A 56,112-nucleotide genomic window follows, 5' to 3' on the forward strand; every position below is an offset into this window, starting at 1 on the left:
GCCGCCTCGGCTGCGGATGGTCTGCGCCGAGCGGCCGGCCATCAGGTCGTTGTAGAGGTCGACGCCCATCAGCATGGTGCCGGTGTCCTTGACCAGCATGTCGACCGGCACCTCGATGCCTTCCATCGCGCTGCGGAAATGCCAGGCCTGGATGTTGACGGCTCCGCCCGACAGCGAGGCACCGCCCCGGCTGAACATCGCGCCCCAGTCGCTGCGGATCTCGTTGAACAGCAGCTTGGCCGCGGTGATCGCGGTGGCGGTCGGGTCGCTGCTGCCGGAGCCGCCCGCTGCGGCCGGTGTGCAGCCGCTGTCCTTGCAGCCGAGAGTGGCGATCACGCCGGCCAGCAGGCTGCCGGGCACGCTGCCACTGAGCTTGGGCGTCGTCAGCACGGTGCCCAGCGCGCTGCTCAGCGCGCCGGAGACATCGACGGCCGTACCGCCGTTGCCGGTGGCCAGCTTCAGCGACGAGGTGCTGGCCGAGGCCGACAGCGCCTCGACGACGCAGCGGGTGCGCGCGCCGGCGTCGTCGCCGCTGCAGCCGAGCTGGCCGCCCGACGCCATCTGCGAGACGGCCGCGAGCATGACGGCCATCTTCTTCTCGTCCTCGCTCTGTGCGGATCCGACCGGACGGGCGCTGACTGCGGTCGGGTCGAAGCCGAGCAGCTGGCTGACGGTCGAGACGGCCTGCGCCGTGTTGCCGGCGCTGATGCCGCCGCCGGCGCGCTCGGCCGCGGCGACCACCATCTCGCTGAACGGCGTGATGCTGGCGCTGGTGGTGACCGTGCCGGCCTGCGACGGGGTGATGACCGAGCGCATCGAGAAGCCGGCCGGCAGCGGCTGCGCGGTGCCGGTGACCTCGTCGAGATGGGTGGTGCTGCCGTCGGCCTTGGCCGAGACACGCACCACGTAGGGCCGCGAGACGGTGGCATCGAAGCTCAGGCTGTAGCGTCCCTCGGCATCGGTGGTGGTCGAGGCCAGCGTGCTCGTCAGGTCGACCGAGCCGTCGGCGGCCACCGGATGCACCTTCACGTCGGCGTTGGCCATCAGGCCCTTGGAGGCGGTGCCTGACAGCGCCACCGCACTGGTGGGCGTGCCACCGCCGCCGGCCGTGCTGTCGTCGCTGCTGCCGCCACCGCAGGCGGCCAGCGCGGCGGCGGCGATCAGCGTGGTGCTCAGGGTCAAAGGACGCCAGCTGGTGCGGCGGCGGAAGGATGCGTCGGTCATCACGGGTCTCCGGGTCTGGGACGGGACAGGGTCAATCGATCGACCATATCGGTGTTGCCGGCGCATCCATGAGCCGAATTGGCTGCGCCGCACCCATGATTTCTGCCCGCACCGTGCCCGGGCGGCGAGGCTCAGAACTCGCCCAGCGCCCGGCTGCTGGCAAAGGCGAAATACTCGCGCAGCCAGGCGTTCCAGCGCAGATGGCGCGGCGTGGGCGCGCCGGCGGCCCGCACCTGCACATAGCCGGCCTGCCGGGCGATGCGCAGGCTGCGCGGCACATGGAAGTCGCTGGTGACCACCAGCACCGGGGTGTGGCGCGGATCCAGGCCGGCCTGCGCCAGCAGCGCCCGGCTGAAGACCAGGTTCTCGTGGGTGCTGGTGCTGCGCTCCTCCAGCAGCAGGCGTGCCTCGTCCAGGCCCTGGCCGCGCAGGTAGCGGCGCATCACCTCGGCCTCGGTGCAGCCGAAGCCCGGATCGACCCCGCCGCTGACCACCACCCGCGCCTGCGGATAGGTTCGCGCCATCTCCAGCCCGCGCTCGAGGCGCTGGCGCAGCGTCGGCGAGGGACGGCAGCGGTTGGTGCCCGAGCCCAGGATGAGGATCGCGCCGGGCGGCTCGGCGCTGCGCTGCGGATCCTCCCGCCCGGCCTGGGCGATCTGCAGGAAGAACAGCAGCAGGCTGGCCAGCCACAGCCCGAAGCCGATGCAGACGGCCCGCCACAGGCGCTGGCGCCAGCGCTGCCGCGCCAGCCAGCGCTGCCACTGCGCGCCGCGCCAGGCCAGGCCGATCAGCGCCAGCCCGATCGGCAGCGGCAGCACCACGCCCAGGTGGCGCATGCCGATGGCCATCAGCAGCAGCGCGTCCAGACAGAGCAGGGCGCCGGCCAGCAGCAGCAGCAGGCGCGAGGCGGCACGGACGGACGGGGGCAGGGCAAGACGCGGCATGTCGTGAAGGGCGGCGGGCACGGGCCGCCACGATAGCCGCTGGCCGGCGCGATCTCAGCAGATGCGCGGCAGCTGCTCGCCGCTGAGCCAGTCGACCACGCGCCGGCCGCCGAAGCGTGTCTCCATCTGCACGAAGCGGTGCGGATCGTCGGTGACGAGGCCGATGCGCGCGGCCTGCTGCCCGAGCGGATGCGCGTGCATCGCCGCCAGCAGCTTGTCGGCCACCTCGGGCGCGCAGATCGCCACCAGCCGGCCCTCGCAGGCGACATAGAGCGGGTCGAGCCCGAGCAGCTCGCAGGCCGCCTCGACCTGCGCCCGCACCGGGATGGCCGCCTCGTCGAGCGTGATGCCGGTGCCCGACTGGCGGGTGATCTCGTTGAGCGTCGTCGCCAGCCCGCCGCGCGTCGGGTCGCGCAGCACGCGCACGCTACCCTCCGGCACGGCCGCCAGCAGCGCCGCGGTCAGGCCGTTGAGCGCGGCGCTGTCGGAGACGATCGCGGTCTCGAACGCCAGCGACTCGCGCTGCGACAGCACCGCCACGCCGTGGTCGCCGATCGGGCCCGACACCAGCACCACGTCGTCCGGCCGCGCCAGGTCGCCGCCCAGGCGCCGGCCCGGCGGCAGCCAGCCCGCGCCGGTGGTGCTGATGAAGACGCCGTCGCCGTGGCCCTGCTCGACCACCTTGGTGTCGCCGGTGACGATGGCCACGCCGGCCTCGCGCGCGGCCGCGGCCATCGAGTCGACGATGCGCTTGAGGTCCGCCAGCGCCAGGCCTTCCTCCAGGATGAAGCTGGCCGACAGGTAGAGCGGCTGCGCGCCCATCATCGCCACGTCGTTGACGGTGCCGTGCACGCTGAGCGCACCGATGTCGCCGCCGGGAAAGAACAGCGGCGAGATCACATGCGCGTCGGTGGCCAGCACCAGGCGGTGGCCGGCGGGCGGCGCGGGCAGCACCGCACCGTCGTTGCCCTCGCGCAGCGCGGGGTTGTCGAAGGCGCGCGCGAACAGCTCCTCGATCAGCTGCGCGCTGGCGCGGCCGCCGGCGCCGTGGTTCATGTCGACGCGGCCGTTTTTCAGGTCGAGCGGGCGGGTGTAGTCTTTGCGGAGGGGCATGGGGGGGCCGGGGGTGGGTTCCCGCCTTCGCGGGAATGACGGGAGGGGGCTGGAAGGACCGGAGGGGACAGCCTGGGTGGCTCAGGCGGCAGTGATCGCGATGTCCTTCCAGCGGCCGTAGCTGTAGTGCGCGGCGCAGGCGCCCTCGCTGGAGACCATGCACGAGCCCATCGGGTTCTCGGGCGTGCAGACGGTGGCGAAGAGCTTGCAGTCGCTCGGGCGCTTGACGCCGCGCAGGATCGCGCCGCAGTCGCATTGCTTGTGGTCGGGCACCGGCTGGTAGCGCAGGTCGAAGCGCCGCTCGGCGTCCCAGCGGGCGAACGCGTCGCGGATGCGCAGCGCGCTGAAGGCGACCTCGCCCAGGCCGCGCCACTCGAAGTTCTCGCGCAGCGCGAAGACCTCGGCCACCAGCGCCTGCGCCGCGGCGTTGCCCTCGCGGGTGACGGCGCGGGTGAACTCGTTCTCGACCTCGTGGCGGCCGTCATTGACCTGGCGGATCAGCATCAGGATGGCCTGCATCACGTCCAGCGGCTCGAAGCCGGCGATCACCACCGGCTTGCGGTAGTCGCGGGCGAAGCCCTCGTAGGGCGCCGAGCCGATCAGGATGCTCACATGCGCCGGTCCCACGAAGCCGTCGAGCGGCACCGTGCCCCACTGCTTCACCTCGGGCGACTCCAGGATGTGCGTGATCGCGCTGGGCGTCAGCACATGGCAGCACAGCACGCTGAAGTTGGCGAGGTTCTCGGCGGCGGCCTGCTTCAGCACCAGCGCGGTGGGCGGCGTGGTCGTCTCGAAGCCGATGGCGAAGAAGACCACCTCGCGCTCCGGGTTCGCGCGGGCGATCTTCAGCGCGTCGGCGGGCGAATAGACCATGCGGATGTCGGCGCCGCGGGCCTTGGCGCGCTGCATCGACAGCTGGCCGGAGGCCGGCACGCGCATCGTGTCGCCGTAGGTGCAGACGATGGCGCCGTGCTGCAGCGCCAGGCCGATGGCCTGGTCGATGCGGCCGATCGGCAGCACGCACACCGGGCAGCCGGGGCCGTGCACCATCTGCACGTTGTCGGGCAGCAGCGCCGGCACGCCGTAGCGCGACAGCGCGTGGGTGTGGCCGCCGCAGAACTCCATGAAGTGGTAGCGGCGGTCGGGCCGCGCCTCGGCGCGGATCTTGGCGGCGAGCTGGCGCGCCAGCTCGCCGTCGCGGAACTCGTCGACGTATTTCATCGCGGTGTCTCCTCGGCAGGGGCCATGGCCGGGTCCAGGGCGGCCATCTCGGCGAACAGCGCCAGCGTGCGCTCGGCCTCCTCGGTGTCGAGCACGCCGATGGCGTGGCCGACGTGGACGATCACGTAGTCGCCGACCCGCGCCTCGGGCGTCAGCGCCAGCGAGATTTCCTTGCGCACGCCGCCGAGGTCGACGATCGCCATCATCGCGCTCGGGTCGGGAAGCAGTTCCGCCACGCGGGCGGGCAGGGCCAGGCACATCGTTCAGGTCTCCGTCGGAATATTGGATCGAATCGTCGTCGTCGCAGCAGCCCAGGCCTGGCCGAGCGCCAGACCGGCGTCGCCGCAGGACACCGCCTGCGGGCGGTGCACGCGCAGGCCGGCCGCCGTCAGCCGCGTGCTCAGGCGCTGGCTCAGCAGCCGGTTGAAGAAGCAGCCGCCGCCGAAGGCGACATCGTGCAGGCCGTCACGCTCAGCCGCCGTCAGCGTGGCCTCTGCCAGCGCATCCGCCAGCCCCGCATGGAACAGCGCCGCCCCGCGCCCGCAGGCCTCGGCATCCCGCCCGTCCACCGCCAGCAGCGCCTCGAACAGCGCCCACACCGCTGCGCCCAGATCACCGCTGAGCCCGCCACCGCGTGCACTGTCATCGCGTGCACCGTCACCCTCGCGAACGCGAGGGCCCACGCCCGCCACACCCTCCGGATGCCGCTCCAGCCACCCCGCCGCACACCGCTCCAGCGCCATCGCCGCCTCGGCCTCCTCGCGCTGGCGCACCGACAGCCCGAGCACGCCCGCCGCCGCGTCAAACCAGCGCCCCGCGCCGGTGCTGACCGGGCAGTTCAGCCCGCGCGCCAGCATCGTCCGCACGCCCTGCGCCGCTGCCGCGCCGACCCCCGGCGCCAGCCGCGGCCCGATCTCGTCGCTGCGCCCGAGCGCATGCAGCACCGCCGCGACCAGCCTCCACGGCTCCCGCGCCGCCACATCGCCGCCGGGCAGCGCCAGAGGCGGCAGATGCGCCAGCCGCTCGAAGCCGCCGTGCGCGTCCAGTCGCAGCAGCTCGCCGCCCCAGGCGGTGCCATCCGTGCCCAGCCCGACGCCGTCCAGCGCCAGGCCCAGCAGCGGTCCGTCCAGCCCGGCCTCGGCCTGCAGCACCGCCAGATGCGCCTGGTGATGCTGCACGCCGATGGCCGGCACGCCCAGCCGCTCGGCCCAGTGCAGCGCCAGCCGGGTGCTGTGGAAGTCGGGATGAAGATCGTGCGCGACCGCCTCGATCGGCCCGTCCGCCGCCGCGACCAGTGCCTGCACCGAGCGCTCCAGCGCGATGCAGGCCTCGGGCGTGCCCAGGTCGCCATGCAGGGCCGACAGCCGGAAGCGATCGCCCTCCAGCAGCCCGGCGCTGTTCTTCAGCCAGGCGCCGAAGGCCAGCACCCGGCGCGGCGCGGCGCGCGGCAGCGCCAGCACGGTCGGCGTGCTCATGCCACGTCCTGCAGCAGCCAGTCCAGCCAGGCGTCCATGCCGACGCCGGTCTTCGCCGACACCAGCAGCACCTCGATGTCCGGATTGACGCGCTGCGCGTAGGCGATGCACTGCGCGACATCGAAGTCCAGATGCGGCAGCAGGTCGACCTTGGTCAGCACCATCAGCCGCGCGGCGGCGAACATGTCGGGGTACTTGACCGGCTTGTCCTCGCCCTCGGTGACCGACAGGATGGCGATCTTGGCGCGCTCGCCCAGGTCCCACATCGCCGGGCAGACCAGGTTGCCGACGTTCTCGATCAGCAGCAGCGACGGGTCGACGGCGTGCGTGTGGTCGTGACCGTGGCCGTGTTCCGGCGTGTCGCCGTGATGGTGGTGGCCGTGCAGCGGCAGCCGCGCGAAGGCCTCGGCGATCATCGGCGCGTCGAGGTGGCAGCCCTTGCCGGTGTTGATCTGGATGGCCGGCGCGCCGGTGGCGCGGATGCGGTCGGCGTCGTTCGTGGTCTGCTGGTCGCCCTCGATGACCCCGACCGGCAGGCCCGGCGCGCGGACCTTGAGCGCCTCGATGGTGGCGCACAGCAGCGTGGTCTTGCCCGAGCCGGGGCTGGAGACCAGGTTGTAGGCGACGACGCCGTGGCCGGCGAAATGCGCGCGGTTGGCGTCGGCGATGCGCTGGTTGGCGCCGAGCACGTCGGCCTCGAGCCGGATCGCGCGCGCCTGGCTCATGCCCGGCACGCTCACCCGCGCCGGGCCCTGGCCGTAGTGCAGGTCGCCGTGGTCATGGGCAGGGCCGTGGTGATGATCATGGTGATGCGGGTGGGCATGAGGGTGGGCCGGGTCGCTGTCGTGACCGTGCTGGTGCACCGCGCCGGGGGTGCCGGTCGAGCAGCCGCAGATGACGCACATGGGGGAGTCCTTTCCGTGTTTCCTGTCGTTCGGTGGGATGTCAGTCGTCGTGGACCATCAGGTCGACGACGCGCAGTTCGGTGCCGCCGGTGGGCTGCAGGCGAAAGCCTCCGCACGACGGGCAGGCGTCGGCGCGCGAGCCGATCTCGACCGACTGGCCGCAGCCCAGGCACCAGGCGGTGCCGGGCGGCTCGTCGATGAGGATCTCGGCGCCCTCCAGGCAGGTTCCCGGCATGCTGGCCTCGAGCGCGAAGCGCAGCGCGCGCACCTCGACGCCGCTGAGCGCGCCGGCCTCCAGCCGCAGCAGGCTGACGCGGCGGAAGCGTTCACGCTCGGCCGCGTCCTCGACGAGCCGGACGATGCCGCCGGCGAGACTGAGTTCATGCATCGGCCATCACCTCCACATCGACACACGGGTCGAAGGCCAGCGCGAGCAGCCGCGCGGCTTCGCTGCGCGGGCCAGTATCCGGCAGCGCCGCCAGCGCCTGCGCCAGCGTGCCGCGCGGATGCGCATTCCATTCGGTGGGCGCCAGCACCTGCCAGGCGGCGACGCGCCGGCCGTCGGTCTCGAGCCGCACCCGGTGCAGCAGCAGGCCGCGCGCCATCTCGCACCAGGCCAGGCCGTCGCCGGGGCCGAGCGCGAGCGCGCCGCGCTGCAGCCGCCGTGCACCGTCCGGCCCGGCCAGCCGCACCAGCTCGACCAGACGCGCGCCGAGGCGGCTCCAGGCGCTGGCGCCAGCCTGCGCGGCCTGGGCCGGCGCATCGGCCTCGCGGCACCACGGGCCGGTGTCGGGCACGCCGTCCGGGGCTGCATCGCCCGGGCGGTGCGGCAGGCGGCAGAAGCCGGCGTCGGCGTCCATCGCGCGGGCCAGCGCGGCCCAGTCGGTCGTGCCCGGGCGCAGCGCTGCCGGGCCCGGCGTGGCGAGCGCGCGCGCCAGCGGCGCCAGCGCGGCTAGCGTGTGCACCGGCGAGCCGGGATCGAGCTCGCGGCGACCGGCCTGTTCCCGGGCCCAGCCCGCGACGGCCTCGTCCGGCGCGGCCTCGTGCCGGCGCAGCCAGTCGGCCGGGGACATGCCGAGCAGATGCTGCTGCAGCCAGGCCGGCAGCGCGGCCAGCCGCGCGATCGGATCGAGATCGTCGCGCCAGGGCGGGCTGGCACGCAGCCAGGCGGCGCCGGCGTCCGCGTTCGTCCCGAGCCGTCGCGGCAGCTCGTGCCCCAGTCGCAGCAGATGCTCGCGCGCGGTGCCCAGGCGCAGCGCCTGCGCGGCGACGGCTGCCTCGGCGGCGGACTCGTGCTGGCCGCGCGCGGCACGCAGCGCGGCGCGTGCGCAGTCGCGGTGCGCGTCGGCGCACAGCGAGAACAGCGCGCCCAGCAGCGTCGGCATCGTGTCGGCGTCGCGGCCCGATGCCAGCCGGGCGAGCCAGTCCGGCCGCCCGCCGCTGATCGCCGGACCGTCGCGGCGACCCGGGTGCAGGCGCAGGTGGCCGGCCAGGGCGCGGGTGTCGGTCATCGCATGCGCTCCCGGCCGGGGCCGCCCACGCCGGCAGGCCCGCCCACACCGTCATGCCCGCGCAGGCGGGCACCCACGACGGCCGCCGCGGCTGGCTCGCGTGGGTCCTCGCCTTCGCGAGGATGACGGGGGGGAGCGGGGGGCGGGGCGGTCTCGCGCCAGGACTGGCGCAGCAGCCGCATCACCTCGCGCGCGGTGGCCACCGCGGCCGGCTGATCCGCGAAGGCGAACATCGGCGAGAACAGCGAGGCCTGCTCCCAGGCACCCAGCATGAAGCCGGGGGCTTCGGAGCGGCCGGAGGCCTCGCCCGCCTCGTGCGCGCCGGTGAAGTCCAGCGCGTGCTCGCCGTAGCGGCGCACCACCGTGCGGCCGAGCGGCGCCAGGCCGGCCGCCTGCAGCGCCGCGGCATCGCGGCCGTCCACCGGTCGCAGCGGCAGGCGCAGCAGATTCATGAACCAGGGCGTGACCAGCACGCCGAGCATCGTCGGCGCCGCGTCCGGCGCGGTGCGCAGCGGATCCGGGCCGAAGCCGATCGCCTGCACCGACAGCGCCGGGTTCAGCACCGGCACGCCGCGCATGCGCGTGGTCGCGATGCGGCGGAACACCGCCTCGAGCCCGGCCAGACGCCGCTGCGGCGCGTCGTCGCTCATCGCGGGGCGTCCTCGGCGATGACCATGAACTGCTCGGCGTCGCCGTCGCATTCCGGGCAGCGCCAGTGCGCCGGCAGCGCGGTGAAGGGCGTGCCGGGCGGGATCTGCCACACCTCGTCGCCGACCGCCGGGTCGTAGACCCACCAGCAGATCTTGCACTCCAGGCGCGCGTTGGCCGGCAGACGCGCGGCATCGCCCAGATAGCTGCCCTCGAAGCGGGCGGGCGTGTTCGGGTCCGGATTCATGCCTGGCTCACCCACTGCAGCACCTCGGTCAGCCGCTCGGCCGAATCTTCCAGATCCTCGCGCGCCGCGCAGGCCACCTCGGGAATGCCGCAGACCTCGACCGAGTTCAGGATCACCGTGTCCTGCGAGTTGTAGTAGACGACCCGCCAGGTGTTGAGCGCGCGCGCATTGGTGATGCGGCAGTTGCCGTAGCCGCGCGACAGGATCACCACCCGGCCGGTGCCGAGCTGGTGGTCGAGCCAGGCGATGTCCTGCGGCGTGACCGGCAGCAGCGTCAGGTTGACCACCTCCGGCGGCTGGCCCTCGCGCCAGTGCTGGCGGTGCTCGGCCAGCTCGATCAGGATGGACGGCGCGTTGAGCACGCCCGGCGGCAGCGGCGCATCGGGTGCGGGCACCGGCACCGGGCGGGCATCCTCGCGCGCGGCACGGCGCAGCACCGCCGGCATCGCGCCGAGCTCGATCGTGTCCTGCACCGTGCCGTCCTCGCCGGTCTCGATCACCCGCCAGACGCCGGCGAAGACCGATTCCTGGATGCGCACCCGCGCGCCGGCCTCGAGCCGGTCGGGCTCGGCCAGCAGCTGGGCGCTGACCTCGCCCTCGCCGAGCACCTGGTTGACCAGCGCCAGGTCGACCGCCGTCAGGCCGTCGAGCCGCACCGGCTCGACCGTCTCGCCGGCCAGCAGCGCCTGCAGCCGCTCGAGCGCCTGCGTCAGCACGCCGACCGCGCCGGCGTGCCCGGCCAGTTCCTCCGGCTCGGGCAGCGCCGGCGCGCGGTAGGTGCTCATGCCCTGCGGCATGGTGATGTAGTCGAGCTGCTCCTCGTCGTCCTGGCTGCCGGGACCGAGGGCCACCACCGGGATTGGGAAGGGGCGGGCGGAAGAAGAGAAGGGGGTGTTCATCGGGGTCTCCGCAGATCGAGGCATCGGGATCGGTGGCGCGGCTCAGCGGCAGGACGGTGCATCGGCGCCGGCCGCCGCGATGCCGATCGGCGCGCGGGTCGGCGTGCGCGCGAGCATCTCGCCGACCTGCGCGACATAGTCGGTCCAGTCGTGCATGCCCGCCAGCGTCCCGAGGTAGCGGCCGTCGCGCAGGAAGATCAGCGCCGGCCAGCGCTGCGAGCCGTGCTGGCGCGCCAGCGCCTCCTCGTGCTCGCGCGCGGCCACGCCGATCGCGAAGCGGTCGCCGTGCGCGCGGCGCAGCTCGGGCAGCACCACCGCCACATCCAGCGCCTCAGGAAAGCGCACCGGGTCGCCGCCGAGCAGCAGCACCCGGTCGCCACCCTCGGCGGCCCAGGCCGCGCAGCTGTCGGGCGTGACGACGCGGGCGCCGAACTCGCGCACCAGGCGGGTGAACAGCGGGTGCAGGGCGGCGGCGGGATCGGTCATGCCGACGGCCGGGTCGATGACGGGAGAGTTCATCGTGGAAGTTCCGTGTTCGTGGAGGACAAGGGGGAAAGAGCGGGCGCGGGCACGGGGGCGCCGGTCAGCGCCGCCAGCGCGGCCGCGTCCATCGCCGAGGGCAGCGTGAAGGCGGCCGCCGCGTCGACGGGCAGCAGGCCGCGCATCGCGCCGGCGACCAGGTCGAGCGTGGCGTCGATCTCGGCGGCGCGCCGCGCGTCCAGCCGCTCCTGCACCCGGTCGAGAAAGACCAGCACCCACTCGCCGGGCGCGCAGGCGCCGACCAGCGCGGTGTCGACTGCACGCTCCTCGCCGCGGCCGGCCACCCGGACCCAGCCGGCCGGCAGCGTCTGGCCGGGCGCGGATTCGATCACCTGCATCGGCAGTCCGACGCACATGTCAGGCTCCTGCGGCGGCACGCGCCGCCGGTGGCATGAAGCGCTCGTCGCCGATGCGGCAGGCCAGCGCCGCATCCGGCCGGCCGGCCTCGTAGGCCTGCAGCGACAGCGTCGGCACGGTGACCGCCTCGTCGGCCTCCGGCGGCAGGTCGCGTGGCACCGGGCGGGCGCCCCAGGCCCGCAGCCGCTCCAGCGCCAGCGCCAGCGCGTCGTCGACCGCCAGGCGCACCTTCGGGCGCAGGCTGCCGCCGTAGTCCTCGAGCTCCTCGGGCTGGCAGCCGATCAGCAGCACCTCGGCCGGATAGTGGCCGGTGAGCTGCGCCAGCATCAGCACCTCCTGGAAGCCGGTCTGGTGCAGGCTCATCTTCTTGGCGCCGAGGAATTTCGGCACCTCCTCGTTCTCGACCTGGTGCAGCGTGCCGGGCGCCAGGCCGTAGTCGATCGCGTCGAGGATCAGCAGCCGCGCGGCGGCCTGCACATGCTGGATCAGGTACAGGCCCTGGGTGCCGCCGTCGATCAGCTGCACCTCCGGAAGGCCTTCGCCCTCGGCGAAGGACCACTGGCGCTGCAGGGCCTCGACGCAGCGCACGCCAAAGCCCTCGTCGGCCCACAGCACATTGCCGATGCCCAGCACCACGATCGGGCCGGTCGGCAGGGGCGGGGGTGTGTCACCCGGCGGGTGGCAGGTCGGTTCGGACGTGTCAGGTGTCATGGCGGACCTCGGCGGTCGGAAGGATTCGGGAAATTCAGGGAGTTCGGGGGGCGGGAGCGCGGGCGCTCAGTCGGCGGCCGGGCGCTGCACCGGCCGGTCGCGGCCTTCGCGCATGCGCTCGCGCAGTTCGCGCCAGTGGTGGTAGCTGTCCCAGCGCGCCTGCAGCTGCAGCCAGAAGCCGGCGTCCACGCCGAAGGCCAGCGCGCAGCGGATGGCGGTGTCGGCCGACATCGCGCGCTGGCCCAGCACCAGCTCGCTGACCCGCCGGCGCGAGATGCCCAGCAGCCGCGCCGCCGCGCTCTGGCTGATGCCCAGCGGCATCAGGCAGTGGCGGTTCAGGAAGCGGCCCGGGTGCTCGGGCCGGCGCAGCGGCACGCCGCGCGGCGCCAGCGGCAGGACGGGCGGACGCGGGGCGGCGCGCATCAGTCCTTGAAGGTGCGGTAGCCGGAAATCATCGTGCTGACGATGCTCTGGCGGCCCATGATGTCCTCGCGGATCGCGGCATAGACATGCAGCGTCACGAAGACGACCATGCCCCACATGCCCAGCCGGTGCCAGGTGTGCACGTCCTGCGACTGGCCCATCAGCGGGATCACCCAGCCGAACAGCCGGTCAGCCCAGGAGCCGGCGCCCAGGCCTTCGCCGTAGAGCGCGAAGCCGGTGCAGATCATGAAGATCGAGAACAGGAAGAAGCCGCAGAACATCGCCAGCCGCGCCATCGGGTTGTGGCCGACATACTGGTTGGGCTTCGGGACCAGGAACAGGTACCAGCCGATCATCCGGAACACTTCCTTCCAGTAGGCGGGCGTCAGCAGCGGCAGCGTGAACAGCTCGCGGGCATGGTGGTTGCCCACCAGCGCCCAGTACATGCGCCCGAGCAGGCCGATCGCGAACACATAGGCCGCGGCGAAATGCGCGAAGCGGATGTAGCCCATCAGGAAATGGTCGCTGGCCTCGCCGGGCATGGTCGGCAGCGGGCGGCCGATGAAGTAGCCGGTGACGGCCAGCACGGTGATCGCCAGCGCGTTGATCCAGTGCCAGACGCGCACCGGCGCCTCGTAGACATAGACCGACTGGATCGACTGGCCGTGCGCGACCGCGTCGGCATCGATGCCGGTGGCGTCGGCCAGCTTGTGGGCCGACGGGGTGCTTGTGCTCATGCGTGTCTCCTCCTCGTGATGCCGGCGCCGCAGGCGACGCCGGCAGGGTGGGCGGCGGTCAGCCGCGGGCCAGCAGCACCAGGCCGGTCAGACCGACCGCGCCGCCGAGCACCTGCCAGACGCGCGCCTGCAGATGGGCCATCGCCCGGCCCAGGCCGAGGCCGGCGGCGTGCAGCAGCGCGGTCGTCACGACGAAGCCGGCCGCGTAGCCGGCGAACAGGCCGCCGGCGGGCAGCTCGGCGCCGTGCGCCAGGCCGTGCATCAGCGCGGCCGCGGCGGTCAGCGCCAGGCCGGCGCCAACCGGCACCTGCCGCGCGAAGGCCAGCATCAGGCCGAACAGCAGCACGCTGGCAGCGATCGCGGTCTCGGTCAGCGGCAGCGCCAGGCCGGCCGCACCGGCCACCGCGCCGGCCAGCAGCGCGGCCAGGAAGGTCGCCGGGCCGGCCGCGCGCCGCCCGGCCGGCAGCGCCACCGCCGACCAGGTGCCCACCGCCACCATCGCCAGCAGGTGGTCGAGGCCGAGCGGATGCGCCAGGCCGGCGAACAGGCTGTCGGTGCCGTGGCCGGTATGGGCCTGCGCGGCGCCGGTGGCGGCCAGCGCCGCGATCGCGCCCAGGGTGCGCAGGGTCGTCGTCGTTTTCTTCGTCTTCGTCGTCATGGTCATCTCGATCTCCTCGGGGGACGGGTTGCCGCTGGGCTTCAGCGCACCTTGACGGTGGCCATTTCCTGGCCGTCCGGGCTCATGACATGGGTCGAGCAGGCCAGGCAGGGGTCGAAGGAATGCAGCGTGCGCAGGATCTCGACCGGCTGCTCCGGATTGACCATCGGCGTGTTCAGCAGCGAGGCCTCGAAGGCGCCGATCTGGCCCTTGTGGTCGCGCGGGCTGCCGTTCCAGGTGGTCGGCACCACGCACTGGTAGTTCTCGATCCGGCCGTCCTTGATGCGGATCCAGTGGCCGAGCATGCCGCGCGGCGCGGCCACGGTGCCCACGCCCTTGGCCTCCTTCGGCCAGGTGCTCGGGTCCCACTTCTCGACGTTGGCGGTGGCGGTGTCGCCGGCCTTGATGTTGGCGACGAGCTGACGGAAGTCGTCCATCATCATCTCGCCGCAGTACTGGCTCTCGAGCGCGCGCGCCAGCGTGCGGCCGATCGTGCTGGGCAGCAGCTGCTTCAGGCTCAGGCGGGTCTCGGGCAGGCCCAGCGCCTTGGGCAGGTCGCTGTTGATCATGCGCGCCGAGACATCCACCTGTTCCTTGACCCGCTGGCAATGCTTGTTGCCCTGGGTCGCATGCACATAGCCGAGGATGTAGCGCGACAGCGGGCCGACCTCGACCGCATGGCCGCGCCAGCGCGGCGACTTGATCCACGAGTACTTGGCCGATTCGTCGAGCTGCTCGATCCGGGTGCGGGTGCCCTTGAAGTTCGGGCCCTCGGGCTGGTAGTTGGGCTCGGTCACGCCGTCCCAGGGGTGCAGGCCCTGGGTCTCGTCGCCGTACTTGTACCAGCTGTGGGTCACGAACTCCTGCACCTGCTCCGGGTCGCGCGGATCGATCGGATGGATCTTGTCCCAGTTGCCGTCGAGGATCACGCCGCCGGGCAGCTGGTGGGTGCTGAAGTCGTAGGGCACCTTCTCGTAGGTGCCGTAGTCGGCGATGTTCTTCGCGCTCAGGCCGCCGCCATGCAGCCAGCCGGCCTGCTTGTAGATCGTGCCGATCGCCAGCACGTCCGGGATGTAGACGTTCTGGTTGAACTCGATCATCTCCTTGATGCGCGCCTCGACGAAGTTGAGCCGCTCCATCGTGATCGGCGCGCCGGAGGCGCCGTCGCCGTCGAGCTTGATCGCGCAGGGCACGCCGCCGACCAGGTAGTTCGGGTGCGGGTTCTTGCCGCCGAAGATGGTGTGGACCTTCACCCATTCCTTCTGCAGGTCCAGCGCCTCCAGATAGTGGGTGACGGCCATCAGGTTGGCCTCGGGCGGCAGCACATAGGCCTTCGAGCCCCAGTAGCCGTTCATGAAGGGGCCGAGCTGGCCGCTCTCGACGAACTTCTTCAGCCGGGTCTGGATGTCGCGGAAATAGCCCGGCGAGGACAGCGGATGCGAGGGCGAGACCAGCTGCTGCAGCTCGGAGGTCTTCTTCGGGTCGGCCTTCAGCGCGCTGACCACGTCCACCCAGTCCAGCGCGTGCAGGTGATAGAAGTGCACCGCATGGTCGTGCACCTGCAGCGTCTTGGCCATCATCTCGCGGATGAGGTGGGCGTTGAGCGGGATGCGGATGCCCAGCGCGTCCTCGACCGCACGCACGCTGGTCAGCGCGTGGCAGCCGGTGCACACGCCGCAGATGCGCTCGACGAAGGCCCAGGCGTCGCGCGGGTCGCGCCCCTTGAGGATCACCTCCAGGCCGCGCCACATCGTGCCGGTCGACACGGCGTTGCGGATGATGTTGTCCTGGTCCACATTCACCTCGCAGCGCATGTGGCCCTCGATGCGGGTGACGGGGTCGACGACGATGCGCCGGCCGGTGTTGTCGAGCTGGAAGCCCTGGGTCTCGATGACGCCCATGATGTGTTCTCTCTGTCCTGCGGTGTCCGGGGAGGGGCGGATGCGGCGCGTGCCGCGCTCAGTGGTCGGAGGTGGCGCTGTCGCGCGAGCTGGCGCGCTTGATCGCCGAGACGGCCGCATGCGCGGCCACCGCCGCGCCGACCACCACCGCCGTGCCGCCACCGATCTGGTCGGCGGTGCCCTCGATGCCGAACTGGTGAATGGTGGTCAGGCGGTCGTAGAACGAGCCCTTGTCCCAGAAGCCGTCCTCCGAGCAGCCGATGCAGCCGTGGCCGGCCTTGATCGGGAAGCTGGTGCCCTCGTTCCACTGCACGGTGGAGCAGGCGTTGTAGGTGGTCGGCCCCTTGCAGCCGACCTTGTAGAGGCAGTAGCCCTTCCTCGCGTACTCGTCGTCGAAGCTCTCGACGAACTGGCCGGCGTCGAAGTGCGGCCGGCGATAGCACTTGTCGTGGATGCGCTGGCTGTAGAACATCTTCGGCCGGCCCTGGCGGTCCAGCTCGGGGATGCGGTCGAAGGTCAGCATGTAGGTGATCACGCCGGTCATCACCTCGGCGATCGGCGGGCAGCCGGGCACCTTGATGATGGGCTTGTCGGTGATGACCTTGTGGATCGGCGTGGCCTGCGTCGGGTTGGGCTTGGCGGCCTGCACGCAGCCCCAGGACGCGCACGAGCCCCAGGCGATGATGGCCTTGGCGTCCTTGGCCACATGCTTGAGCTTCTCGATGAAGGGCTTGCCCGACTGGATGCAGAACATCCCGTCCTCGTTGAGCGGCGGATTGCCCTCGACGGCGAGGATGTACTGACCCTTGTACTTGGTCATGATCTCCTCGAGGATGGCCTCGGCCTGGTGGCCGGCGGCGGCCATCAGCGTGTCGTCGTAGTCCAGGCTGATCATCGACAGCACCACGTCCTTGGCCAGCGGGTGCGCGCTGCGGATGAACGATTCGCTGCAGCAGGTGCACTCCAGGCCGTGCAGCCACAGCACGGGCGTGCGCGGCTTGGTCTCCATCGCGTGCGCGATTCTCGGCACGAAGGCCGGGCCCAGGCCCAGCGAGGTCGCGGTCAGCGAGCAGTACTTCAGCAGGCTGCGGCGCGAGATGCCTTGGCGTCGCATCACCTCGTAGAAGGTTTCCATGGGGTGTCTCCTCGGGTTTCTGTCGCGGAGAACGTCACAAGTCGCGTGCCTGCCTCGGCTGGAGTCAGGGTAATCACTGATCCGTGTTGCAAGTCCTTGTCACGGCTTGGAAATTCGTCACGCCTTGACGCAGGTCAGGCCAGGTTCCTGACGGGGGTGGAAAGAGGGCTTGCAGCGAGGCATCCGGCCTGGAATCGATGCTTGCGGTGCGGCGCGAGCCGGCGTCAGCCCGATGGTGATACCCTGCAGACACCACTACAGAGAAAGGCGCCCCATGCCCATCAAGCCGAACTACTCGTTCGAGAAACGCCAGCGCGAGCTGGAGAAGAAGAAGAAGAAGGCGGAAAAGGCGCAGAAGAAGGCCAACCCCGGTCCGAGCCATTCGCGCGAGGACGACGGTGCCCATGCGGCGTCGGCCCCCCAGGAGGGCGCCTCCAGTCTCTGAGCTTCAGCCGCGGGCGGGCAGTTCGACCACGAACTCCGCGCCGCCGCCCGCCTGGTTGCCGGCGAGCAGCCGCCCGCCGTGCTGCTCGACGATGCCGTAGCTGATCGACAGCCCCAGGCCGGTGCCCTTGCCGACCGGCTTGGTGGTGAAGAAGGGGTCGAACAGCCGCCCCAGATGCTCCGGCGCGATGCCGGGGCCGTTGTCGCGGAACACCAGCCGCGCCAGGCCGGCTTCCAGATGGCCGGTGATCCACAGCGTCGGGGGCTTCGCGCCTGCGCCGCTGGTCGCGTCCCAGGCGTTCTGGATCAGGTTGAGCATCACCTGCAGCAGCGGTCCCGGCGCCCCTTCGACCACCGCGTCGGGGCCGGGCTGCCAGTGCACGACGAAGTCCGGCGCGGTGCCCTTGCGCACCCAGTGGATCGCCTGCTCGACCACCTCGTTGAGCCGCACCGGGCCGCGCTCGTCGCGGTCGGCGGCCGAGAATCGCTTCAGGCCCTGCACGATGTCGGCGGTGCGCTGCGCGCCCTCGAGCGTGCCCTCCATCAGCGAGGGCAGGTCGGCCAGCAGGTGGTCGATGCGCAGCTTGCGGCGCATCGGCGCGAGCTCGGCCACCGGCCGGCCGTCATGGATCTCGCCGAGGTACTGGCGCAGCCGCTCGGTGTAGCGGGTCAGCGCATGCACGTTGCCGAGCACGAAGCTGATCGGGTTGTTCAGCTCGTGCGCGACGCCCGCCACCAGCCGGCCCAGCGAGGCCATCTTCTCCGAATGCAGCAGCTGCTGCTGGGTGCGCTTGAGCGCCTCGTGCGCCTCGCGCAGCTGGTGGTAGGCGCGCTTGAGCTCGCCCATCGGCCGCCCGACGAAGACCAGGCCGACGCGCCGTCCGGCCGCGTCCAGCCGCGGCGTGCAGTTGAAGTCGACCGGCACCGGCTGGCCGGCGCCGTCGAGCAGCTCGACCTCGAGCACCGTGCCGCCGCGCTGCAGCGCCGGCGTGCCCAGCACATGGCGGATGCGCACCCGGCTGGTCTCGTCGGCCATCAGCGCGGCGATGCTGCTGCCGCGCAGCGCGGCCTCGTCGCGGCCGGTCAGCTCGGCCAGCGCGCGGTTGGTCTCCTCGATGCGGCCGCCGGCGTCGCAGGCCACCAGCACGTCGCTCATCGCGCTGAGCAGGCTGAAGATGAACTGCTGCGACTGCTCGAGCTGGGCGTTCTTTTCCTCCAGCGCGACCTCGTCGGCCACCAGCTGCGAGTAGACCTCGTCCATCTTGTGGATCACGTCGAGCCAGGCGCTGTCGTCCAGCCCGTCGGCGGGCGGCAGCATCGGGGCGAGCGGCGGGCGGTCGGGCATGGCGGGTTCGTCCTGCAGCGAAGGGGGGATCAGTGCACGGTGCAGACCATGCACGGGTCGAAGGAGCGCACGATGTGCTGGACCGCCACCGGCGTGGTCTCGCCCGGCTGCACCGGCGCGTCCTCCAGCGCCTGCTCGAGCGCGCCGGGCCGGCCGGCGGCGTCGCGCGGCGAGAAGTTCCAGCTCGTCGGCGCGATGATCTGCCAGTGGCGGATGCGTCCGCCCTGCAGCGCGATCCAGTGGCCGAGCGCGCCGCGCGCAGCCTCGGTCAGGCCGCAGCCCTGGCCGTCGGCCGGCAGCGGCGCCGGGCGGCAGAAGGGCTCGCCCGGGCGGATCGCCTTCAGCCAGCCCTCCATCAGCGGCACCACGCGCGCCAGCTCCATCAGCCGTGCCAGCACCCGCGCCAGCACGCCCGTGCCTTCGCGCGCGACCAGCTCGCGCAGCAGCGGCTGGCCGTCGGCGAGCTGGCGCGCCAGCGCGCCGGTCTCGGCGACCTCGCCGCCCAGGCGCGGTGCCTTGTTCCAGCTGTAGGCGCCGGGCTTGTCGGCGTCCGGCAGCGTCAGGCCGCGCGCCGGGTGGCGAGCCGGCTCGCCGTCGGCCGCCAGCCAGGCCCGCGTCACGTCCTCGGTGATGCGCGACAGCTCCAGCGCGACGGTGGCCGGCGCGCCGGCGCGCCAGACGCCGCCGCCGATCGCGCGGGTGCCGTCGGGCTGCGGATAGGCGCCGTGGCTGATCCACAGCCCCGGCCCGGGCCCCAGCCGTGCCAGCCCGAGCTCGTCGGCCAGGTCGAGGAAGAAGCGCAGGTCGCCGTCCGGGCGCTCGGCGCGCCAGCGCGCCAGATCCGCCAGGCTGGAGAGCGCGGCCACCGCCTCCAGCGGCGCGCCGAACAGTGTGCGCTCCAGGAAGCTGCGGAACTCGCGCACCCGTGCCAGCAGCCGCAGCCGCTCGGCCGCGTCGATCGCGCGCGCCGAGCCGCCGGCCTCCAGGCTGCCGGTGTGCGGCCACTTGCCGCCGAGCAGCCCCATCAGCGTGAACCAGCGCGCGCGCGCCGCGGTCGCCAGCCGGTGGTGCTCGCCGCAGCCCTCGGGCGAGAGGGCCGCGAAGCGCCGGCGTGCCTCCACGAACCAGGGCCGCGTCGCGTAGACCTCTCGGGTGAAGTCCGGCATGAAGAACAGATAGAAATGCGTCAGGTGATCGGCCAGGTTCTCGCAGGCCAGCATCAGGTTGGTCGCCAGCAGGCCGTTGGGCGGGGGCTGCATGCCGGCCAGGTCGGCCAGCGCGCGCGTGGCCGCCACCGACTGCGACACCGAGCAGATGCCGCAGATGCGCGGCACGATCACCAGCGCGTCCCCGGCCGGACGGCCGAGCAGGATCTGCTCGAAGCCGCGGTACATCGGCGCGCAGACCTCGGCCGAGCGCACCCGGCCGTCGGCGATGTCCAGACGGACCTCGAGATCGCCCTCGACGCGGTTGAAGGGGCCGACGATCAGGCGGGGCATGGGGCGGTTCCTCCGGGCGGATGTTCGGGTTGCGGCCCGCATTGTGCGGTGTCCGGACACGGCGCTGTGGCATCATCCGCCGCCCTGAAAGACGCCCGAAGCACAAGGAAAGAGAGAAATCCCGCATGGACCTGAAGCTGCCCATCGTCATCGTCGACGAGCTCGCCGACACCCTGGTCAAGTCGACCGGCGTCCTGGACTTCGCCAGCGGCGAGATCACCGAGGTCCGCTATCAGGGCTACGACCTCGAGAAGAACGGCTTCCCGGCGCGTGACGCCGACTACGACTTCACCAGCGGCACGCTGTCCAACGGCAAGAAGGAGGTCGAGTTCGGCATCCGCGCCGACGCGATGGCCGCGCGCTACTCGGTCACGCCCGACGAGCTGCTCGAGCTCAAGGGCCGTGCGGCCAAGCTGTTCTCCGCCGCCCCGGTCGCCGCCGAGCCGGCCCCGGCCGCGAAGAAGGCGCCGCGCAAGCCGCGCGCCTGATTGACCGGCTTGAATCTGCGCCGGCCCGGGATCGGCGCTACGATGCGCACCGACCGCCCGAACCGACTGTCGTGCCGATGACGCGCTCCTTCGACCTGCCGCTGCTGCGATCCCTGGCCGCCACGCTGGCGTTGCTGACGGCCCTGTCCGGCTGCTCGACCTCCTCGGGCGGCGCCGCCGCCAAGGCCAAGGTCTATCTCGACGAGGCCTTCTCGAACACCGAGACCTTCTCGCGGGTCTTCCCGTCGACCACCGCCAGCACCTGCGAGGCGGCCCGGCGCGCGCTGATGAGCCAGGGCTATCTGCTGGGCAGCGCGGATCGTGCCGATTCGGTGACCGGTCGCAAGAGCTTCCAGCCTCAGCCCGAGGTGCATGTGCAGATCGAGTTCCACATCGTCTGCGTGCCCGAAGTGAGGGCGGCGTCGCTGTCCGCCTCGGAGCCGGCGGCCAATGCCGGCGATCCCGACGATCGGCCTTCGACCATCGCCTTCGTCAGCGCGGTCCAGGACCGCTACTCGCTGAGGAAGAGCTCCAACTCGGCCAGCCTGGGCGTCAGCGCGATCGGCTCGGTCTCGCTGCCGCTGTCGTCCAATGACGACTCGTTGGTCAAGGTCGCCAGCGAGACCATCCCGGCCGGCGAGTTCTACGATCGCTTCTTCCAGCTGGTGGATAGGTACCTTGAAGTTCCGTGAGCGTCCATCCGGACGTTCGGAGGCAGCGGCACGGCTGGAATGGTGCTATCGTGGCCCAACTCCGGGAGTGCCTCATGATCAGTCCGAGTCCGTCGTCCGTGGTGGCGCCACCACTGGACGCACGCCGCGCGCGTGAGCAGCGCCTGCGTGCTGCACTGCCATCCACGATCGAGTTCCTGCAGCGGCGTCGCGCCGACCTGATCGATCCTGGGGTCATCGATGACTTCGTCGCGATTCACTGGATGGAATGGCACGGCGGCACGCTGCGCCTGACCGTCACCGGGCGAAACATCTGCGCACAGATCGGATTGCGTCCGGCACGCTGAAGTCCGCGCCAGATGGCGTGTGCCCATCTCGGCAGATTTCGTCCGGAATTGAGACCGGTCTATCTTGTAATTTTTCACATCAGGCTTCGATTGAAGCGATCCCCTCGCCGGAAGTGCTCAAACGGGGGGATGTCGCGGCAAATGCGGGGATCTAGCCTGTCTTCAGGCTGCACACCCAGGTGTGCGTGGACCGATGGCCAAGGCCATCCGCCAACTGAAAGACTCCCCCATGAAGCCCGTTGCCCGAACCCTTCGCTCCCTGGTGTGGCTGCTGCTGCCCCTGTCCGTCGGCGCCCATGCGGCCGGCACCTCCTTCGTCGATGAGCTTGATGCCTTCGACAGCAGCCTCTGGACCCGCACCCATGGCGTGGCCGCGCCCGATCCGCTCGACGTGGGCTGGCGCAGCAGCCATGTGAGTTTCGGCTCCAGCGAGATGTCGCTGCGGCTCAACACCTGGCCGTGCAGCGTGGCGCAGGAGCAGTGTTCCGGACAGCCCAATGCCTCGGGCCAGCTGGTGTCGAACGACAGCTACGGCTTCGGCACCTACAGCGCGACCTTTCGCGCCGCCAGCGGCGCGGGCGTCGTCACCGATTTCATGAAGTACAGCGGCACGCTGAACGCTGCGACCGGCCCGACCGACCTGATCGGCATGCACATCGCCGGCAACGACACCAGCACGCTGTTCGTCAGCTACCTGTCGTCGACCGCCGGCCTCACGACGCAGTCGATCGCGCTGGGCTTCGATGCGTCCGCAGGCATGCACACCTATGCCTTCAGCTGGGTGGCCGGTTCGCTGTCCTGGTCGGTCGACGGGCAGTCGGTCCACACGCTGTCGGGCATCGATGTGCCGGACGAGCAGGGCCGCATCGTTGCGGATGTCTGGGCGGTCGAGTCCGGCAGCGCGACCAGCGTGCTGGGCAGCTATGCGCGAGGCGGCGCGACAGCCACCTTCGACGCGATCAGCTACACCACGGTCAGCCCGGTGCCTGAACCTGCGCCGATGGCCATGCTGTTTGCTGGCCTGGGTGTGCTGGGCTGGCAGCAGCGCCGCCGCGCGCGCACTCTGGCCTGACTTCGGGCAAGAAAAAACGCCAGACCCTTTCGGATCTGGCGTTTTCTGCTGGTTTCGTTGGTGGAGAGGAGGAGGATCGAACTCCCGACCTTCGCATTGCGAACGCGACGCTCTCCCAGCTGAGCTACCCCCCCAACGCAGAATGCAATTCTAGCACGATCATTTCGAGCGTTGCAAACGGGCGCGCGCCATGGCCGCTTCGATGACCGCGCGCTTGCGGTCGATCTCGCCGGGAACCTCGGTGTTGCGGGTCAGATCGGCCAGATGCTCGAGCTTGTGCCGGGCCTTGTGCTCGAGGCGTTCGGCCTGCTGACTGGCGGTGCGCTGACGGCGCGTGTTGCGCTCCTGGTAGCGCTGGCGGGCAGCGCGCGCTTGCTCCGGGGTCCAGGCCTGCCAGCCGCTGCGCCCGGGCGTGACCACCTCCAGCGAGATGCAGTCGACCGGACAGGCCGGCAGGCAGAGCTCGCAGCCGGTGCAGTCGGCCTCGATGACGCTGTGCATGTGCTTGTTCGTGCCGCTGATGCAGTCGACCGGGCAGGCCTTGATGCACAGCGTGCAGCCGATGCACCAGGCTTCGTCGATGACCGCCACGGTGAGCGGGCCGTCGATGCCGCACTCGGGATCGAGCGGTTTCACCGGTTGGCCGGTCAGGGCGGCCAGCCGGACGATGCCTTCCTGCCCGCCGGGCGGGCAGCGGTTGATGTCCATCGTGCCTGCTGCCACTGCCTCGGCATAGGCGCGGCAGTCGGGCTGGCCGCAGCGGGTGCACTGGGTCTGCGGCAGCAGGTCATCGATCAGGTCAGCGAGAGAGGGCGGCGGCATGGCGGCGGACAGACGCGGGCAAAACCGCGATTGTCCGTCACCCGGCCAGCCTCAGCGGCGGGACTTGCCGCGGCGCGGTGCGGCCGGTGCCGCCGGTGCCGCCGCCGAAGGGACTTCCTCGACAGGCGCTTGCGTCGGGGTCTCGACTGGCGCCTCGACCGCTTCCGGCGCCGCCGCGTCGGCATCCACCGCCGGGGCAGTCTCGATGGCTGCGGCGGTTTCTGCGACCACAGCCGGTTCGGCCACAGCCACAGGCGCTTCGGCCGTGAGCACCGGGGCCGCTTCGATCGGCTCGGCTTGAACCGCCGGCGTCTTCATCGGCGCCTGATGCTCGAGGATGAACTTGCGCACTTCCGGATAGGCCATCTCGCGCCAGCGGCGGCCGGAGAAGATGCCGTAGTGGCCCGCACCCTTGACGATGTAGTGCTCGCGGCGCTCGGCCGGAATGCCGCTGCACAGGCCGTGCGCGGCCTCGGTCTGGCCGGCGCCGGAAATGTCGTCGAGCTCGCCCTCGACCGTCAGCAGCGCGGTGGTGGTGATGTCCTGCGGCCGCACCGGCTCGCCGTTGACCACCCAGGTGCCGTAGACCAGCGCGAAATCCTGGAAGACGGTGCGGATCGTCTCGAGGTAGTAGTTCGCGTCCATGTCGAGCACCGCGTTGTACTCGTCATAGAACTGGCGATGCGCCTCGGCGCTGTCGTCGTCGCCGCGCACCAGGTCCAGGAAGTAGTCCCAGTGCGAGTTGGCGTGGCGGTCCGGGTTCATCGCGACGAAGCCGGTGTGCTGCATGAAGCCCGGGTAGACGCGCCGGCCGGCGCCGGGGAAGTTCTGCGGCACGCGGTAGATCACGTTGTGCTCGAACCACTCGATGTTGCGGTTCATCGCCAGGTTGTTGACCGCGGTCGGGCTCTTGCGGGCGTCGATCGGGCCGCCCATCATCGTCATCGTGCGCGGCGTGGTCTCGCCGCGCGAGGCCATCAGCGAGATGGCCGCCAGCACCGGCACGGTGGGCTGGCAGACCGAGATCACGTTGACCTCGGGGCCGAGCAGGCGGATGAAGTCCTGCACATAGGCGATGTAGTCGGCCAGGTGGAAGCTGCCGGCCTCCATCGACACCATGCGGGCATCGACCCAGTCGGTGATGTAGACCTTGTGGTCCTGCAGCAGCGTGCGCACCGTGTCGCGCAGCAGCGTCGAGTGGTGGCCCGACAGCGGGGCGACCACCAGCACGATCGGCTGCGCGCGCATGCGCTCGAGCATCTGCGCGTTGTCGGTGTAGCGCTTGAAGCGCAGCAGGCGGCAGAAGGGGCGGTTCTCGACCACCTGCTCCTGGACGGCCACGTCGATGCCATCGACCTTGACCGCGGTGATGCCGAAGGCCGGCTTCTCGTATTCCTTGGTCAGACGGTGCAGCAGGTCGAAGCCGGCGGCCATGCGCTCGGAGCCGGGGGCCTGGGCAAACGGTGACAGCGGATGGCTGTAGAGCTTGGCGGTGGCGCTGGCGAACTCCGCGAACGGGCTCAGCAGAGCGCGCTGGGTTTCGTAGAACTGATAGAGCATCGCGATTCCTCGGGCATCCGGTGGGGGCTGGGGCAGGGCGGCGAGCCGCTCATGTTGCAGTGCAGCATTCTACGCCTGCCGGTATTGCTGCGCAGCATCATCCTGCGCGGGATCAAGGCGGGGCAACCGGGCAATTCCCGTAATTACGGCGCAATCCTCCCGGCAATCGGCACTGCATGGGGTCTGCCGGGTACCTTTGCTGTTCCATTGCGGGACAGTGCGGCGGGTCTTCGGGGCGGATGTTGCAATGCCGCAACGTCTTCGGGCCGATGGCCTGTTCGATGCTGTTCGACGACGCCACGACCTGCGCGTCGGGCGCAAGGCCGACGCAAGCGCGCCCCGTAGAATCGCGACGGCTTTTCGGCTTTCCCATTCATTCAACACTTCCGGAACCACCTCATGAGCCTGCTCAACGTCCCCCCCGGCACCGCCGACAAGTTCAACGTGATCATCGAGATCCCGGCGAACTCGGACCCCGTCAAGTACGAAGTCGACAAGGAGACCGGCGCGCTGTTCGTGGACCGTTTCATGGGCACCGCGATGCACTACCCGTGCAACTACGGCTATGTGCCGCAGACCCTGTCGCTCGACGGTGACCCGGTCGACGTGCTGGTGCTGACGCCCTTCGCGCTGGTGCCGGGCTCGGTCGTGCCCTGCCGCGCCATTGGCGTGCTGAACATGGAAGACGAGTCGGGCCAAGACGCCAAGGTGCTGGCCGTGCCGACCGAGAAGATCCTGCCGACCTACGCTGGCATCAAGTCGCACGCCGACGTCGATCCGCTGATCCTGGCGCGCATCCAGCATTTCTTCGAGCACTACAAGGACCTGGAGAAGGGCAAGTGGGTCAAGGTCACCGGCTGGGCTGACGCCGACGCCGCGCGCGCCGAGATCACCAGCGGCGTCGAGCGCCTGGCCGCCAAGTGATGGCCTGAGCGCTGTGGTGCCGGCCACGCCGCGCCATCGCCAGGAAGGGGAGCCCGCCGGGCTCCCTTTTTTTCGCCCGTAGACTAGGCGGATGAACTGGAACCAGGAACTTCTGAACAGCGCGATCTGGGTGGCCAAGGCCTACGCGATCACGCTGGTGGTCTTCGTCGCGGTGATGGCGCTCTTGGCGCGGGGGACGGTGTGGGGGCGGCAGTTCTGGTCGCTCACCGGAGACTACTTCTCGCCCCGGCGATCCTGGCGGCCGCTGGGCGGCGTGGCGCTGATGCTGCTGTTCGTGCTGTTCACGGTGCGCATGAACGTGGTGTTCTCGTACTGGTACAACGAGTTCTACAGCGCGCTGCAGGCGCTCGACCAGAAGGGCTTCTGGTTCGGCATGCAGCTCTTCGGCATCCTGGCGACGATCCATGTGATCCGCGCGGTGCTCAGCAGCTACATCCGCGGCGCCTTCACCATCCACTGGCGCCAGTGGCTCAACGACCGCACCGTCGGCGAATGGCTGCAGGGCCAGTCCTACTACCTCGGCCGCTTCGCCGAGCCGGCCGTCGACAACCCCGACCAGCGCATCCAGCAGGACGTGACCACGCTGGTGACGACCACGCTGGCGCTGTCGATGGGCCTGGTCGGCGCGGTGGTGTCGATGTACGAGTTCACCGGCATCCTGTGGAATCTCTCGGCACCGATGATGGTGGCCGGCACCGAGATCCCGCGCGCGATGGTGTTCCTGGTCTATCTGTACGTGATCGGCGCGTCGGTGTTCGCGTTCTGGATCGGCCGGCCGCTGATCGGGCTGAACTTCATGAACGAGAAGCTGACCGCGAACTACCGCTATCTGCTGGTGCGACTGCGCGAGTACGGCGAGAGCATCGCGCTCTACCGCGGCGAGGCGGTCGAGCGCCGCGGCCTGCTGGCGAGCTTCGCCGCAGTGATCGGCAACGCCTGGGACACGCTGTGGCGCACGCTGAAGTTCGACGGCTACAACCTGACGATCAGCCAGATCGCGGTGGTCTTCCCCTTCATCATCCAGGCGCCGCGCCTGTTCGCCGGCACGATCAAGCTCGGCGACGTGATGCAGACCAGCCAGGCCTTCGGCCAGGTCGAGGAGGCGCTGTCCTTCTTCCGCACCTCCTACGACAGCTTCGCCGGCTACCGCGCGGTGCTCGAGCGCCTGAGCGGCTTCGAGCAGAACGTGCGTGCGTCGTCGAGTCTGGCGCTGCCGGCGCTGGCCGAGCAGGCCCAGGGCCTGACGATCGAGCACCTGACGGTGCGCCGCCCCGACGGCCAGGTGCTGACCGCCGACCTGTCGCTGGCGCTGCCGGCCGGCAGCGCGCTGCTGATCCGCGGTCCCTCGGGCTCGGGCAAGACGACGCTGCTGCGCACGCTCGCCGGCCTGTGGCCGTTCTCCGAGGGCCGTGCGGCCCGGCCGCAGGGCGCGGCCTGCCTGTTCCTGTCGCAGCGGCCCTACCTGCCGATCGGCACGCTGGCGGCGGCGCTGGCCTATCCGGCCGAGGCCGCGTCGCTGGATCCGGCGCGCGCCGCGCAGATCCTCGAGCAGGTCCAGCTCGGCCACCTGGCCACCCAGCTCGACCTGGCGCAGGACTGGTCGCAGGTGCTCTCGCCGGGCGAGCAGCAGCGCCTGGCCTTCGGCCGCGTGCTGGCGAACCGGCCGGCGATCGTCTTTCTCGACGAGGCGACCTCGGCCACCGACACCGGGCTGGAGCACGGCCTGTACCGGCTGCTGCGCAGCGGGTTGCCGCAGACGGTGCTGGTCAGCGTCGGCCACCGCGAGACGCTGGCCGCCTTCCACGACCAGGCGCTGACGCTGGCGCGCGACGGCCGCTGGCAGCTGGGCGCGCCCTGAGCACGTCGATCCGCCCGCATTTCACGCCCGGCCAGCCACCGCGTTTGCGCTTGTCCTGAAGCCGACATGCGCCGGCGCTACCGTGCGCGCATGGATGTGCCGACCGATCTTCCCGATGCCCGTGGCGCCGTGTCGCGCCGATCCTGGCTGCGCTGCGCCGGTGCGCTGTCGCTGTCGCCCTGGCTGCCGATGGTGCCGGTGGCGGCCGCGGTGCCGCCGCTGTCGTCGCTGCGGCCGGTGATGCCTTTCTCCGAGAGCGCGCCGGGCGAGGCGCTGCCGCCGGGCTGGGTGCCGCACCGCATGCGCCCGGACCGGCGCGACACGCTCTATCGCACCGTGACCGACCCGGACAGCGGCCGCACCGTGCTGCAGGCCCGCTCCGAGCGCGGCGCCACCGGTCTGCGCCACGACCTGCGCCGCGAGCCGGGCGAGTACCGCTGGCTGGAGTTCGGCTGGTGCGTCTCGCAGGTGCCCGAGCAGGCCCGCAGCGACGACGACAGCCGCGACGACTGCCCGGCGCGTGTGGTGGTGGCCTTCGACGGCGATCTCTCCGGCCTGTCGCTGCGCGAGATGATCTTCCGCGAGCAGGTCGAGCTGTTCACCGGCCACACCCTGCCGCACTCGACGCTGATGTATGTCTGGGACGGTCAGCTGCCGGTGGGCGCGGCGGTGGCCTATCCGCGCAGCAGCAGCATCCGCTACCTGGTCGTCGACAGCGGCGCGGCCGAGCAGGGCCGCTGGCGCTGGCATCGCCGCGATCTGGTGGCCGACTACCGCGCCGTCTTCGGCCGCGAGCCCGGCCCGATCCGCAGCATCGGCGTCTTCACCGACAGCGACGACCTGGGCGGCGCGGTCGAGACGCTCTACGGCGACATTCACCTGCCCGCGCCGGAAGGCGACATGCCGGCGCTGGCGGCCGGGGGGTGAGGCCGGTGCCTCAGGGCCGCGGATCGCTGGCCGGCGGCAGCGAGGCTGCCGCGGCGTCGCGGGCCAGGCAGGTGCGGTAGCGCGCCTCGCAGCGGTCGGCGAACCAGGCGGTGGTGAGCTTGCGGGTGATCTTCGGGCTGTTGAGGTCGATGTCGGGCAGCTGCTCGCGCGCGGGTTTCAGGCCGCGGCGCTCGGCGAGCTGGTACAGGCGCCGGTAGGTCGGCGACTGCTCGAAGGCGAACTGCTTCTCCAGCTTCAGGTCGCGCTCGATCTGCGCGGCGTTCACGCCCAGCTCGGGCTGCAGCGTCAGCAGCGCCCGCCAGGTCTGGCTCGGGTCGCTGCGCGGCGACAGCGGCTCGCGGCCCTTGTAGCGCAGCAGGTCGCCGTCCGGGTCGATTCTCTGGCCGGTGAGCTGGGCCAGCAGCGACTGCACCGCCGCGTTGCGGCTGCTGTAGAGGCCGGCGTTGTAGTCGGCGAAGCGGTAGAGCATGCGGTTGTAGGACACCGGATAGTCCAGCAGCATCGCCGCGCCGAAGTACAGGCCGCCGCGGCGCTTGAAGACCTCCTCGCGTGCGCTGCCGGCCGGCTTCCAGGGATAGGGTTTCTCGCGCATGTGGTCGGCGGCGAAGGCGATGCTGACCTGGGTCGAGCCGCCGGTGCGCACCGGGTTCTGGCCACCGGCGATCTGCGCGCCCAGCGGGATCTCGCGGATCATGTCCTCGTAGAGGTCGGAGAGCTCGCGCTCGGTGCGCAGCCGGTCCAGGCGCTGCTGGTAGGTGCGGCCGTCCGGCGAGGTCTTCTGCAGCGCCAGGTCCATGACCGCCTTCGGGATGCCGAAGCGCTCGCGCTTCTTGTCCAGCTCGGCCTTGGCGATCCTCGAGAGATTGGCCACCGGCGGATCGGGCTGCCAGGTGGATTCCTGCTCGATCACCGCGGCCAGCGCGCAGACCTTGTGCGCCTGCGCGGGAATCGACAGCGCGGCAAACGCGGTGCCGATGTCCTCGGCCCAGCGGCGGCGGTCGGCCAGGTTCGGCGGCAGCACCCGCAGCGCGACATCGCGCACCTCGGCGGCGCTGACCGGCGCCGGGGCGGGGGGCGGTGGCGGCGCGGGCGGAAGCGGCGGCAGGGCGGGGGCCGGCGGGGGCACCGGCACCGGCAGCGGAACCGGCGTGGGCGTCGGTGCCGGTCCGGGCGCAGGCGCCGGGGGCAGGGTGAAGACCGGTGGCAGCGTGCCCGGTGCGGGCGCTGGCGTCGGCGAGGGCCAGGGCGAGGGGGCAGGGCGGCGGTCGCTGGGCAGGGTCGTGCAGGCGGCCAGCGTGGCCATCAGGGGCGCGAGGGCGGCAAGGCGCAGGGCGGACGATCTCATGGGCGGCGATTATCGGTCGCCATGCCGGAACGGATTGCGCTCGCGCAGCTCGCCCACATAGGCCTCGACCCCGGCGCTTTCCTGCGCCAGGAAGCGCGCCACCGCATCGGCAAACCCCGGATGGCGCAGCCAGTGCGCCGAGGTGGTCGTCACCGGCAGCAGGCCGCGCGCCATCTTGTGCTCGCCCTGCGCGCCGCCCTCGAAGCGCAGGAAGCGCTCGCGCACGCACCAGTCCAGCGGCTCGTGATAGCAGGCGGCGAAGTGCAGGTGCGGGACCGATTCGGTGCAGCCCCAGTAGCGCCCGTAGGCCACCCGCCGCTCGGGGTCGAGCGCGATCAGCGAGGCGGCGACCCGCTCGTCCCCGCGCCGGGCGACGAACATCAGCCAGTGCTCGGGCATCGCGCGCGCCACCTCGGCCCAGAAGGCGCGGTTCAGGTAGGGCGTGGAGCGGTGCTCGCGGTAGGTGTTGTCGTAGCAGCGGGCGAAGAAGTCCCAGTCGGCGGCGCCGATCTCCGCGCCGCGCCGCACGTCGAAGCGGATGCCGGCTTCGCGCACGTAGCGGCGTTCCTGCGCGATCTTCTTGCGCTTGTCGCGCGAGAGATGGGCCAAAAAATCGGCGAAGTCGGCATAGGGCTCGGGCTGGCGGTTGCTCCAGTGGAACTGCACGCCCTCGCGCAGCAGCCAGCCCTGCGCGGCGGCCGCGGCGCGGTCGGCTTCGTCCAGAAAGAGCAGGTGGGCCGAAGACAGGCCCTGCTCGCGCGCGAAGGCCTCGATGCCCTGCAGCAGCGCCCGGCGCGCCGCCTCGTCGCGCGCCAGCAGCCGCGAGCCCGGCACCGGCGTGAAAGGCACCGCGCCGAGCAGCTTGGGGTAGTAGCGCTGGCCGGCGCGCTCCCAGGCGTCGGCCCAGGCCCAGTCGAAGACATATTCGCCGTAGGAATGGGTTTTCAGGTAGAGCGCGGCGCCGGCGCGCAGCACGCCGGCGTCGCGCTCGTCGCTCAGCGTCATGAAGACCGGCTGCCAGCCGGTGGCGGCGCAGGCGCTGCCGCTGGCGTGCAGCGCCGCCAGGAAGGCGTGGCGCAGGAAGGGCGTCGGCGCGGGCGAGGCCGCCAGCAGCGCGTCCCAGGCGGCGGCGTCGAGCGTGGTGGGGTCTTCGTGCAGGGTGAGCGTGGTGGTCATCGGGGCAGAGTCTCCACATCGAACGCGATGAGGTTGCGCTCCACCCGGCTGAATTCCACGCCGATCAGGTGCACCGGCTCGCCCCGGTCGCGGTACTTCTCGGCGTAGCCCTTGGTGCGGATCTGCGCGATGGCGCGGCCCTCGGGCACCAGCTCCACGACCTTGAACTCGAAGATCCACACCGCGCCGCACGCCAGCACGACCATGTCGATGCGGCCCTTGTTCGTCGTGTCTTCCACCCGGATGTCCAGGCCCAGCGCCGCGAAGTGGCTGTAGAAGATGCTGGCCCAGTAGCCCTCGAACTGCGCGATCGGGCTGTTGCGGTACCAGTCGTTCGGGATCGACGCGAAGAAGGCGTGGAACAGATCGCGCAAGGGTGGCGGATCGCCCGCCTCCAGCAGATCCCACAGCCGGCTGATCTGCCGCCCCGGCGCCGAGACATCGCCCGAGAGCGACTGCAGCAGCACGTCGTTCAGGCTGGCCTGCACCTCCTGGTTCGGGTACTTGAGCTGGAAGTCGATCTGGCCGGGACGGATGCGCTCCGACGCGATCGTCAGGTAACCCGCCTGGAACATCAGCGATTCGGTCGGGATGGTGTCGACGTCGAAGGTCGACAGCAGCGTGCTCGACGCCATCATCCGGCCCAGGTTCGGCGTGAACTCGCCGCGCTCGGTCAGCAGCTTCACCAGGAAGGTCGGCGTGCCGGTCTCGAACCAGTACGGCATGAACTGCCGCTTGCGCAGCAGCAGCAGCACGTCGAAGGGGTTGTAGACCGATTCGCCGCGCCAGTTGTAGCCGTTGTACCAGCGGCGGATCTCGTCGCGGTCCAGGCCCGGCAGTTCGGGCGCGAACACGGTGTCCAGATCGTCGTCGGTGTAGCCGCACAGGGCGCTGTACTCGGGATCGAGCGTGATGTCGGTGAGGTGGTTCAGGCCGGAGAACAGGCTGACCTTGCTGAACTTGGACACGCCGGTCAGGAACACGAACTTCAGGTGCGCATCGGCGCCCTTCAAGACCGAATAGAGGTTCTTCAGCCCCTCGCGCATTTCCCGCGCCGTTTCAGGTCGGTCGATGTTGTCGAGGATGGGCTTGTCGTATTCGTCGATCAGCACCACCACGCGTTCGCTCGTGCTCGCGTGTGCCTGCCGGATGAGCTCACCGAACTGACCGGCCACGTCATCCGCTTGCGGCCCCGTCAGCACGGGCACGCCCAGCGCCTCGCGGTTGACGCGCAACTGGTCGAGGATGCGTCGATCGAGTTCAGCGCGGCCGTGCAGCACGCCGTCGCCGAAGTCGATCCGGATCACCGGGAGCCGCCGCGACCAGTCCCAGCGCGTCTCGGCCGCCAGCCCGGTGAACAGCGCCCGATTGCCCTCGAACAGCTCCTTGAGCGTGTCCACCAGCAGGCTCTTGCCGAAGCGTCTCGGCCGGCTCAGGAAGAACGCCTTGCCCGACTCGATCAGGTCGATCGCCAGGCCGGTCTTGTCCACGTAGTAGCAGCCGTCTTCGCGGATCTCGCGGAAGGTCTGGATGCCGATCGGGAGGCGACGGCGGGAGGGCGGGGTGTGCATCGGGGCAGTGTAGTGCGGCGGTCAGCCTCGCCAGCTTTCCACTGGCAAGACCAGAATTTCTGGCACCTTGGCGCCACGCGGGTGACCCACAATGCGCAGGAATTCCGGCGCATCGCCGGATTGCGCGTCGAGCACTGGGTGAACAATGCCCTGGCCACGACGCATTCAGGAGCCTCCACCGTGACCCTTCGGGATTCGCAAACGCCATTGCCGCTGCCGTTCTTCAATCTCTACACGCACGGCTTCGCCCGCATCGCCGTCGCCGTTCCCGTGTGCCGCGTCGCCGACCCGGCGCACAACGCCCAGCAGACCATCACCCTGCACCGCGAAGCCGCGCGTCAGGGTGCGGTGCTGGTCGCCTTCCCCGAGCTGGGCCTGTCGGCCTACAGCTGCGAGGACCTGTTCCATCAGCGCGCGCTGCTCGAGGGCTGCGAGCGCGCGCTGGCCGAGGTGGTCGAGGCCTCGCGCGGCGTGGGCGCGGTGGCGGTGGTGGGGCTGCCGCTGCAGGTCGACGGCGCCCTCTACAACGTGGCGGCGGTGGTGTTCGACGGCCGGCTGCTGGGTGTCGTGCCGAAGTCCTACCTGCCGAACTACGCCGAGTTCTACGAGGCACGCCAGTTCAGCCCCGGCGGCCAGGCGCTGGCCACCGAGCTGACGCTGTGCGGCCAGACCGTGCCCTTCGGCGCGCAGCTGCTGTTCGCGGCGCAGACCGGCCAGATGCACGCGCCGCTGACCTTCGCCGTCGAGATCTGCGAGGACGTCTGGGTGCCGATCCCGCCCTCGTCCTTTGCGGCGCTGGCCGGGGCGACCGTGCTGGTCAACCTGTCGGCCTCGAACGTCACGGTCGGCAAGGCCGACTACCGCCACGCGCTGGTGTCGCAGCAGTCGGCGCGCTGCCTGGCGGCCTATCTCTACAGCTCGGCCGGTCCGGGCGAGTCGACCACCGACCTGGCCTGGGACGGCCAGGCGCTGATCTGCGAGAACGGCGCGCTGCTGGCCGAGTCCGAGCGCTTCCGCGCGGACGCGCAGCTGGTCTGCGCCGATGTCGACCTGGAGAAGCTCGCGCGCGAGCGCATGCGCCAGACCAGCTTCGCCGCCAGCGTCGCGCGCCACCGCGGCGAGCTGGCCGCCTGGCGCACGGTGCGCTTCGCGCTGCGCCGTCCGGACGATGAGGTGCTGCCGCTGCGCCGCGTCTTCGACCGCTTCCCCTACGTGCCGTCGAACCCGCAGCTGCTCGACGCCCGCTGCGAGGAGATCTACCAGATCCAGGTGAGCGCGCTGGTCAAGCGGCTGCAGTCCTCGGGGCTGAGGAAGCTGGTGATCGGCGTCTCGGGCGGGCTGGACTCGACGCACGCGCTCTTGGTGTGCGCGCGCACGATGGACCGGCTCGGCCTGCCGCGCGCCAACATCCTCGCCTACACGATGCCGGGCTTCGCCACCAGCCTGCGCACGCTCGACCAGGCCATGCGCCTGATGGAGGTGATCGGCTGCGGCGGCGGCATGATCGACATCCGCCCGAGCTGCGAGCAGATGCTGAAGGACCTCGGCCACCCCTACGCCAGCGGCCAGCCGGTCTACGACATCACCTTCGAGAACGTGCAGGCCGGCGAGCGCACCAGCCACCTGTTCCGCCTGGCCAACCACCAGGATGCGCTGGTGGTCGGCACCGGCGACCTCAGCGAGCTGGCGCTGGGCTGGTGCACCTATGGCGTGGGCGATCACATGTCGCACTACAACGTCAACGCCAGCGTGCCCAAGACGCTGATCCAGCATCTGGTGCGCTGGGTGGCGGCGCGGGGCGAGTTCGGCGAGGCCTGCAGCCGCGCGCTGATCGACGTGGTCGAGACCGAGATCAGCCCGGAGCTGGTGCCGGGCGACGCCTCCGGCCAGCCGCAGCAGTCCAGCGAGGCCAGCGTCGGCCCCTACGAGCTGCAGGACTTCCACCTCTATCACACGCTGCGCTCGGGCTTCGCGCCGTCGAAGGTCGCCTTCCTCGCGCTGCACACCTGGGGCGACGCGGCCGCCGGCCGCTGGCCCGAGGGCGTGACCGCGCGCAACGCCTACCCGCTGGCGGAGATCCGCCGCCATCTGCGCACCTTCCTGTGGCGCTTCTTCAAGACCAGCCAGTTCAAGCGCAGCTGCGTGCCGAACTCGCCCAAGGTCGGCTCGGGTGGCTCGCTGTCGCCGCGCGGCGACTGGCGTGCGCCCAGCGATGCAGAAGCCACGGTCTGGCTGGGCGATCTGGAGCAGGTGCCCGAGCGCTGAGCGGCCGCACGGTCACAATGCGGCTCACCCCGATCTGATCGAACCGAGTCCGCATGCGCCGCTGCTTTCTTCTTTCGCCCCCGTCCGCGCTGTCCGTGATCGCGCTGGCGGCGACCGTGCTGATGGCGGGTTGCGCCACGCCGGCCGGCCGTCCGAATCCGCCGGTGGCCGCCACGACGCCGCCGGCCGCAGTCAAACCGGCGGTGGCGCCGGGCAGCCCTGCTGCATCGGCACCGGCGGCGGCGGCGGCGGCGGCATCCGCGGCGCCACCGGCGGCCGCACCGGCGGCCACGCCTCCGGCGCCTGCGCTGCCGCCCTTCGCGCAGGTGGTGCGCGAGGCGCGCCGCATCGACGGGCTGATCCCGGTCTGGCAGAAGGACGAGAAGGTCTGGCTGGAGCTGTCCGAGAAGGACTTCGGCACGCCCTTCTTCCTGTCGCCGAAGCTGGCCAGCGGCATCGGCGAGGGCGGCGTGCTCGGCGGCCTGATGGGCGGGCGGGGCGGTGCCGGTGGCGCGAAGTGGGTCGAGTTCGTGCGGGTGTTCAACCAGGTGCGCCTGGTGGCCCGCAATGCCACGCATGTGGCCGCCGCCGGCACGCCGCAGGCCCGTGCGGTGGCGGCGGCCTTCTCGCCCAGCCTGCTGGCCAGCGCGGCGGTGCTCAGCCAGCCGCATCCCGAGCGCCGCACGGTGCTGGTCGATGCCTCGGCCTTGTTCCTGTCCGACCTGATGGGCGTGGGCGCGCAGCTGCAGCGCAGCTACCGCCAGGGCTATGCGCTCGATGCGCGCCATTCCGGCATCACCGCGGTGCGCGGCACCCCGGAGCTGCTGGCGCTGACAGTGCAGCAGCATTTCGCCACCGGGGCGCTGGCCAGCGCGCAGCCCGGCGCTCCGGCCGGCGCCAGCCCTTCGGTGCCGGCCACGCTGCCCGATCCGCGCAGCCTGTTCGTGCAGCAGCATCTGTCGCTGACCCGGCTGCCGACCGTGCCGATGCGCACCCGCGCGGCCGACGCCCGCATTGGCCACTTCGTCACCACGGTCAGCGACTTCGGCGACGAGTTCGCGCGCAGCCCGAAGAAGCGCTTCGTCAACCGCTGGCGGCTCGAGAAGAAGGATCCGTCCGCCGCGCTGTCCGAGCCGGTGCGCCCGATCGTCTACTGGATCGACCGCAGCGTGCCCGAGCGCTACCGTGAGCCGATCCGCGCTGGCATCCTGGAGTGGAACCGCGCCTTCGAGGCCATCGGCTTCAAGGACGCGATCGTCGTGAAGGTCCAGCCCGACGATGCCGACTTCGACACGCTCGAGACCGGCATCGCCTCGGTGCGCTGGATGACGAATGCGACGGCGATGTTCGGTGCCGTCGGCCCCAGCCATGTCGATCCGCGCAGCGGCGAGATCCTGGACGCCGACATCGCCATCGAGAGCCTGAGCTCGCGCGCGCTGCGCACGCTGCGCAGCCAGGTGATCGCCGCGCCGGCGCCGGCCTTCGCGCAGCCGCCCGATCTGGGCGCGACGGGGCTGCTGGCCGCCTGCCAGCATGCCGATCTGGCCGCCGAGCAGCTCGGCTACGCGCTCGACGTGCTGTCGGTGCGCGACGGGCTGGATCCGGCCGGCCCCGAGGCCGAGGCCTTCGTCGCCGCCTACCTGAAGGACGTGACGATGCACGAGGTCGGCCACACGCTGGGCCTGCGTCACAACTTCCGCGCCTCGACCGTGCGCGACGAGGCGCAGCTGGCCGACCCCGAGTTCACCCGCACGAACGCGCTGACCGGCTCGGTGATGGAGTACGCCGGCATCAATCTGCCCGCGCGCGGCCAGCCGCAGGCCGCGGCTTTCCAGACCACGCTCGGGCCCTACGATTACTGGGCGATCGAGTACGCCTACCGCAGCGTCTCGCCGGATGATGAAGCCGTGGCGCTGTCACGTATCGCCGCACGCAGCGCCGAGCCGGAGCTGGCCTTCGGCACCGACGAGGACGTGATCGCCGGGCTCGACCCGGAAACGCTGCAGGGCGATCTGGGCCGCGATCCGGTGGCCTTCGCGCGCAAGCGCCTGGGCATCGCGCGCGATCTGCTGACCCGGCTGGAGGCGCAGCCGCTGGCCGCCGATGCCGATCCGGCGCTGCTGCGCCGGGTGGTGGGCTTCGCGCTGCGCGATGTCGGCCGCTCCACCGCGATGCTGATGCGCCAGCTCGGCGGCCTGCGCACGCTGCGCGACGCGCCCGGCACCGGCCGCGATCCGCTGCAGCCCGTGCCGTTGGCCGAGCAGCGCCGCGCGCTGGCGCTGCTGCTGGGCGAGCTGCTGTCGCCGCAGGCGCTGAGCGTCTCGCCGGCGCTGCAGCGCCGGCTGGCGCCCGACTACCTCGAGCGCAGCGAGGCCATGCTGTCGGGCCAGGGCTCGGTCGCCACCGACTTCAATCCGGCGCAGCAGCTCGCCGAGATGCAGCGCCAGATGCTGCTCGAGCTGATGGGCGAGGCGCTGGGCAGCCGGCTGCTCGACGGCGCCGACCGCGCCGACCCGGCGCTGGGCAGCCTGTCGCTCGAGGAAATGCAGAGCCGCCTGACCGCGACCCTGTGGGCCGACCTGGCGTCCGGCGAGCCCATCGATGCGGCCCGGCAGTCGCTGCAGCGCGACCAGATCACGCTGCTGACCCAGTGGCTGCTGTCGCCGCCGGCGGCTGGACGTGCGGAAATGCGCATGCAGATGCAGCGCCAGGCCCGCGAACTGCTGGCACGGCTGGAACGGGTACGTTATCGTTCCGATGCGTCACCCGAAACGCTGGCTCATCTGAAAGACAGCGCGCAGCGCCTGCGCGAGGCGATGCAGGCCCGGGTGATGCGAGCGGGCGTGTGACGATGGCGAGGTGACCGGGCATTCCGGTCCGCGGCAGCCCCCTTCGGCAGGGGCCCCGCGGAACCCCTGGATGCGGGGCATATCCCTCAGTTTCGGCCCGGGCGATCCAGCGGGAAAGACCGGTTTGCGGGATCCGGCACCCCGGCACGCAGGGTGGAGGTTTCAGACCTCGCAGTTCATCCTGAAGGTGTCAGATCGTGACGTATTTATCGACATGTAGACCTTGAACAGAATCGGGGCCCAGACCCATCCGACTTTGCGGAGCTGTACCCGATATGCCTTCCCTGCGAGATTCCCGTGACGCCCTGGGCCGACTGCCGGTCGCCACCCGCCTAGCCTGGGGCTTCGGCTTCCTGGTCGCGCTGCTGATGGTGCTGACCTGTGCCGGACTGCTGCTGCTGGGCCAGGATCCGGCGCTGCAGTCGCAGCGCCGGATCCTGGGCCTGATCGGCTCGGCGGCGATGGTGGTGGCCGGCATGGTCGCCTGGCTGATGGTCGACAGCCTGAAGTGGCCGCTGGACCGCACGCTCGACTTCGCCGAGCGCCTGGCCGACGGCGATGACACCGCTCCGGCACCGAAGATGAGCGCCGACGAGTTCGGCCAGCTCCAGCATGCGCTGATCGAGCTGCGCGACCGCCTGCGCCGCCAGGGCCGGGCCGCCGCGGCCGACGAGCTGCCGGATGCGCCGCTGCCGGAACACTTCACGCCGCTGCTGTCGCAGGTGCTGGCCCGGGCACAGTCGGGCCAGGGCCTGACGGCGCCCGCGTCGGTCGCGGCACCGGTGCCGCCGGTGGCGGCTCCCGCCGCCGTTTCCGCCGCAGCCCCGGTTGCCGCTCCGGTTGCGGCCTCGCGGGCGACCACGCCGTCGACCGAGCCGGCGGCCCCGTCCGACGCGGCGCTGCCGGCCGACGGTCCGGCCTTGGTGGCCGGCAGCGATCTGGTCATGCCGCTGACCGGCCTGACCCCGCGCGAGCTGCTCGACACCGCGGTGGCCGCCGCCCATCAGGGGGGCGACGTGGTCTCGCAGGTGGTGGCCAACATGGAGGACATCCGCCAGTCCAGCCGCCAGATCTCCGAGATCCTGGGCACCATCGACAGCATCGCCTTCCAGACGAATCTGCTGGCGCTGCAGGCCGCCATCGAGGCGGCGCAGGCGGGCGACAAGGGCAAGGGCTTCGCGGTCGTGGCCGGCGATGTGCGTGCGTTGGCGGTTCGGGCCGGCAATGCGGCGCGCGAGATCAAGCAGCTGGTCACCGCCTCGGCCGCGAAGGTCGAGTTCGGCGGCCGCCTGGCCCGCGATGCGGATGCGACGATGGACGCGCTGATCGTCTCGGTGCAGCGCATGACCGACATCGTCGAGCTCAGCGGTCCGGACCAGGACGGGCGCGATCCGTCGGCGGTGCAGGCCGAGCTGACCGGCAGCAGCATCGAGCAGCTCGACCAGCTGACCCGCCACAACGAGTCGGTGGTCAGCCAGAGCGCCAGCGCGGCCGAGGCGCTGCGCCAGCAGGCCGAGCGGCTGCAGAAGGTGGTCAACGCCTTCCAGCTGCTGCAGCGCACCCAGCAGGCGGCCTGGAATGCCCATCACGCCATTCACAGCGCCCAGGTCAAGGCCCGTGGCGAGGTGCCGCCGGCCCTGCCGCCGTTCCCGTCCTCGGACTGGGGCGCGCTCGACGGCATCGAGCCGAGTCCGCAGCCCCGGCGCCGTCGCGGCGACGAGCCCGGCAATGACGGCGGTGGCGGCGACTGGACCCGTTTCTGATCCGTTTCTGAAGGAGACGATTCGAGGCTGAACGGGACTGAACGAAGTCGGATGGGGCGAGGGCCGTCAGGGGTGGCGGCTCTCGGTCGAGGGGGAGAGGTCGGGGCCGGCAGCGATGCCGGCCCCGTTCCTTTTCAGCGCGGCCGCCGCGGGTCGGCTCAGTGCGGCGCGACCTGGCGCGCCTTGGCCAGCCACTGGCCGAGCGCGTCCGACAGGTCGCCGCGGCTGAAGCTGCAGCTCTCCTCGGTGAACAGCGCGCTCGACTCGACCTGCATCAGCAGCTGGCCCAGCACCTGGCTGTAGCGCTCGGGCAGCCCCGGCCAGTGCGCGGCGGTGTCGCGGAAGCCGTGCGCCAGCGCGCTGGCGTCGAGCTCGCCGCTGCGGAAGTCGATCAGCAGGGTGTCGAGGTGGCGGGTGCTCATCGGCAGTCTCCTTGTCGGGGGTCGGGAGGAAAGACAGGATGCCCGGCGCTCAGACCGGCTCGGTGCGGCGCAGCAGCCAGTCGAGCGCGGCGCCGTCCAGGCGCGGCGCCAGGCGGCGGCGCACCTCGGCGTGGTAGCCGTCGAGCCACTGCACCTCGTCCGGGCGCAGCAGCGACAGGTCGAGGCAGCGGCTGTCGATCGGGCAGAGCGTGAGCGTCTCGAAGGCGAGGTACTCGCCGAACTCGTCGGGCTTGCCCAGGCTGACGTTCAGCACCAGGTTCTCGATGCGGATGCCCCAGCGGCCGTCGCGGTACAGGCCCGGTTCGACCGAGGTGATCATGCCGGGGTGCATCGCCATCGAGGCCTCGGGCAGGGCGCGCGAGATGCTCTGCGGGCCCTCGTGCACATTGAGGAAATAGCCCACGCCGTGGCCTGTGCCGTGGCCGAAGTCGAGGCCGGCCTCCCACAGCGGCGCGCGCGCCAGCGCATCCAGGTGCGGCGAGAGCGTGCCGGCCGGAAAACGCGCCCGCGACAGCGCCATCGTGCCCTTGAGCACGCGGGTGAAGTCGGCTTTCTGCGCGGCCGAGGGCGTGCCGATCGGCCAGACGCGGGTGATGTCGGTGGTGCCGCCCAGGTACTGCGCGCCGGAGTCGATCAGCAGCAGGCCTTCGGCCACCAGCCCCTCGGGCGTGGAGATCCAGGCGAAGGCGTCCGGCGTGGCGCGGTAGTGCGGCATCGCGCCGTTGGCGTTGAAGCCGGCAATCGTCGGAAAGCTCAGGCTGACGAAGCCGTCTTCCTGGGCGCGCTCGGCCGTCAGGCGCTCGTCGACGGTCAGCTCGCTGATGGCCTCGCGGCCGAGCGCGGCCTCCAGCCAGGCGTAGAAGCGGCACATCGCCGCGCCGTCCTTTTCCATCGCCTCGCGGATGAAGGCGGCCTCGGCCGGCGTCTTGCGGCTCTTGGCCAGCGTGCTGGGGTTGATCGCCTCGACCACCCGCACGCCTGCGGGCACCGCCTCGCGCAGGCCCAGGGTGATGCGCTTCGGATCGACCAGCAGCACCGCCTCGGCCGGCAGCGCGGCCAGCGTCGGGGCGGCCTCGGCGTAGTCGGCCAGGTCGATGCCGTCGGCGGCCAGCCGCGCGGCCAGGTCCGCGTCGATCTTGCCGGCCGCGACGAAGAGCGTGGCGCGCGTCGGCCCGATCAGCAGGTGGGCCAGGAAGACCGGGTTGTAGTCGACGTCCGCACCGCGCAGGCTGGTGATCCAGGCGATGTCGTCGACGGTGGAGACCAGATGGTGGCTGGCGTGCTGGCGGGCCATCCCGGCGCGCACCGCCGCCAGCCGCTCGGCGCGCGGCACCGCCGCATGCGGCGCCAGATGCTCGCGCGCCGGCGCGCCCGGCAGGCCGGGGCGCTCGGGCCAGGCCTCGGTCATCAGGTCGAGATCGGTGCGCAGGCCGATGCCGTGGCGCTGCAGCGCGCTGGCCAGCATCTGCGCCGCCGCCAGGCCCAGCACCGCCGCGTCGACCGCCAGCGTCTGGCTGGGCGAGAGCGTGGTGGTCAGCCAGTCGATGTGGTGGGTGGCCGCGCCGGTGGGAATCTTCACCAGCTCGACCGTCGTGCCGGCCAGTTCGGCCTCGGCCTGCGTCCAGTAGCGGCTGTCGGCAAAGACCGCGGCGCGCTCGCGCGTGACCACCAGCGTGCCCATCGAGCCGGTGAAGCCGGAAAAATGCACCCGGCCCTGCCAGCGCTCGGGCAGGTATTCGGACAGGTGCGGGTCGCTGGAGGGCACCAGCACCGCGGCGAGGTCGTGGCGCGCCAGCGCCTGGCGCAGCGCGGCCAGGCGGGCGGGAATCGGGGAGGGCGAGTGGGTCATGTCGATGTCCGGGCAGGATCGTCAGGGGTCGCGGGAGAGATGCTGGCGGGGCCGTCCAGGCGCTGGCGCACCATCGCGATGTGGCTGCGCAGCGAGTAGAGCTCGTCGGCATAGCTCAGCGGCACCGGCAGGCGCTCGATGCGCGCATCGAGCTGATCGAGCTCGGCACGCAGCTCGGCCGGCGGCCGGCGGCCCTCGGCATGCTGCTGCTCGAGGTCGCGCAGCAGGCCGTACCAGCGGAAGATGCGCGAGCGCACCCGGAAGTTGTACAGCGGCGGCACCACCCGCGACAGCGGGATCAGCACCGCGACGATCGACAGCAGCACCACCCACATCCGGTCGATCAGATTGGCATAGCCGAAGGGCAGATGGCGCTGCAGCAGCGGCTCGCCGTTGGCGTAGAAGCGCTGCGCCTCCGGCGCGAGCGGATGCTCGCCGGTCTGGGCCTTCGGATATTCGCCCTTGCCCTGGAACCAGTTGGGCTCGCCGTGAATGCGCCGCGCGGCCTGCACCAGCAACTGCTGCAGCGCCGGATGGGTGTCCTCGCGCACCAGCAGCGAGGCGGTGGCCGCCACCAGTCGCACGTCCTGGCCGGGCAGATCCTGGGCCAGATCGACCACGCCGCGCGGCAGCAGCACTGGCGTGACCTGCGGCACCCGGCGCGCATAGGCCTCGGCCTGGGTGAAGTCGAACAGCCGGATGCCGGGCGTGATCAGCAGCATGCGCACGATCGGCGACTCCGGCGCCGACACCAGCGCCAGCGCGTCGAGCTGGCCGTCGAGCAGCGCCATCACCGCTGGCGTGGTCGGCAGCTGCGACAGCGGCAGCTTCGCCGGCTCCAGCCCGTTGGCGATCAGCAGCCGGTGCATCAGATGCGTGATGCCGCTGCCTTCCTGGCCGACATTGAGCCGCCACTCGGCGATCTGCGACAGGCTCTCCAGCCGCTCGCCGCCGAGCCGGGCACGGGCGCTGTCCTCGCGGTAGAAGATCCAGACCGGCTCGCGGAACAGCGCGCCCAGGCTCAGCAGCGCGTCGGGCGCATCGTTCTCGTCGCCGCTGCGCAGCGCGTCGGCGCCGCCCTGCACGAAGGCAGCATCGACCTCGCCGCGGCGCAGCAGCGCCAGGTTGTCGAGCGCGCCGCGGGTGGCGCGCAGCTCGACCTCGATGCCCTGGCGGGCCAGCGCGTCGCGGTAGAGCCGGCCGAACTCGGCATAGGCGCCCTGGGCGCCGCCGGTGGCCAGCACCATGCGCTGCGGCGGGATCGGGTCCAGCACCCGGTAGGCCAGCGCGACCAGGCCGATGGCCAGCAGCAGCACCGGCCCGCCCGTCAGCAGCAGGTCGCGCAGCGAGAGCAGCGCGCTGCGCAGTTGCAGCCTCATCGCCGCTCCTTTCGGTGCCGCCAGAGCAGCTCGGCGCTGAAGATCGCGCAGGCGGCCCAGATGATCATGAAGCCCTGGGCGCGGCCGCCGGCGAAGGGCTCGCCGAAGACCCACACGCCCAGCGCGAGCTGCAGCGTCGGGCCGATGTACTGCAGCATGCCCAGCAGGCTCAGCGGAATGCGCCGCGCGCCGCTGGCAAACAGCAGCAGCGGGATGGCGGTCAGCGGCCCGGCCGCCAGCAGCAGCATCTGCTGGTGCAGCGGCACCTGCGTCAGGCTGTCCTGGCCTTGCACCACCGCCCACAGCAGGCCGGCCGCGGCCAGCGGGCCCAGCAGGATCGTCTCCAGCGTCAGGCCCTCGAGCGCGCCCAGCGAGGCGGTCTTGCGCAGCAGCCCGTAGCTGGCGAAGGTGGCCGCCAGCGCCAGCGCGATCCAGGGCGCGGCGCCCTGCGTCAGCGTCAGCCAGACCACGCCTGCGGCGGCGAGGGCCACCGCCAGCCACTGCGCCGGCCGCAGCCGCTCCTTGAGCACCAGCCAGCCGGTCAGCACATTGACCAGCGGCGAGATGAAGTAGCCCAGGCTGGACTCCACCACCCGCCCCTGCGAGACCGCCCAGATGTAGATGAACCAGTTGGCCGCGATCAGCAGCGCGCTGGCGATGAAGCGCCGCATGACCGCCCGGTCGGCCAGCGCCGGGCGCAGCCAGCTCCACTGGCGCCGCACGCCCAGCACCCCGACCAGGAACAGCAGCGACCAGACGATGCGGTGCCCCAGCACCTCCAGCGCGCCCACGCCTTGCAGCAGCCGGAAATACAGCGGAAACAGTCCCCAGATGACATAGGCCGCAGCGGCCTGGAGGATGCCGGCGCGCATCAGGCGCCGTGTTCTTGAACTTGCATGAGCGCGAGGATAACCGCCGGCCCGATTCATGTCCGGAGCGCTTGAAACCGGCAGAATCGGCCTCATTCGCACCCGGGTCCGCCCTTTGCCTTCGATCGCCGTCCCCCCATGAAGATGCTCTGGCCTTTTCCTTCCTCGTCCGCTGCCGGTCTGGCGGCGCTGCTGCTGTCGGCCTCGCTGCTGGTGTCGCTGGCGGCCTGCGCCCGCGAGAGCGCCCAGGCCGCGCCGCGTGCGGTCACCCCGCGCGGCGCGCTGCTGAGCGAGGAGCAGGCGGTGGTGGGCCTGTTCGAGCAGTCCTCGCCCTCGGTGGCCTACATCACCACCGAGACGGTGCAGCGCGGTGTCTTTGGCGGTGCCGAGGTCAGCCAAGGCGCCGGCTCGGGCTTTGTCTGGGACGCCACGGGCCATGTGGTCACCAATTTCCATGTGGTCAAGGGCGCGCGCCGGGTGTTCGTGCAGCTCGATGCCGGCAAGCCCATCGAGGCCGAGGTGATCGGCGGCGCGCCGGAATACGATCTGGCGGTGCTGCGGCTCAAGAATGTGCCCAGGACGCTGCGCCCGGTGCCGCTGGGCTCGTCGCGCGACCTGCGCATCGGCCAGACCGTCTACGCCATCGGCAACCCCTTCGGCCTGCAGCGCACGCTGACCAAGGGCCTGGTGAGCGCGCTCGACCGCGAGCTGCCGACCGCCAACTTCCGCGAGGTCGCCGGCGTCATCCAGACCGATGCGGCGATCAATCCTGGCAACTCGGGCGGGCCGCTGCTCGACAGCGCCGGGCGGCTGATCGGCGTCAACACCGCGATCCGCTCGGCCAGCGGCAGCTCGTCGGGCATCGGCTTCGCGATTCCGGTCGATCTGGTCAACCGGGTGGTGCCTTCGCTGATCAACCGCGGCCAGGCGCCGCTGCCGGGCATCGGCGTCACGCCGATCTCGCCCGACCAGGTGGCGCGCGCGGGCATCTCGGGCGTGGTGCTCGGCGCGGTCGGCCGTGGCACGCCGGCGGCCTCGGCCGGCCTGCAGCCCTACAACCCGCAGACCGGCGACCTGGGCGACGTGATCGTCGGTGTCAACGGCCGCCCGGTGCAGACGCTGTCGACCTTCGTCGGCGAGCTGGAGCGCGCCGGCATCGACGCGACCGTCGAGCTGACGGTGCGCCGCGGCGAGAAGGAGCGCCGGGTGCGGGTGAAGGTGATCGATCTGCGGGGGTGAGCACGGCGGCGAGGGGGGGCGCCGTGTGCTGCCGTGCTGCGCTGGGGCTGTGTGTCTGGCGTGGGCCCTCGCCTTCGCGAGGGTGACGGAGTCGGCGAGGGTGACGGAGTCGGGCTGGACGGGGCGCTTTTGTCGTCATCCCCGCGAAGGCGGGGAGCCACGATCCTCCGCCTCGAAGGCGGTCTCCAGCAGGCGCAGCAGCTCGCGGGTGGCGGGGCCGGGCGGGTGGTGACGGCTCCAGACCACGTCCACCAGACGCGGGCTGACGTGGCGCGTCGCTGCCCGCTTCAGCCCAGCGCGTCGAGCAGTTCCGTCTCGAACTCGATCTGGCTGCGGTTGTGCTGCAGCACCGCACCGTCGACCAGGAAGGTGTCCTCGACCCGCTCGCCCAGCGTGCTGATCTTGGCCAGCTGCAGGTTGATCTGGTGGCGCGCCAGCACCCGGGCGATGCTGTAGAGCAGGCCGGAGCGATCGCTGGCCGAGACCGACAGCACCCAGCGCTGCGCCCGCTCGTCCGGGCGCAGCTGCACCCGCGGCGAGATCGGGAAGGACTTGACCCGGCGCGACAGCCGGCCCCGGCTGGGCTCGGGCAGCAGGCCTTCCTCGGTCAGCGTGGCCATCAGCTGGTGCTCGACCAGCGCGATCAGGTCGCGGTAGGCCTGATCGAAGAAGGGCGTGATGACCTGGAAGGTGTCGAGCGCGTAGCCGGCGCGGGTGGTGTGCACCCGCGCGTCGAGAATGCTGAACTGCGCCGCATCGAAGTAGCCGCAGATGCGCGCGAACAGGTCCTGGCGGTCGGGCGCGTAGACCAGCACCTGCAGGCCTTCGCCCACCGGCGAGAGCCGGGCGCTGACCAGCGGCTGCGGCGTGTCGGCGCGGCGGTTCAGCGCCCGCGCGTGCCAGGCGATCTCGTTGCTGTCGTGGCGGGCGAAGTAGTTGAGGTCGAGCGTCTTCCACAGCGCCTCCTCGGCGCCGGGCAGCATCGAGTGCAGCGCCAGCAGCTGGCGCGACTCCTGCTTGCGCAGCTCGATCTCGGCATCCATCTGCGGCTTGGCGCCGCCCAGCGCACGCAGCGTGGCGCGGAACAGGTCCTCGAGCAGCTTGCCCTTCCAGGCGTTCCAGACCTTCGGGCTGGTGCCACGGATGTCGGCCACCGTCAGCAGGTAGAGCGCCGTGAGACGGCGCGGATCCTTGACATGGCTGGCGAAGGCGTCGATCACGTCCGGGTCGGAGAGATCCTCCTTCTGCGCGACCCGCGACATCGTCAGATGCTCCTTGACCAGGAACTCGATCAGCCGGGCATCGTCCCGGGCGATGCGGTGGTCGCGGCAGAAGCGCCGCACCTCGACCGCGCCGAGGTCGGAGTGGTCGCCGCCACGGCCCTTGGCCACGTCATGGAACAGCGCCGCGACATACAGCAGCCACGGCTTGTCCCAGTGCGCGGCCAGCTGCGAGCAGAACGGGTATTCGTGCGTGTGCTCGGCGATGAAGAAGCGGCGCACGTTGCGCAGCACCATCATGATGTGCTGGTCCACGGTGTAGACGTGGAACAGGTCGTGCTGCATCTGGCCGACGATCTTGCGGAACACCCACAGGTAGCGCCCGAGCACCGAGGTGTCGTTCATCAGCCGGAAGACATGGGTCTGGCCCTGCGGCTGCTGCAGGATCTCCATGAAGGTGGCGCGGTTGACCGGATCGGCGCGGAACTTCGCGTCCATCAGTTCGCGGGCGTTGTAGAGCGCGCGCAGCGTGCGCGCCGACAGGCCCTTGCAGCCATGGCTGCGCTGGAAGACCAGGAAGGTCTGCAGGATGGCGTGCGGGTCGCGCTGGTAGAGATCGTCGCTGGCGACCTCGACCAGGCCGCCGCGGTCGAAGAAGCGGTCGTCGATCGGCCGCATCGGCGCGTCGCGCGAGCCCGACACATGCTCCTCGATGCCCAGCATCAGGATCTGGTTGAGCTGCACCACCGCCTTGGCCGCCCAGTAGTAGCGGCGCATCAGCGCCTCGCTGGCGCGCCGCTCGGGGGTGGAGGCATAGCCGAAGCTCTCGGCCACCGCGGTCTGCAGGTCGAAGACCAGACGGTCCTCGCGCCGGCCGGCGATGGTGTGCAGGCGGGCGCGGATCAGGCGCAGCAGGCCCTCGTTGCGCTGCAGCTGCGTGGCCTCGAAGCGGGTGATCAGGCCCTTCTTCACCAGCTCTGCCCAGGAGCGGCCCAGACCGGCGCCCTGGGCCACCCAGCGCACCACCTGCAGGTCGCGCAGGCCGCCCGGGCTTTCCTTGCAGTTGGGCTCGAGCGAGAACGGGGTGTTCTCGTACTTGACGTGACGCTGCTGCATCTCGAGCGTCTTGGCGCGCAGGAAGGCGGCCGGGTCGAGCACGTCGGCGGTCCAGCGCCGGAACTGCTCGAAGAGCTTGCGGGTGCCGCAGAGGAAGCGCGCCTCCAGCATCGCGGTCTGCACCGTCACGTCGGCCTGCGCCTCGGCGACGCACTCGTCGACGGTGCGCACGCTCGAGCCGATCTCCAGGCCGATGTCCCAGCAGGCGGTGATGAAGGCCTCGACGCCGGCGCGGCGCGGGTCGGGCGTGGCCTCGGGATCCAGCGCCTGGCCGTGCGGCTCGGCCATGTCGTCGGGCAGCAGCACCAGCACGTCGACATCCGAGTGCGGGTAGAGCTCGCCGCGGCCGTAGCCGCCGACGGCCACCAGCGCCGCGCCGCGTGGCAGATCGCCCTGCTGCCACAGCTGGGTGATCACGCCGTCGACATGCTGGCTGATCTGGCGCACCAGCTGCGAGGCCGCCGGCACGGTGGCCGGGCCGTCGCGGAACTGGCGGATCAGGGTCTGCTTGCCTTCGCGCATCAGCCGGCGCAGCTCGGCCACCGGCAGCACGTCGGAGACGTCGCTGCGACGTTCGGACAGACGCATCCCGGCGCCTCAGCAGCGGGTGGTGGTGACGAAGTCGGGCAGCGGCGGGCTGCCGTCCGACAGCGTCAGCACCTCGTAGCCGGTCTCGGTGACGACGACGGTGTGCTCCCACTGCGCCGACAGCGAGCGGTCCTTGGTGACGATGGTCCAGCCGTCGCCGCCTTCCTTGATCTCGCGCCGGCCGGCATTGACCATCGGCTCGATGGTGAAGACCATGCCTGGCTTGAGCTCGTCGAGCGTGCCGGGGCGGCCGTAGTGCAGGATCTGCGGCTCCTCGTGGAACTTGCGGCCGATGCCGTGGCCGCAGAACTCGCGCACCACCGACAGGCCCTGGTTCTCGACGAAGGTCTGGATGGCGTTGCCGATGTCGCCCAGTCGGGCACCGGGCTTGACCTTCAGGATGCCCTTCCACATCGCGTCATAGGTGAGGGCGCACAGGCGCTTGGCGGCGATCGAGCCCTCGCCGACCACGAACATGCGGCTGGTGTCGCCGTGCCAGCCATCCTTGATGACGGTGATGTCCAGGTTGACGATGTCGCCGTTCTTCAGCGGCTTGTCGCTGGGGATGCCGTGGCAGATGACCTGGTTGACCGAGGTGCAGATCGACTTCGGGTAGGGCTTGTAGCCCGGCGGCTGGTAGTTCAGCGGCGCAGGGATGGCCTTCTGCACGTTCACGATGTGGTCGTGCGCGATGCGGTCGAGCTCGTTGGTGGTCACGCCCGGGCGGACGTGCGGGCCGAGAAGGTCCAGGACTTCGGAGGCGAGGCGGCAGGCCGTGCGCATCGCCTCGATGTCTGCGGCGGTCTTGATCGTGATCGACATGGTGAGTGATTATCGCATCCATGGACAAGATCGATACCCTGGTGGTCGGCGCGGGCGTGGTGGGGCTGGCCGCGGCGCGCGCGCTGGCGCAGGCCGGGCGCGAGGTGGTGATCGCCGAGGCGCGCGAGGCCTTCGGCACAGTCACCAGCGCGCGCAGCAGCGAGGTGATTCACGCCGGACTCTATTACCCGACCGGTTCGCTCAAGGCGCGGCTGTGCGTGCGCGGGCGCGATCTGCTGTATGCCTACTGCGCCGAGCGCGGCATCGCGCACCGGCGCTGCGGCAAGCTGATCGTCGCCACCGCCGAGGCGCAGCTGGAACGGCTCGACGCGCTGCTGGCCCAGGCCTGGGCCAACGGCGTCGACGATCTGCAGCGCCTGAGCGCCGAGCAGGCGCGCGCGATGGAGCCCGCGCTGGCCTGCGTGGCCGCGCTGTGGTCGCCCTCGACCGGCATCGTCGACAGCCACGGCCTGATGCTGGCGCTGCTGGCCGACGCCGAGGCCGCCGGCGCGGTGCTGGCGCTGAAGTCGCCGGTGCAGGCCCTCGAGGCGCTCGACGCCGGCCGCGACGGCTACCGGGTGACGATCGACGGCGAGACGCTGCAGGTGCGCCGGCTGGTCAATGCCGCCGGACTGGCGGCGCCCGATCTGGCCGCGCGGCTGCAGGGCCGCCCGCCGGGCGCGCCACGTCCGCCCGAGGCGCATTTCTGCAAGGGCAGCTATTTCACCTTCGCGGGCCGCGCGCCGTTCTCGCGGCTGATCTACCCGGTGCCGGAGGCCGCCGGCCTGGGCGTGCATGTCACGCTGGACCTGGGCGGGCAGATGCGCTTCGGCCCGGACGTCGAGTGGCTGGACATCGCGTCCGAGGCGCAGATCGACTACCGGGTCGATGCGCGCCGCCAGGCCGGCATGGCCGAGGCGATCCGGCGCTACTGGCCGGGCCTGCCCGAGGGCGCGCTGCAGCCCGGCCACGCCGGCGTGCGGCCGAAGATCGCGGGGCCGCAGGCACCGTCGGCCGACTTCCGCATCGACACCGCGGCGGTGCATGGCCTGCACGGGCTGGTCGAGCTGCTGGGCATCGAGTCGCCCGGGCTGACCGCCTCGCTGGCGATCGGCGAACAGGTCGCGGCCGCACTGGGCGACGCACTCCACTAGAATCCCGGACTTGTCTCACGGTCCGGCCCCTGGCCGTGCCGCGCCGGCCGTGGCACCGCGCCGCCCGCCGACCCCACCGCATCAACAGCCCTTCGGGACTCACACGCGTGTCTTCCTCCTCCCCCAAGCACCTCCAGCATTTCGAGGGCGGCAACGCCCTTTCCGCCTTCCGCGCCCAGGCGCTGCTGCCGCGCCTGCAGGCCGTCAGCGCCCGCATCGTCGGCGTGTCGGCCCGCCATGTGCACTGGGTCTGGAGCGATCGCGCGCTGGACGCGGCCGCGCATGACAAGCTCGCCGCGCTGCTGACCTACGGCGACGCCGCCGAGGCCGCGGCCGAGGGCGAGCTGGTGGTGGTGATGCCGCGCCTGGGCACCGTGTCGCCGTGGGCCTCCAAGGCCACCGACATCGCCCACAACTGCGGCCTGGACATTCACCGCGTCGAGCGCGTCACCGAGTTCCGCCTGCAGCTCAAGTCCGGCCTGATCGATGCGCTCAAGGGTGGCGCCAAGCCGCTCTCGCGCGAGGAGATCGAGGCCTGCGCGATGCTGCTGCACGACCGCATGACCGAGTCGGTCGCCTTCGACCGCGAGGCCGGCCGCCATCTGTTCGACGCCCAGCAGGCCGAGCCGCTGGCCCATGTCGACGTGATCGGCCAGGGCCGCGCGGCGCTGGAAGTCGCCAACAAGGACTTCGGCCTGGCGCTGTCGGACGACGAGATCGACTACCTGGTCAAGGCCTTCACCGAGCTCCAGCGCAACCCCAGCGACGTCGAGCTGATGATGTTCGCGCAGGCCAACTCCGAGCACTGCCGCCACAAGATCTTCAACGCGAACTTCACCATCGACGGTCAGGCGCAGGACCTGTCGATGTTCGGCATGATCCGCAACACGGAGAAGCTGGCGCCGCAGTGCACCGTCATCGCCTACAGCGACAACGCCGCGGTGATGGAGGGCGGCCCGGTCGAGCGCTGGCTGCCGCAGGGCTACACCAACGCGCCGCAGTACGGCGCGCGCGCCGAGACCGCGCATGTGCTGATGAAGGTCGAGACGCACAACCACCCGACCGCCATCTCGCCGTTCCCGGGCGCCTCCACCGGCGCCGGCGGCGAGATCCGTGACGAGGGCGCGACCGGTCGCGGCTCCAAGCCCAAGGCCGGCCTGACGGGCTTCCATGTCTCCAACCTGAATCTGCCCGGCACGAACGAGCCGTGGGAGAACGATGCTGTCGGCAAGCCCGAGCACATCGCGAGTCCCCTGCAGATCATGACCGAGGGCCCGCTGGGGGGCGCGGCGTTCAACAACGAGTTCGGCCGTCCGAACCTGGCCGGCTACTTCCGCGTCTTCGAGCAGACGGTGGCGGGCGTGCGCCGCGGCTACCACAAGCCGATCATGATCGCCGGCGGCCTGGGCACGATCAGCGCCGGCCAGACCGACAAGCTGCCCTTCGGCGCCGGCACGCTGCTGGTGCAGCTCGGCGGCCCGGGCATGCGCATCGGCATGGGCGGCGGCGCCGCCTCGTCGATGGCTGCGGGCACCAACACCGCCGCGCTCGACTTCGACTCGGTGCAGCGCGGCAACCCCGAGATCGAGCGCCGGGCGCAGGAGGTCATCAACCACTGCTGGGCGCTGGGCGAGAGCAACCCGATCATGGCCATCCACGACGTGGGCGCGGGTGGCATCTCCAACGCCTTCCCCGAGCTGGTCGACGGCGCCGGCAAGGGCGCGACCTTCGACATCCGCAAGGTGCCGCTGGAGGAGACCGGCCTGGCACCGAAGGAAATCTGGTGCAACGAGAGCCAGGAGCGCTATGTCCTGGCGGTCAACCCGGACCTGCTGCCGCTGTTCGACGAGATGTGCCGTCGCGAGCGCGCGCCCTACGCGGTGGTGGGCATCGCCACCGACGAGCGCGAGCTGATCCTCGAGGACGGCCCCGGCGGCGAGCGCCCGATCGACATGCCGATGGACGTGCTGCTGGGCAAGCCGCCGAAGATGCACCGCGACGTCGCCCGCGTCGCCCGCACCGAGCGGCCGCTGGACCTGACCGGCGTGAACCTCGACGAGGTGGCGCTGTCGGTGCTGCGCCATCCGACGGTGGCCTCCAAGCGCTTCCTGATCACCATCGGCGACCGCACCGTGGGCGGCATGAGCCACCGCGACCAGATGGTCGGTCCGTGGCAGGTGCCGGTGGCCGACTGCGCGGTCACGCTGGCCGACTACGCCGGTTTCCGCGGCGAGGCGATGTCGATGGGCGAGCGCACTCCGCTGGCCTCGCTGGACGCGCCGGCCTCCGGCCGCATGGCGGTCGCCGAGGCGATCACCAACCTGCTGGCCGCGCCGATCGAGCTCTCGCGCGTGAAGCTTTCGGCCAACTGGATGGCCGCCTGCGGCGAGCCGGGCGAAGACGCTGCGCTCTATGACACCGTGCGTGCGGTGGGCATGGAGCTGTGCCCGGCGCTGGGCATCGGCATCCCGGTCGGCAAGGATTCGCTGTCGATGCGCACCAAGTGGAGCGACCAAGGCGAGACGAAGCAGGTCGTGGCGCCGGTCTCGCTGGTCGTCACCGCCTTCGTCACGCTCGACGACGTGCGCGGCACGCTCACGCCGCAGCTCAAGACCGATACCCCGGCCGGCCTGGACACCACGCTGATCCTGGTCGATCTGGGCCAGGGCCGGAACCGCATGGGCGGCTCGATGCTGGCGCAGGTGCTCGGCCAGTTCGGCGACACCGTGCCGGACGTGGATGATCCGGCGCAGCTCAAGGCGCTGGTGGCGGTGGTCAACGAACTGCGCGGCCAGGGCAAGCTGCTGGCCTACCACGACCGCAGCGACGGCGGCCTGTGGGCGGCAGCCTGCGAGATGGCCTTCGCCGGTCACGTCGGCGTGAGCCTGAACGTCGACCTGCTGGTCACCGAAGGCGACGGCATCAGCGACAGCCGCGCCGACATGGGCGACTCGAAGAACTGGGCCACCCAGGTCGGCGAGCGCCGCAACGAGCTGACGCTGAAGGCGCTGTTCAACGAGGAGCTCGGCGTCGTGCTGCAGGTCGCCACCGCCGACCGCGACGAGGTGATCCGCACGCTGCGCGCGCACGGCCTGAGCCGCCACAGCCACGTGATCGGCAAGACCAACAACCGCGCGGCCGTGGAGGTCTGGCGCGATGCCAAGACGGTGTTCAGCGCGCCGCTGCAGCAGCTGCACCAGACCTGGGACGAGGTGAGCTGGCGCATTGCCGCGCAGCGCGACAACCCGGCCTGCGCCGACAGCGAGCATGCCGCCGCCGGCGCGCCGGACGACACCGGCCTGCATGTGGCGCTGAGCTTCGACGCGAGCGAGGACGTCGCCGCGCCCTTCATCGCCAAGACCCGTCCGAAGGTGGCGATCCTGCGCGAGCAGGGCGTCAACTCGCATGTCGAGATGAGCTACGCGATGGCGCAGGCCGGCTTCGACACCTTCGACGTGCACATGAGCGACCTGCAGGCGGGCCGCGCGCGCCTCGACCAGTTCCACGGTCTGGTCGCCTGCGGCGGCTTCTCCTACGGCGACACGCTGGGCGCCGGCGAGGGCTGGGCGCGCTCGGTGCTGTTCAACCCGGTGCTGGCCGAGCAGTTCTCGGCCTTCTTCCAGCGCCAGGACACCTTCGCGCTGGGCGTGTGCAACGGCTGCCAGATGATGGCCGCGCTTAGCCCGATCATCCCGGGCGCGCAGGACTGGCCGAAGTTCACCCGCAACAAGAGCGAGCAGTTCGAGGCGCGCCTGTCGCAGGTCGAGATCCTCGAGAGCCCGTCGATCTTCTTCCAGGGCATGGCTGGCAGCCGCCTGCCGATCGCGGTGGCGCACGGCGAGGGCTTCGCCGACTTCTCGCAGCGTGGCGATGCGGCCAAGGTCCACCGCGCGATGCGCTTCGTCGATTCGGCCGGTCGTCCGACCGAGGCCTATCCGGCCAACCCGAATGGCAGCCCGGACGGCCTGACCTCGGTCACCACCGCCGACGGCCGCTTCACCGTGCTGATGCCGCACCCGGAGCGCGTCTTCCGCAACGTGCAGCTGAGCTGGACTTCGGGCGAGGTCTCCGAGCGCAGCCCGTGGGCGCGCATGTTCGGCAACGCGCGCCGCTGGGTCGGCTGAAGACCGAAGACCACAGCGCGAGCACGGGCTCCGAGCCCGTGCCCGCCAACGACCAAGGGGCCGGCACCGTCAGGTGGCCGGCCCCTTGTGCGTCGGGGAGTTCGGAAAGGGGCGTTGCGGGAGTGGTGCGGTGCAGGATGCAGGCGCCCATGTCCGGCATGCAAGCCGGCGCGCCTGTCCTCGGTGGGACTAAGGCAAGGACTGGCCTTCGGCCGTGCTGCTGCGGTGAGCCTGGATTGCCGCACGCACCACCTGCGCCGCACCATCGGCGCATTCGGGGAGCTGCTCGACGCGGTCTTGTTCGATGGCCTGCAGTACGATCTCGGTCAGGGCGCCGACGATCGCGTTGGCCTGCCAGGCGGCCGCATCACCTTCGGCCTGCTGCGGCAGGTCGGCGATCAGGTCCGCGAGCTGGCGATGCACCTTGCGGCGCGCCTGCAGGCCTTCCGAGCCGACGGCCAGCACGTCGATGAAGAGCGTGCGCATCAGCAGTGGATTGGCGGCGAGATGGCCGAAGTAGGCCTTGACCGCCTGATCCACCCGCGTCGTCCAGTCCTGGGACGGCTCGATGGCTTTCGAGAGCGAGCTGATGCTGCGCTGGCTGGCATTCTCGTAGAGCGCGATCAGGCACTCCTGCTTGGTCCGGAAATGCTCGTAGAACGTTCGCTTCGACACCCGGGCCGCGGTGGCGATGTCGGCGATGGTGGTGTCTGCATACCCCTTGGTGGCGACGCAGCGCGCCATGCCCTCGAGGAGACGAGTACGGTGGTCCAGTGAAGAAGAAATTATGGCTGTTTGCTCGATCATGGGGCTTCCCCTCTGCCCAATCGTACTTGAGCTTTCCTGCTTGAAAGCAGAAAAAATGATAAAAAAGGGTACCTATCATTACCAAAGACTACCGAATCTGTGCAGCCGATAGCAATGAAAGGCTTCGTGACGAACTTGGCGTCACGAAGTCTCAAGTCTCGGAGCGCAAGGGTGACAGCAAAGCAGCAAAGTGGTACGGCTCTTACCCGTTTATTTGATTTTGTTTCTTGCTGCTTTGGATCGAATCCGTTCCATTCAGGCGAAATATTCATCCTGACGCAGATAACGCCACTGTCCGACCGGCAGATGGCCCAGCGGAACGCTGCCGATGCGCACCCGCTTCAGTCCGACGACCTTCAGGCCGACGGCTTCGCACATGCGCCGGATCTGACGTTTCCTGCCTTCACGCAGCACGAAACGCAGTTGATCTTCGTTCTGCCAGCTGACCTTGCAGGGACGAAGCTGCTTGCCGTCCAGGCTCAGGCCGTGGTTGAGCAGCGCCAGGTCCTCGTCGGGCAGTCGGCCTTCACGGGTGTATTCGACCCGGACCAGATATTCCTTTTCCACCTCGGATTCATCGCCGATCAACTGGCGGGCGACCCGGCCGTCCTGAGTCAATACCAGCAGACCGACAGAATCGATGTCGAGCCGGCCGGCCGGAGCGAGGTTTCGCAGATGGCCCGGATGCCAGCGCAGACCGGAACGATCCTCCGCCCACTGGTTTTCCGGACGAATCAGTGCAACCGCCGGCTCATACCCATCCTCGGCCTGGCCGCTGACATGGCCGATTGGCTTGTTCAGCAGGATGGTGACGCGGCGAGCCTGTTCCTTGTGGGCTCGTTCATCCACCTCGATGCGGTCGTCTGGCAGCACCCGCTGGCCCAG

Annotated in this window: 50 protein-coding genes and 1 tRNA gene (2 of these 51 cut by a window edge); 14 read left to right on the forward strand and 37 right to left on the reverse strand. The window is 71.0% G+C overall.

The genetic code is table 11. From position 1 onward, the window contains the following. From BW996_RS04320 to BW996_RS04415, 20 genes are all read right to left on the reverse strand, one after another. Positions 1–1,224, reverse strand: partial view of a hypothetical protein gene (locus BW996_RS04320; protein ID WP_051631810.1) — the 5' end (the start) only. It extends 1,230 nt beyond the left edge of the window; the window shows 1,224 of its 2,454 coding nt (coding positions 1–1,224); its start codon is at positions 1,222–1,224; its stop codon lies beyond the left edge, outside the window. 131 nt (positions 1,225–1,355) lie between these two features. Beyond that, positions 1,356–2,168, reverse strand: a complete 813-nt coding sequence (locus BW996_RS04325; RefSeq protein ID WP_037480716.1) for a YdcF family protein — start codon at positions 2,166–2,168, stop codon at positions 1,356–1,358. A gap of 54 nt (positions 2,169–2,222) precedes the next feature. Next, positions 2,223–3,281: a hydrogenase expression/formation protein HypE gene (gene hypE / locus BW996_RS04330; RefSeq protein ID WP_037480714.1), complete on the reverse strand. Its 1,059-nt coding sequence runs from the start codon at positions 3,279–3,281 to the stop codon at positions 2,223–2,225. An 81-nt stretch (positions 3,282–3,362) separates the two neighbouring features. After that, a complete protein-coding gene (hypD, locus tag BW996_RS04335) occupies positions 3,363–4,502 on the reverse strand; it encodes a hydrogenase formation protein HypD (protein WP_037480712.1) in 1,140 nt (379 codons plus the stop codon). Further along, positions 4,499–4,762 carry a HypC/HybG/HupF family hydrogenase formation chaperone gene (locus tag BW996_RS04340; RefSeq protein WP_037480709.1) on the reverse strand — a complete coding sequence of 88 codons (264 nt, stop codon included), beginning with the start codon at positions 4,760–4,762 and terminating at the stop codon, positions 4,499–4,501. The genes hypD and BW996_RS04340 overlap by 4 nt, the downstream gene beginning before the upstream one ends. A 3-nt stretch (positions 4,763–4,765) precedes the next feature. Beyond that, positions 4,766–5,977, reverse strand: coding sequence for a Kae1-like domain-containing protein (locus BW996_RS04345; RefSeq protein WP_051631809.1), 1,212 nt, complete (start codon positions 5,975–5,977; stop codon positions 4,766–4,768). After that, positions 5,974–6,882 (reverse strand): hydrogenase nickel incorporation protein HypB, encoded by a 909-nt coding sequence (hypB, locus tag BW996_RS04350; protein WP_037480705.1) that lies wholly within the window; start codon positions 6,880–6,882, stop codon positions 5,974–5,976. The genes BW996_RS04345 and hypB overlap by 4 nt, the downstream gene beginning before the upstream one ends. A gap of 40 nt (positions 6,883–6,922) precedes the next feature. Then, positions 6,923–7,270, reverse strand: coding sequence for a hydrogenase maturation nickel metallochaperone HypA/HybF (locus BW996_RS04355; protein WP_037480702.1), 348 nt, complete (start codon positions 7,268–7,270; stop codon positions 6,923–6,925). Continuing rightward, the gene (locus BW996_RS04360; RefSeq protein WP_037480696.1) at positions 7,263–8,393 is read right to left on the reverse strand and encodes a hypothetical protein; all 1,131 of its coding nucleotides are present in this window, start codon (positions 8,391–8,393) and stop codon (positions 7,263–7,265) included. The genes BW996_RS04355 and BW996_RS04360 overlap by 8 nt, the downstream gene beginning before the upstream one ends. Then, a complete protein-coding gene (hybE, locus tag BW996_RS04365) occupies positions 8,390–9,043 on the reverse strand; it encodes a [NiFe]-hydrogenase assembly chaperone HybE (protein ID WP_051631808.1) in 654 nt (217 codons plus the stop codon). The genes BW996_RS04360 and hybE overlap by 4 nt, the downstream gene beginning before the upstream one ends. Beyond that, positions 9,040–9,288, reverse strand: a complete 249-nt coding sequence (locus BW996_RS04370) for a rubredoxin (protein WP_037480692.1) — start codon at positions 9,286–9,288, stop codon at positions 9,040–9,042. The genes hybE and BW996_RS04370 overlap by 4 nt, the downstream gene beginning before the upstream one ends. Next, a complete protein-coding gene (locus BW996_RS04375) occupies positions 9,285–10,187 on the reverse strand; it encodes a hydrogenase expression/formation protein (protein ID WP_037480689.1) in 903 nt (300 codons plus the stop codon). Before BW996_RS04375 ends, BW996_RS04370 begins: the two co-directional genes overlap by 4 nt. A 42-nt stretch (positions 10,188–10,229) precedes the next feature. Beyond that, positions 10,230–10,706, reverse strand: coding sequence for a thioredoxin domain-containing protein (locus BW996_RS04380; RefSeq protein WP_037480685.1), 477 nt, complete (start codon positions 10,704–10,706; stop codon positions 10,230–10,232). After that, the gene (locus tag BW996_RS04385; protein WP_037480682.1) at positions 10,703–11,083 is read right to left on the reverse strand and encodes a HypC/HybG/HupF family hydrogenase formation chaperone; all 381 of its coding nucleotides are present in this window, start codon (positions 11,081–11,083) and stop codon (positions 10,703–10,705) included. Before BW996_RS04385 ends, BW996_RS04380 begins: the two co-directional genes overlap by 4 nt. Position 11,084: 1 nt before the next feature. After that, entirely contained in the window at positions 11,085–11,795 is a 711-nt protein-coding gene (locus tag BW996_RS04390) for a HyaD/HybD family hydrogenase maturation endopeptidase (protein ID WP_037480680.1), read from the reverse strand. Between the two features lie 66 nt (positions 11,796–11,861). Next, on the reverse strand, positions 11,862–12,218 hold the full coding sequence (locus BW996_RS04395) for a HigA family addiction module antitoxin (RefSeq protein ID WP_081838055.1): 357 nt from the start codon (positions 12,216–12,218) through the stop codon (positions 11,862–11,864). Continuing rightward, entirely contained in the window at positions 12,218–12,955 is a 738-nt protein-coding gene (cybH, locus tag BW996_RS04400) for a Ni/Fe-hydrogenase, b-type cytochrome subunit (RefSeq protein ID WP_037480679.1), read from the reverse strand. Before cybH ends, BW996_RS04395 begins: the two co-directional genes overlap by 1 nt. A gap of 58 nt (positions 12,956–13,013) precedes the next feature. Beyond that, entirely contained in the window at positions 13,014–13,619 is a 606-nt protein-coding gene (locus BW996_RS04405) for a HupE/UreJ family protein (RefSeq protein WP_310732034.1), read from the reverse strand. A gap of 35 nt (positions 13,620–13,654) precedes the next feature. Further along, complete coding sequence (locus BW996_RS04410) at positions 13,655–15,514, reverse strand: nickel-dependent hydrogenase large subunit (protein ID WP_037480676.1); 1,860 nt, start codon at positions 15,512–15,514, stop codon at positions 13,655–13,657. A gap of 58 nt (positions 15,515–15,572) precedes the next feature. Further along, positions 15,573–16,649, reverse strand: coding sequence for a hydrogenase small subunit (locus BW996_RS04415; RefSeq protein ID WP_037480673.1), 1,077 nt, complete (start codon positions 16,647–16,649; stop codon positions 15,573–15,575). Positions 16,650–16,923: 274 nt separating this feature from the next. On the opposite strand from BW996_RS04415, the gene BW996_RS21615 reads away from it, so the two are divergent. Next, positions 16,924–17,094 (forward strand): hypothetical protein, encoded by a 171-nt coding sequence (locus tag BW996_RS21615; protein ID WP_169740572.1) that lies wholly within the window; start codon positions 16,924–16,926, stop codon positions 17,092–17,094. A 3-nt stretch (positions 17,095–17,097) separates the two neighbouring features. Here the strand turns inward: BW996_RS21615 and BW996_RS22440 are convergent, their stop codons facing one another. Together BW996_RS22440 and BW996_RS04425 are read right to left on the reverse strand one after the other, a co-directional pair. Further along, on the reverse strand, positions 17,098–18,438 hold the full coding sequence (locus BW996_RS22440; protein ID WP_051631807.1) for a sensor histidine kinase: 1,341 nt from the start codon (positions 18,436–18,438) through the stop codon (positions 17,098–17,100). Between the two features lie 29 nt (positions 18,439–18,467). Then, entirely contained in the window at positions 18,468–19,937 is a 1,470-nt protein-coding gene (locus BW996_RS04425) for a nickel-dependent hydrogenase large subunit (protein WP_037480670.1), read from the reverse strand. A gap of 125 nt (positions 19,938–20,062) precedes the next feature. Here BW996_RS04425 and BW996_RS04430 point away from each other — a divergent pair, with 125 nt between their 5' ends. The 4 genes from BW996_RS04430 (at position 20,063) to BW996_RS04445 (ending at position 22,515) form a co-directional block, all read left to right on the forward strand. Continuing rightward, positions 20,063–20,425, forward strand: coding sequence for a hypothetical protein (locus tag BW996_RS04430; RefSeq protein ID WP_037480667.1), 363 nt, complete (start codon positions 20,063–20,065; stop codon positions 20,423–20,425). Positions 20,426–20,502: 77 nt separating this feature from the next. Next, positions 20,503–21,117 (forward strand): DUF2242 domain-containing protein, encoded by a 615-nt coding sequence (locus tag BW996_RS04435; RefSeq protein WP_076458646.1) that lies wholly within the window; start codon positions 20,503–20,505, stop codon positions 21,115–21,117. Positions 21,118–21,191: 74 nt separating this feature from the next. Beyond that, on the forward strand, positions 21,192–21,443 hold the full coding sequence (locus tag BW996_RS04440; RefSeq protein ID WP_051631806.1) for a hypothetical protein: 252 nt from the start codon (positions 21,192–21,194) through the stop codon (positions 21,441–21,443). Positions 21,444–21,672: 229 nt separating this feature from the next. After that, positions 21,673–22,515, forward strand: a complete 843-nt coding sequence (locus BW996_RS04445) for a family 16 glycosylhydrolase (protein WP_162177969.1) — start codon at positions 21,673–21,675, stop codon at positions 22,513–22,515. Between the two features lie 58 nt (positions 22,516–22,573). Here BW996_RS04445 and BW996_RS04450 read toward each other — a convergent pair. The 3 genes from BW996_RS04450 to BW996_RS04460 all read right to left on the reverse strand — a co-directional run bounded on the left by BW996_RS04450 (position 22,574) and on the right by BW996_RS04460 (position 24,897). Then, positions 22,574–22,649: transfer RNA gene (locus BW996_RS04450), tRNA-Ala, on the reverse strand. A gap of 25 nt (positions 22,650–22,674) precedes the next feature. After that, complete coding sequence (gene rsxB / locus BW996_RS04455) at positions 22,675–23,337, reverse strand: electron transport complex subunit RsxB (protein ID WP_037480659.1); 663 nt, start codon at positions 23,335–23,337, stop codon at positions 22,675–22,677. A gap of 51 nt (positions 23,338–23,388) precedes the next feature. Continuing rightward, positions 23,389–24,897, reverse strand: a complete 1,509-nt coding sequence (locus BW996_RS04460) for a polyhydroxyalkanoate depolymerase (RefSeq protein WP_037480656.1) — start codon at positions 24,895–24,897, stop codon at positions 23,389–23,391. 399 nt (positions 24,898–25,296) lie between these two features. Between BW996_RS04460 and ppa the strand changes: the two genes are divergently transcribed. From ppa to BW996_RS04475, 3 genes are all read left to right on the forward strand, one after another. Then, positions 25,297–25,821, forward strand: a complete 525-nt coding sequence (ppa, locus tag BW996_RS04465; RefSeq protein ID WP_037480654.1) for an inorganic diphosphatase — start codon at positions 25,297–25,299, stop codon at positions 25,819–25,821. Between the two features lie 91 nt (positions 25,822–25,912). Then, positions 25,913–27,700: an ABC transporter ATP-binding protein/permease gene (locus tag BW996_RS04470; RefSeq protein WP_037480652.1), complete on the forward strand. Its 1,788-nt coding sequence runs from the start codon at positions 25,913–25,915 to the stop codon at positions 27,698–27,700. Positions 27,701–27,766: 66 nt separating this feature from the next. Beyond that, the gene (locus tag BW996_RS04475) at positions 27,767–28,627 is read left to right on the forward strand and encodes a DUF3047 domain-containing protein (RefSeq protein ID WP_051631805.1); all 861 of its coding nucleotides are present in this window, start codon (positions 27,767–27,769) and stop codon (positions 28,625–28,627) included. 10 nt (positions 28,628–28,637) lie between these two features. Here BW996_RS04475 and BW996_RS04480 read toward each other — a convergent pair whose 3' ends face one another. Genes BW996_RS04480 through BW996_RS21620 form a run of 4 tightly spaced genes read right to left on the reverse strand, consistent with a single transcriptional unit; the run spans position 28,638 to position 32,905 of the window. Then, positions 28,638–29,993: a DUF1615 domain-containing protein gene (locus BW996_RS04480; RefSeq protein WP_076458649.1), complete on the reverse strand. Its 1,356-nt coding sequence runs from the start codon at positions 29,991–29,993 to the stop codon at positions 28,638–28,640. A gap of 9 nt (positions 29,994–30,002) precedes the next feature. Beyond that, positions 30,003–31,169, reverse strand: coding sequence for a GNAT family N-acetyltransferase (locus BW996_RS04485; protein ID WP_076458652.1), 1,167 nt, complete (start codon positions 31,167–31,169; stop codon positions 30,003–30,005). Continuing rightward, positions 31,166–32,740 carry a PD-(D/E)XK nuclease domain-containing ATP-binding protein gene (locus BW996_RS04490; protein WP_076458655.1) on the reverse strand — a complete coding sequence of 525 codons (1,575 nt, stop codon included), beginning with the start codon at positions 32,738–32,740 and terminating at the stop codon, positions 31,166–31,168. The genes BW996_RS04485 and BW996_RS04490 overlap by 4 nt, the downstream gene beginning before the upstream one ends. Positions 32,741–32,761: 21 nt before the next feature. Beyond that, positions 32,762–32,905: a hypothetical protein gene (locus BW996_RS21620; RefSeq protein ID WP_156027870.1), complete on the reverse strand. Its 144-nt coding sequence runs from the start codon at positions 32,903–32,905 to the stop codon at positions 32,762–32,764. A gap of 42 nt (positions 32,906–32,947) precedes the next feature. Between BW996_RS21620 and BW996_RS04495 the strand changes: the two genes are divergently transcribed. The 3 genes from BW996_RS04495 (at position 32,948) to BW996_RS22445 (ending at position 39,617) form a co-directional block, all read left to right on the forward strand. Further along, a complete protein-coding gene (locus BW996_RS04495) occupies positions 32,948–35,005 on the forward strand; it encodes an NAD(+) synthase (RefSeq protein WP_037484559.1) in 2,058 nt (685 codons plus the stop codon). A gap of 95 nt (positions 35,006–35,100) precedes the next feature. Further along, positions 35,101–37,854 carry a zinc-dependent metalloprotease gene (locus tag BW996_RS04500; protein WP_217694717.1) on the forward strand — a complete coding sequence of 918 codons (2,754 nt, stop codon included), beginning with the start codon at positions 35,101–35,103 and terminating at the stop codon, positions 37,852–37,854. A gap of 275 nt (positions 37,855–38,129) precedes the next feature. Beyond that, a complete protein-coding gene (locus tag BW996_RS22445) occupies positions 38,130–39,617 on the forward strand; it encodes a methyl-accepting chemotaxis protein (RefSeq protein ID WP_051632184.1) in 1,488 nt (495 codons plus the stop codon). A 158-nt stretch (positions 39,618–39,775) separates the two neighbouring features. On the opposite strand, the gene BW996_RS04510 is transcribed toward BW996_RS22445, so the two are convergent. The 4 genes from BW996_RS04510 to rarD are packed head-to-tail and all read right to left on the reverse strand — an operon-like array spanning position 39,776 to position 44,160. Beyond that, positions 39,776–40,039, reverse strand: coding sequence for a hypothetical protein (locus BW996_RS04510; RefSeq protein ID WP_037484561.1), 264 nt, complete (start codon positions 40,037–40,039; stop codon positions 39,776–39,778). 49 nt (positions 40,040–40,088) lie between these two features. Next, positions 40,089–41,909, reverse strand: coding sequence for an aminopeptidase P family protein (locus BW996_RS04515; protein ID WP_037484562.1), 1,821 nt, complete (start codon positions 41,907–41,909; stop codon positions 40,089–40,091). Further along, the gene (locus BW996_RS04520) at positions 41,906–43,288 is read right to left on the reverse strand and encodes a TAXI family TRAP transporter solute-binding subunit (RefSeq protein ID WP_037484563.1); all 1,383 of its coding nucleotides are present in this window, start codon (positions 43,286–43,288) and stop codon (positions 41,906–41,908) included. Before BW996_RS04520 ends, BW996_RS04515 begins: the two co-directional genes overlap by 4 nt. Then, positions 43,285–44,160 carry an EamA family transporter RarD gene (gene rarD / locus BW996_RS04525; RefSeq protein WP_037484564.1) on the reverse strand — a complete coding sequence of 292 codons (876 nt, stop codon included), beginning with the start codon at positions 44,158–44,160 and terminating at the stop codon, positions 43,285–43,287. Before rarD ends, BW996_RS04520 begins: the two co-directional genes overlap by 4 nt. A 135-nt stretch (positions 44,161–44,295) precedes the next feature. Here rarD and BW996_RS04530 point away from each other — a divergent pair, with 135 nt between their 5' ends. Further along, positions 44,296–45,396, forward strand: a complete 1,101-nt coding sequence (locus tag BW996_RS04530; protein WP_139330741.1) for a S1C family serine protease — start codon at positions 44,296–44,298, stop codon at positions 45,394–45,396. A 287-nt stretch (positions 45,397–45,683) separates the two neighbouring features. On the opposite strand, the gene BW996_RS04535 is transcribed toward BW996_RS04530, so the two are convergent. Together BW996_RS04535 and map are read right to left on the reverse strand one after the other, a co-directional pair. Continuing rightward, positions 45,684–48,320 carry a [protein-PII] uridylyltransferase gene (locus BW996_RS04535; RefSeq protein WP_051632185.1) on the reverse strand — a complete coding sequence of 879 codons (2,637 nt, stop codon included), beginning with the start codon at positions 48,318–48,320 and terminating at the stop codon, positions 45,684–45,686. Between the two features lie 9 nt (positions 48,321–48,329). Next, a complete protein-coding gene (map, locus tag BW996_RS04540) occupies positions 48,330–49,142 on the reverse strand; it encodes a type I methionyl aminopeptidase (protein WP_037484565.1) in 813 nt (270 codons plus the stop codon). A gap of 20 nt (positions 49,143–49,162) precedes the next feature. On the opposite strand from map, the gene BW996_RS04545 reads away from it, so the two are divergent. Both BW996_RS04545 and purL read left to right on the forward strand, forming a co-directional pair. Then, positions 49,163–50,296, forward strand: coding sequence for an NAD(P)/FAD-dependent oxidoreductase (locus BW996_RS04545; RefSeq protein WP_037484566.1), 1,134 nt, complete (start codon positions 49,163–49,165; stop codon positions 50,294–50,296). A gap of 107 nt (positions 50,297–50,403) precedes the next feature. Further along, on the forward strand, positions 50,404–54,420 hold the full coding sequence (purL, locus tag BW996_RS04550; protein ID WP_076458661.1) for a phosphoribosylformylglycinamidine synthase: 4,017 nt from the start codon (positions 50,404–50,406) through the stop codon (positions 54,418–54,420). A gap of 189 nt (positions 54,421–54,609) precedes the next feature. On the opposite strand, the gene BW996_RS04555 is transcribed toward purL, so the two are convergent. Both BW996_RS04555 and BW996_RS04560 read right to left on the reverse strand, forming a co-directional pair. Then, positions 54,610–55,227: a TetR/AcrR family transcriptional regulator gene (locus BW996_RS04555; RefSeq protein ID WP_037483739.1), complete on the reverse strand. Its 618-nt coding sequence runs from the start codon at positions 55,225–55,227 to the stop codon at positions 54,610–54,612. 255 nt (positions 55,228–55,482) lie between these two features. Then, a protein-coding gene (locus BW996_RS04560; RefSeq protein ID WP_076458664.1) for a pseudouridine synthase crosses the window boundary here: on the reverse strand, positions 55,483–56,112 show its 3' end. The gene runs 738 nt beyond the window's last position; only the last 630 of its 1,368 coding nucleotides appear in the window; its start codon lies off the right edge, out of view — the gene reads right to left on this strand; its stop codon occupies positions 55,483–55,485.

The organism is Sphaerotilus natans (genome assembly GCF_900156335.1).
In the GTDB taxonomy this organism is placed as follows: Bacteria; Pseudomonadota; Gammaproteobacteria; order Burkholderiales; family Burkholderiaceae_C; genus Sphaerotilus; species Sphaerotilus natans.

Coding starts and splice junctions, on each gene's coding strand:
- BW996_RS21620 (WP_156027870.1), bottom strand. CDS start 32,905: ATGCGTCGTGGCCAGGGCATTGTTCACCCAGTGCTCGACGCGCAATCC.
- BW996_RS04490 (WP_076458655.1), bottom strand. CDS start 32,740: ATGCACACCCCGCCCTCCCGCCGTCGCCTCCCGATCGGCATCCAGACC.
- BW996_RS04430 (WP_037480667.1), top strand. CDS start 20,063: ATGGACCTGAAGCTGCCCATCGTCATCGTCGACGAGCTCGCCGACACC.
- BW996_RS04460 (WP_037480656.1), bottom strand. CDS start 24,897: ATGCTCTATCAGTTCTACGAAACCCAGCGCGCTCTGCTGAGCCCGTTC.
- BW996_RS22445 (WP_051632184.1), top strand. CDS start 38,130: ATGCCTTCCCTGCGAGATTCCCGTGACGCCCTGGGCCGACTGCCGGTC.
- BW996_RS04405 (WP_310732034.1), bottom strand. CDS start 13,619: ATGACCATGACGACGAAGACGAAGAAAACGACGACGACCCTGCGCACC.
- BW996_RS04340 (WP_037480709.1), bottom strand. CDS start 4,762: ATGTGCCTGGCCCTGCCCGCCCGCGTGGCGGAACTGCTTCCCGACCCG.
- BW996_RS22440 (WP_051631807.1), bottom strand. CDS start 18,438: ATGCCCGACCGCCCGCCGCTCGCCCCGATGCTGCCGCCCGCCGACGGG.
- BW996_RS04385 (WP_037480682.1), bottom strand. CDS start 11,083: ATGTGCGTCGGACTGCCGATGCAGGTGATCGAATCCGCGCCCGGCCAG.
- hypD (WP_037480712.1), bottom strand. CDS start 4,502: ATGAAATACGTCGACGAGTTCCGCGACGGCGAGCTGGCGCGCCAGCTC.
- BW996_RS04370 (WP_037480692.1), bottom strand. CDS start 9,288: ATGAATCCGGACCCGAACACGCCCGCCCGCTTCGAGGGCAGCTATCTG.
- BW996_RS04555 (WP_037483739.1), bottom strand. CDS start 55,227: ATGATCGAGCAAACAGCCATAATTTCTTCTTCACTGGACCACCGTACT.
- BW996_RS04355 (WP_037480702.1), bottom strand. CDS start 7,270: ATGCATGAACTCAGTCTCGCCGGCGGCATCGTCCGGCTCGTCGAGGAC.
- rarD (WP_037484564.1), bottom strand. CDS start 44,160: ATGCGCGCCGGCATCCTCCAGGCCGCTGCGGCCTATGTCATCTGGGGA.
- BW996_RS04480 (WP_076458649.1), bottom strand. CDS start 29,993: ATGAGATCGTCCGCCCTGCGCCTTGCCGCCCTCGCGCCCCTGATGGCC.
- hybE (WP_051631808.1), bottom strand. CDS start 9,043: ATGAGCGACGACGCGCCGCAGCGGCGTCTGGCCGGGCTCGAGGCGGTG.
- BW996_RS04475 (WP_051631805.1), top strand. CDS start 27,767: ATGCGCCGGCGCTACCGTGCGCGCATGGATGTGCCGACCGATCTTCCC.
- BW996_RS04410 (WP_037480676.1), bottom strand. CDS start 15,514: ATGGGCGTCATCGAGACCCAGGGCTTCCAGCTCGACAACACCGGCCGG.
- BW996_RS04520 (WP_037484563.1), bottom strand. CDS start 43,288: ATGAGGCTGCAACTGCGCAGCGCGCTGCTCTCGCTGCGCGACCTGCTG.
- BW996_RS04515 (WP_037484562.1), bottom strand. CDS start 41,909: ATGACCCACTCGCCCTCCCCGATTCCCGCCCGCCTGGCCGCGCTGCGC.
- BW996_RS04395 (WP_081838055.1), bottom strand. CDS start 12,218: ATGCGCGCCGCCCCGCGTCCGCCCGTCCTGCCGCTGGCGCCGCGCGGC.
- BW996_RS04445 (WP_162177969.1), top strand. CDS start 21,673: ATGAAGCCCGTTGCCCGAACCCTTCGCTCCCTGGTGTGGCTGCTGCTG.
- BW996_RS04425 (WP_037480670.1), bottom strand. CDS start 19,937: ATGCCCCGCCTGATCGTCGGCCCCTTCAACCGCGTCGAGGGCGATCTC.
- hypB (WP_037480705.1), bottom strand. CDS start 6,882: ATGTGCGTCATCTGCGGCTGCTCGACCGGCACCCCCGGCGCGGTGCAC.
- rsxB (WP_037480659.1), bottom strand. CDS start 23,337: ATGCCGCCGCCCTCTCTCGCTGACCTGATCGATGACCTGCTGCCGCAG.
- BW996_RS04485 (WP_076458652.1), bottom strand. CDS start 31,169: ATGACCACCACGCTCACCCTGCACGAAGACCCCACCACGCTCGACGCC.
- ppa (WP_037480654.1), top strand. CDS start 25,297: ATGAGCCTGCTCAACGTCCCCCCCGGCACCGCCGACAAGTTCAACGTG.
- BW996_RS21615 (WP_169740572.1), top strand. CDS start 16,924: ATGCCCATCAAGCCGAACTACTCGTTCGAGAAACGCCAGCGCGAGCTG.
- BW996_RS04510 (WP_037484561.1), bottom strand. CDS start 40,039: ATGAGCACCCGCCACCTCGACACCCTGCTGATCGACTTCCGCAGCGGC.
- BW996_RS04470 (WP_037480652.1), top strand. CDS start 25,913: ATGAACTGGAACCAGGAACTTCTGAACAGCGCGATCTGGGTGGCCAAG.
- BW996_RS04535 (WP_051632185.1), bottom strand. CDS start 48,320: ATGCGTCTGTCCGAACGTCGCAGCGACGTCTCCGACGTGCTGCCGGTG.
- BW996_RS04435 (WP_076458646.1), top strand. CDS start 20,503: ATGACGCGCTCCTTCGACCTGCCGCTGCTGCGATCCCTGGCCGCCACG.
- BW996_RS04380 (WP_037480685.1), bottom strand. CDS start 10,706: ATGAACTCTCCCGTCATCGACCCGGCCGTCGGCATGACCGATCCCGCC.
- BW996_RS04440 (WP_051631806.1), top strand. CDS start 21,192: ATGATCAGTCCGAGTCCGTCGTCCGTGGTGGCGCCACCACTGGACGCA.
- BW996_RS04375 (WP_037480689.1), bottom strand. CDS start 10,187: ATGAACACCCCCTTCTCTTCTTCCGCCCGCCCCTTCCCAATCCCGGTG.
- hypE (WP_037480714.1), bottom strand. CDS start 3,281: ATGCCCCTCCGCAAAGACTACACCCGCCCGCTCGACCTGAAAAACGGC.
- cybH (WP_037480679.1), bottom strand. CDS start 12,955: ATGAGCACAAGCACCCCGTCGGCCCACAAGCTGGCCGACGCCACCGGC.
- BW996_RS04390 (WP_037480680.1), bottom strand. CDS start 11,795: ATGACACCTGACACGTCCGAACCGACCTGCCACCCGCCGGGTGACACA.
- BW996_RS04415 (WP_037480673.1), bottom strand. CDS start 16,649: ATGGAAACCTTCTACGAGGTGATGCGACGCCAAGGCATCTCGCGCCGC.
- map (WP_037484565.1), bottom strand. CDS start 49,142: ATGTCGATCACGATCAAGACCGCCGCAGACATCGAGGCGATGCGCACG.
- BW996_RS04530 (WP_139330741.1), top strand. CDS start 44,296: ATGAAGATGCTCTGGCCTTTTCCTTCCTCGTCCGCTGCCGGTCTGGCG.
- BW996_RS04360 (WP_037480696.1), bottom strand. CDS start 8,393: ATGACCGACACCCGCGCCCTGGCCGGCCACCTGCGCCTGCACCCGGGT.
- BW996_RS04325 (WP_037480716.1), bottom strand. CDS start 2,168: ATGCCGCGTCTTGCCCTGCCCCCGTCCGTCCGTGCCGCCTCGCGCCTG.
- BW996_RS04545 (WP_037484566.1), top strand. CDS start 49,163: ATGGACAAGATCGATACCCTGGTGGTCGGCGCGGGCGTGGTGGGGCTG.
- BW996_RS04345 (WP_051631809.1), bottom strand. CDS start 5,977: ATGAGCACGCCGACCGTGCTGGCGCTGCCGCGCGCCGCGCCGCGCCGG.